Annotated in this window: 53 protein-coding genes and 1 pseudogene (1 of these 54 cut by a window edge); 23 read left to right on the top strand and 31 right to left on the bottom strand. The window is 61.6% G+C overall.

The genetic code is table 11. From position 1 onward, the window contains the following. Positions 1-612, bottom strand: the 5' portion of a protein-coding gene (gene rpsB, locus C8K66_RS22385) for a 30S ribosomal protein S2 (RefSeq protein ID WP_017844740.1). The gene continues 126 nt to the left of window position 1, outside the view; only the first 612 of its 738 coding nucleotides appear in the window; the start codon lies at positions 610-612; its stop codon lies beyond the left edge, outside the window. A 389-nt stretch (positions 613-1001) separates the two neighbouring features. Here rpsB and map point away from each other — a divergent pair, with 389 nt between their 5' ends. From map to C8K66_RS22360, 5 genes are all read left to right on the top strand, one after another. Then, complete coding sequence (gene map / locus C8K66_RS22380; protein WP_017844739.1) at positions 1002-1784, top strand: type I methionyl aminopeptidase; 783 nt, start codon at positions 1002-1004, stop codon at positions 1782-1784. A 64-nt stretch (positions 1785-1848) separates the two neighbouring features. Further along, positions 1849-4551, top strand: a complete 2703-nt coding sequence (locus tag C8K66_RS22375; RefSeq protein WP_046384468.1) for a [protein-PII] uridylyltransferase — start codon at positions 1849-1851, stop codon at positions 4549-4551. Positions 4552-4590: 39 nt separating this feature from the next. After that, the gene (gene dapC / locus C8K66_RS22370; protein ID WP_046490180.1) at positions 4591-5790 is read left to right on the top strand and encodes a succinyldiaminopimelate transaminase; all 1200 of its coding nucleotides are present in this window, start codon (positions 4591-4593) and stop codon (positions 5788-5790) included. Positions 5791-5879: 89 nt separating this feature from the next. Further along, positions 5880-6593: a M12 family metallopeptidase gene (locus tag C8K66_RS22365; RefSeq protein ID WP_108525956.1), complete on the top strand. Its 714-nt coding sequence runs from the start codon at positions 5880-5882 to the stop codon at positions 6591-6593. 113 nt (positions 6594-6706) lie between these two features. Further along, entirely contained in the window at positions 6707-7489 is a 783-nt protein-coding gene (locus C8K66_RS22360) for a M12 family metallopeptidase (protein ID WP_108525954.1), read from the top strand. Between the two features lie 44 nt (positions 7490-7533). Here the strand turns inward: C8K66_RS22360 and C8K66_RS22355 are convergent, their stop codons facing one another. Continuing rightward, on the bottom strand, positions 7534-9177 hold the full coding sequence (locus tag C8K66_RS22355) for a Na+/H+ antiporter (protein ID WP_046384470.1): 1644 nt from the start codon (positions 9175-9177) through the stop codon (positions 7534-7536). Positions 9178-9389: 212 nt separating this feature from the next. On the opposite strand from C8K66_RS22355, the gene C8K66_RS22350 reads away from it, so the two are divergent. The 4 genes from C8K66_RS22350 (at position 9390) to C8K66_RS22335 (ending at position 12493) form a co-directional block, all read left to right on the top strand. Continuing rightward, on the top strand, positions 9390-9752 hold the full coding sequence (locus C8K66_RS22350) for an ArsC family reductase (RefSeq protein ID WP_026139766.1): 363 nt from the start codon (positions 9390-9392) through the stop codon (positions 9750-9752). 32 nt (positions 9753-9784) lie between these two features. Continuing rightward, entirely contained in the window at positions 9785-10819 is a 1035-nt protein-coding gene (gene dapD, locus C8K66_RS22345) for a 2,3,4,5-tetrahydropyridine-2,6-dicarboxylate N-succinyltransferase (protein ID WP_046490174.1), read from the top strand. 64 nt (positions 10820-10883) lie between these two features. Further along, positions 10884-12089: an aminotransferase class V-fold PLP-dependent enzyme gene (locus C8K66_RS22340; protein WP_046384472.1), complete on the top strand. Its 1206-nt coding sequence runs from the start codon at positions 10884-10886 to the stop codon at positions 12087-12089. Beyond that, positions 12086-12493 carry a SufE family protein gene (locus tag C8K66_RS22335; protein WP_017844731.1) on the top strand — a complete coding sequence of 136 codons (408 nt, stop codon included), beginning with the start codon at positions 12086-12088 and terminating at the stop codon, positions 12491-12493. The genes C8K66_RS22340 and C8K66_RS22335 overlap by 4 nt, the downstream gene beginning before the upstream one ends. Positions 12494-12615: 122 nt before the next feature. On the opposite strand, the gene tcdA is transcribed toward C8K66_RS22335, so the two are convergent. Further along, entirely contained in the window at positions 12616-13425 is an 810-nt protein-coding gene (gene tcdA / locus C8K66_RS22330; RefSeq protein ID WP_371928159.1) for a tRNA cyclic N6-threonylcarbamoyladenosine(37) synthase TcdA, read from the bottom strand. A 218-nt stretch (positions 13426-13643) separates the two neighbouring features. On the opposite strand from tcdA, the gene C8K66_RS22325 reads away from it, so the two are divergent. After that, positions 13644-16235, top strand: coding sequence for a glycosyltransferase (locus tag C8K66_RS22325; protein WP_046384473.1), 2592 nt, complete (start codon positions 13644-13646; stop codon positions 16233-16235). A gap of 68 nt (positions 16236-16303) precedes the next feature. On the opposite strand, the pseudogene C8K66_RS31385 reads toward C8K66_RS22325, so the two are convergent. Beyond that, positions 16304-16408, bottom strand: a pseudogene (locus C8K66_RS31385) (outer membrane lipoprotein carrier protein LolA); the annotation flags it as partial. A gap of 53 nt (positions 16409-16461) precedes the next feature. On the opposite strand from C8K66_RS31385, the gene dapE reads away from it, so the two are divergent. From dapE to C8K66_RS22310, 3 genes are all read left to right on the top strand, one after another. Then, positions 16462-17613 carry a succinyl-diaminopimelate desuccinylase gene (gene dapE, locus C8K66_RS22320; RefSeq protein WP_108525949.1) on the top strand — a complete coding sequence of 384 codons (1152 nt, stop codon included), beginning with the start codon at positions 16462-16464 and terminating at the stop codon, positions 17611-17613. Continuing rightward, on the top strand, positions 17613-18422 hold the full coding sequence (locus tag C8K66_RS22315) for a putative RNA methyltransferase (RefSeq protein ID WP_017844726.1): 810 nt from the start codon (positions 17613-17615) through the stop codon (positions 18420-18422). The genes dapE and C8K66_RS22315 overlap by 1 nt, the downstream gene beginning before the upstream one ends. A 71-nt stretch (positions 18423-18493) precedes the next feature. Further along, positions 18494-18871, top strand: a complete 378-nt coding sequence (locus tag C8K66_RS22310; RefSeq protein ID WP_046490163.1) for a hypothetical protein — start codon at positions 18494-18496, stop codon at positions 18869-18871. Positions 18872-19014: 143 nt separating this feature from the next. On the opposite strand, the gene C8K66_RS22305 is transcribed toward C8K66_RS22310, so the two are convergent. Continuing rightward, on the bottom strand, positions 19015-19224 hold the full coding sequence (locus C8K66_RS22305; protein WP_017844724.1) for a cold-shock protein: 210 nt from the start codon (positions 19222-19224) through the stop codon (positions 19015-19017). A 180-nt stretch (positions 19225-19404) separates the two neighbouring features. Here C8K66_RS22305 and plsB point away from each other — a divergent pair, with 180 nt between their 5' ends. Genes plsB through C8K66_RS22290 form a run of 3 tightly spaced genes read left to right on the top strand, consistent with a single transcriptional unit; the run spans position 19405 to position 23093 of the window. Next, positions 19405-21924: a glycerol-3-phosphate 1-O-acyltransferase PlsB gene (plsB, locus tag C8K66_RS22300; protein WP_046384476.1), complete on the top strand. Its 2520-nt coding sequence runs from the start codon at positions 19405-19407 to the stop codon at positions 21922-21924. A 50-nt stretch (positions 21925-21974) separates the two neighbouring features. Beyond that, entirely contained in the window at positions 21975-22376 is a 402-nt protein-coding gene (locus C8K66_RS22295) for a YbaY family lipoprotein (protein WP_017844722.1), read from the top strand. Positions 22377-22403: 27 nt separating this feature from the next. Next, the gene (locus tag C8K66_RS22290; protein WP_017844721.1) at positions 22404-23093 is read left to right on the top strand and encodes a DUF4197 domain-containing protein; all 690 of its coding nucleotides are present in this window, start codon (positions 22404-22406) and stop codon (positions 23091-23093) included. 477 nt (positions 23094-23570) lie between these two features. On the opposite strand, the gene C8K66_RS22285 is transcribed toward C8K66_RS22290, so the two are convergent. Continuing rightward, the gene (locus C8K66_RS22285) at positions 23571-24164 is read right to left on the bottom strand and encodes a LysE family translocator (protein WP_057004712.1); all 594 of its coding nucleotides are present in this window, start codon (positions 24162-24164) and stop codon (positions 23571-23573) included. Positions 24165-24213: 49 nt separating this feature from the next. Next, positions 24214-24831, bottom strand: coding sequence for a LysE family translocator (locus C8K66_RS22280; RefSeq protein WP_079442981.1), 618 nt, complete (start codon positions 24829-24831; stop codon positions 24214-24216). 404 nt (positions 24832-25235) lie between these two features. Here C8K66_RS22280 and C8K66_RS22275 point away from each other — a divergent pair, with 404 nt between their 5' ends. Next, positions 25236-25691, top strand: a complete 456-nt coding sequence (locus tag C8K66_RS22275; protein WP_017844718.1) for an Lrp/AsnC family transcriptional regulator — start codon at positions 25236-25238, stop codon at positions 25689-25691. 125 nt (positions 25692-25816) lie between these two features. Here C8K66_RS22275 and C8K66_RS22270 read toward each other — a convergent pair whose 3' ends face one another. Both C8K66_RS22270 and C8K66_RS22265 read right to left on the bottom strand, forming a co-directional pair. Continuing rightward, the gene (locus C8K66_RS22270; protein ID WP_057004711.1) at positions 25817-28888 is read right to left on the bottom strand and encodes an efflux RND transporter permease subunit; all 3072 of its coding nucleotides are present in this window, start codon (positions 28886-28888) and stop codon (positions 25817-25819) included. A 6-nt stretch (positions 28889-28894) separates the two neighbouring features. Continuing rightward, the gene (locus C8K66_RS22265) at positions 28895-29995 is read right to left on the bottom strand and encodes an efflux RND transporter periplasmic adaptor subunit (RefSeq protein ID WP_046384480.1); all 1101 of its coding nucleotides are present in this window, start codon (positions 29993-29995) and stop codon (positions 28895-28897) included. A gap of 93 nt (positions 29996-30088) precedes the next feature. Here C8K66_RS22265 and C8K66_RS22260 point away from each other — a divergent pair, with 93 nt between their 5' ends. Beyond that, positions 30089-30748, top strand: coding sequence for a TetR/AcrR family transcriptional regulator (locus C8K66_RS22260; RefSeq protein ID WP_026139764.1), 660 nt, complete (start codon positions 30089-30091; stop codon positions 30746-30748). A gap of 18 nt (positions 30749-30766) precedes the next feature. Here C8K66_RS22260 and C8K66_RS22255 read toward each other — a convergent pair whose 3' ends face one another. Next, positions 30767-31549: a class I SAM-dependent methyltransferase gene (locus tag C8K66_RS22255; RefSeq protein WP_017844714.1), complete on the bottom strand. Its 783-nt coding sequence runs from the start codon at positions 31547-31549 to the stop codon at positions 30767-30769. A gap of 96 nt (positions 31550-31645) precedes the next feature. Here C8K66_RS22255 and C8K66_RS22250 point away from each other — a divergent pair, with 96 nt between their 5' ends. Continuing rightward, positions 31646-32266 carry a hypothetical protein gene (locus C8K66_RS22250; RefSeq protein WP_046384481.1) on the top strand — a complete coding sequence of 207 codons (621 nt, stop codon included), beginning with the start codon at positions 31646-31648 and terminating at the stop codon, positions 32264-32266. Positions 32267-32306: 40 nt separating this feature from the next. On the opposite strand, the gene C8K66_RS22245 is transcribed toward C8K66_RS22250, so the two are convergent. The 6 genes from C8K66_RS22245 to ppc all read right to left on the bottom strand — a co-directional run bounded on the left by C8K66_RS22245 (position 32307) and on the right by ppc (position 38832). After that, positions 32307-33134: an oxaloacetate decarboxylase gene (locus tag C8K66_RS22245; RefSeq protein WP_017844712.1), complete on the bottom strand. Its 828-nt coding sequence runs from the start codon at positions 33132-33134 to the stop codon at positions 32307-32309. 27 nt (positions 33135-33161) lie between these two features. Then, positions 33162-34022 carry a DUF72 domain-containing protein gene (locus tag C8K66_RS22240; protein ID WP_104903815.1) on the bottom strand — a complete coding sequence of 287 codons (861 nt, stop codon included), beginning with the start codon at positions 34020-34022 and terminating at the stop codon, positions 33162-33164. Next, positions 34022-34321, bottom strand: a complete 300-nt coding sequence (locus C8K66_RS22235) for a hypothetical protein (RefSeq protein ID WP_017844710.1) — start codon at positions 34319-34321, stop codon at positions 34022-34024. Before C8K66_RS22235 ends, C8K66_RS22240 begins: the two co-directional genes overlap by 1 nt. 160 nt (positions 34322-34481) lie before the next feature. Beyond that, complete coding sequence (gene tsaB / locus C8K66_RS22230) at positions 34482-35168, bottom strand: tRNA (adenosine(37)-N6)-threonylcarbamoyltransferase complex dimerization subunit type 1 TsaB (RefSeq protein ID WP_104903816.1); 687 nt, start codon at positions 35166-35168, stop codon at positions 34482-34484. Between the two features lie 90 nt (positions 35169-35258). Then, entirely contained in the window at positions 35259-35906 is a 648-nt protein-coding gene (gene adk, locus C8K66_RS22225; protein WP_046384484.1) for an adenylate kinase, read from the bottom strand. A 280-nt stretch (positions 35907-36186) separates the two neighbouring features. Continuing rightward, complete coding sequence (ppc, locus tag C8K66_RS22220) at positions 36187-38832, bottom strand: phosphoenolpyruvate carboxylase (RefSeq protein WP_046384485.1); 2646 nt, start codon at positions 38830-38832, stop codon at positions 36187-36189. Between the two features lie 198 nt (positions 38833-39030). On the opposite strand from ppc, the gene C8K66_RS22215 reads away from it, so the two are divergent. From C8K66_RS22215 to C8K66_RS22205, 3 genes are all read left to right on the top strand, one after another. Further along, complete coding sequence (locus C8K66_RS22215; protein WP_017844706.1) at positions 39031-39375, top strand: hypothetical protein; 345 nt, start codon at positions 39031-39033, stop codon at positions 39373-39375. A 284-nt stretch (positions 39376-39659) separates the two neighbouring features. Next, positions 39660-40085, top strand: coding sequence for a DUF4398 domain-containing protein (locus C8K66_RS22210; protein ID WP_026139763.1), 426 nt, complete (start codon positions 39660-39662; stop codon positions 40083-40085). Positions 40086-40141: 56 nt separating this feature from the next. After that, positions 40142-40927: an OmpA family protein gene (locus tag C8K66_RS22205; protein ID WP_017844704.1), complete on the top strand. Its 786-nt coding sequence runs from the start codon at positions 40142-40144 to the stop codon at positions 40925-40927. Positions 40928-40974: 47 nt separating this feature from the next. Here the strand turns inward: C8K66_RS22205 and C8K66_RS22200 are convergent, their stop codons facing one another. From C8K66_RS22200 to C8K66_RS22130, 15 genes are all read right to left on the bottom strand, one after another. Further along, the gene (locus C8K66_RS22200) at positions 40975-41325 is read right to left on the bottom strand and encodes a hypothetical protein (RefSeq protein ID WP_046384486.1); all 351 of its coding nucleotides are present in this window, start codon (positions 41323-41325) and stop codon (positions 40975-40977) included. Between the two features lie 119 nt (positions 41326-41444). Beyond that, on the bottom strand, positions 41445-41771 hold the full coding sequence (locus C8K66_RS22195) for a hypothetical protein (protein WP_017844702.1): 327 nt from the start codon (positions 41769-41771) through the stop codon (positions 41445-41447). Then, a complete protein-coding gene (locus C8K66_RS22190; RefSeq protein ID WP_108525947.1) occupies positions 41768-42673 on the bottom strand; it encodes an alpha/beta hydrolase in 906 nt (301 codons plus the stop codon). Before C8K66_RS22190 ends, C8K66_RS22195 begins: the two co-directional genes overlap by 4 nt. A 106-nt stretch (positions 42674-42779) precedes the next feature. Then, complete coding sequence (locus C8K66_RS22185; RefSeq protein WP_017844700.1) at positions 42780-44057, bottom strand: flavohemoglobin expression-modulating QEGLA motif protein; 1278 nt, start codon at positions 44055-44057, stop codon at positions 42780-42782. A 21-nt stretch (positions 44058-44078) separates the two neighbouring features. Then, entirely contained in the window at positions 44079-44627 is a 549-nt protein-coding gene (locus C8K66_RS22180) for a hypothetical protein (protein ID WP_108525945.1), read from the bottom strand. A gap of 15 nt (positions 44628-44642) precedes the next feature. Beyond that, on the bottom strand, positions 44643-45359 hold the full coding sequence (locus tag C8K66_RS22175) for a TetR/AcrR family transcriptional regulator (protein WP_017844698.1): 717 nt from the start codon (positions 45357-45359) through the stop codon (positions 44643-44645). Positions 45360-45465: 106 nt separating this feature from the next. Beyond that, complete coding sequence (lysS, locus tag C8K66_RS22170) at positions 45466-46968, bottom strand: lysine--tRNA ligase (protein ID WP_024073787.1); 1503 nt, start codon at positions 46966-46968, stop codon at positions 45466-45468. Between the two features lie 70 nt (positions 46969-47038). Beyond that, positions 47039-48134 (bottom strand): peptide chain release factor 2 gene (gene prfB, locus C8K66_RS22165; protein WP_098100956.1). Its coding sequence is split into 2 segments (ribosomal slippage): positions 47039-48061 and positions 48063-48134, totalling 1095 coding nucleotides; the frame shifts between segments, so codons are not numbered across the junction. Between the two features lie 240 nt (positions 48135-48374). After that, complete coding sequence (locus C8K66_RS22160; RefSeq protein WP_046384488.1) at positions 48375-49376, bottom strand: PleD family two-component system response regulator; 1002 nt, start codon at positions 49374-49376, stop codon at positions 48375-48377. 51 nt (positions 49377-49427) lie between these two features. Continuing rightward, a complete protein-coding gene (locus C8K66_RS22155) occupies positions 49428-50438 on the bottom strand; it encodes a chemotaxis response regulator protein-glutamate methylesterase (RefSeq protein WP_046384489.1) in 1011 nt (336 codons plus the stop codon). After that, positions 50435-52717 (bottom strand): hybrid sensor histidine kinase/response regulator, encoded by a 2283-nt coding sequence (locus C8K66_RS22150; protein WP_108525943.1) that lies wholly within the window; start codon positions 52715-52717, stop codon positions 50435-50437. Before C8K66_RS22150 ends, C8K66_RS22155 begins: the two co-directional genes overlap by 4 nt. Further along, entirely contained in the window at positions 52714-53415 is a 702-nt protein-coding gene (locus C8K66_RS22145; RefSeq protein WP_108525941.1) for a chemotaxis protein CheW, read from the bottom strand. The genes C8K66_RS22150 and C8K66_RS22145 overlap by 4 nt, the downstream gene beginning before the upstream one ends. Beyond that, positions 53408-54667 (bottom strand): protein-glutamate O-methyltransferase CheR, encoded by a 1260-nt coding sequence (locus tag C8K66_RS22140; protein ID WP_057004708.1) that lies wholly within the window; start codon positions 54665-54667, stop codon positions 53408-53410. The genes C8K66_RS22145 and C8K66_RS22140 overlap by 8 nt, the downstream gene beginning before the upstream one ends. Then, positions 54664-55176, bottom strand: a complete 513-nt coding sequence (locus C8K66_RS22135) for a chemotaxis protein CheW (protein WP_057004707.1) — start codon at positions 55174-55176, stop codon at positions 54664-54666. The genes C8K66_RS22140 and C8K66_RS22135 overlap by 4 nt, the downstream gene beginning before the upstream one ends. Then, positions 55176-56798, bottom strand: a complete 1623-nt coding sequence (locus C8K66_RS22130; protein ID WP_108525939.1) for a methyl-accepting chemotaxis protein — start codon at positions 56796-56798, stop codon at positions 55176-55178. The genes C8K66_RS22135 and C8K66_RS22130 overlap by 1 nt, the downstream gene beginning before the upstream one ends. A gap of 216 nt (positions 56799-57014) precedes the next feature. Here C8K66_RS22130 and C8K66_RS31730 point away from each other — a divergent pair. Then, a partial coding sequence (locus C8K66_RS31730; RefSeq protein ID WP_371928138.1) for a PAAR domain-containing protein occupies positions 57015-57181 on the top strand: 167 nt, incomplete at its 3' end.

The raw sequence follows: 57181 nt of genomic DNA, 5'->3' as shown, positions 1-57181 counted from the left end.
ATCGTTGCCTGGGATGATGTAGTCAACGCCTTCTGGGCTGCTGTTGGTATCGACTACGCCGATAACAGGGATGCCCAGCTTGTTGGCTTCGGTGATCGCAATGCGCTCGTGATCAACGTCGATAACGAACAGTGCGTCAGGCAGACCGCCCATGTCCTTGATACCACCCAGGGAACGATCGAGCTTTTCCAGGTCGCGAGTACGCATCAGCGCCTCTTTCTTGGTCAGCTTGGCGAAAGTACCGTCTTCGGCTTGCACTTCAAGGTCACGCAGACGCTTGATGGAAGCACGGATGGTTTTGAAGTTGGTGAGCATGCCGCCCAACCAGCGGTGATCGACGTACGGCGAACCGCAACGTGCTGCTTCTTCAGCAACGATCTTGCCAGCGGAACGCTTGGTGCCGACGAACAGAATCTTGTTTTTGCCCTGGGCCAGACGCTCTACGAAAGTCAGAGCTTCGTTGAACATTGGCAGGGTTTTTTCAAGGTTGATGATGTGGATCTTGTTACGCGCGCCGAAAATGTATTTACCCATTTTCGGGTTCCAGTAACGGGTCTGGTGACCGAAGTGCACACCGGCCTTCAGCATATCGCGCATGTTGACTTGGGACATGATAGTTCCTTAATAAGTCGGGTTTGGCCTCCACGTATCCCAATGACCAACCAGCGGCATCAAGGCCTCCGGCACCCAGGTCATCGTGTCGACACGTGTGTGGATTTAAGCTTCGCGGGGTATCCCCGGAAAGCGGCGCATTTTATACCACACGAAGGGAAAAAACGAAACCCGCAATCACATTTGCCGCCAACGACTTTTGCGCAACCCTTTGAATCGCGCCACTATAGCCCCACCTTATAGAGATAACCGATGGCCAGACGCTCATGGTTTGCCGCCCGCGTCTGGTAGAATCGCGTTTTTCAGGGCTTGTGCGAATTCTGCAACCTTTTGTCGCACACCCGTAAACCGTATTGATTTCAGCGCCTCGCGCTAGAGAGAGAGCCTGTATGACCGTTACCTTGAAAACCGCCGAAGACATTGCCGGCATGCGCGTTGCCGGCAAACTGGCGGCCGACGTGCTGGAAATGATTGCCGAACACGTCAAGCCCGGCGTCACCACCGAAACGCTGGACCGCATTTGCCACGACTATATAGTCGACGTGCAAAAAGCTATCCCTGCCCCGCTGAACTACAAGGGCTTCCCCAAGTCGATCTGCACCTCGATCAACCACGTGGTCTGCCACGGGATTCCCGGCGACAAACCGCTGAAAGACGGCGACACCCTGAACATCGACGTCACCGTCATCAAAGACGGCTACCACGGCGATACCAGCCGCATGTTCCATGTCGGCACCGTGCCGGTCTGGGCCGAGCGCCTGTCCCAGGTGACCCAGGAATGCATGTACAAGGCCATTGAAATCGTCAAACCCGGCTGCCGCCTGGGCGATATCGGTGAAGTGATCCAGAAGCACGCTGAAAAGAACGGCTTCTCGGTGGTCCGTGAGTTCTGCGGCCACGGCATCGGCAAGGTGTTCCACGAAGAGCCGCAGATCCTGCACTACGGCCGCGCCGGCACCGGCATGGAACTCAAAGCCGGCATGACCTTTACCATCGAGCCGATGATCAACCAGGGCAAGGCCGACACCAAGGTGCTGGGCGACGGCTGGACCGCCATCACCAAGGACCGCAAGCTCTCCGCCCAGTGGGAACACACCCTGCTGGTCACCGACACCGGCTACGAGATCTTCACCCTGCGCGCGGACGACACCATCCCACGCATCTCGGCGTAACGGCTGCCCTGGTTTTCCCAGACTGTGTTGTGACTGACTGATAGATAGAAAGGAAAGCCGAACGATGCCCCAGGTGGATCCCGAACTCTTCGACCGTGGCCAGTTCCAGGCCGAACTGGCGCTGAAGGCCAGCCCTATCGCCGCCTTCAAGAAGGCTATCCGCCAGGCCCGCGAGGTGCTCGACGAGCGCTTTCGCAGCGGCCGGGACATCCGTCGGCTGATCGAGGACCGTGCCTGGTTCGTCGATAACATCCTGCAAAAGGCCTGGGAACAGTTCAGTTGGAGCGAAGACGCCGATATCGCCCTGGTGGCGGTCGGCGGCTACGGCCGCGGCGAGCTGCACCCCTACTCGGACATCGACCTGCTGATCCTGCTGGACAGCGCCGACCATGAGATCTTTCGCGATTCCATCGAGCGTTTTCTGACGCTGCTGTGGGACATCGGCCTGGAAGTCGGCCAGAGCGTGCGCTCGGTGGCCGAATGCGGCGAAGAAGCCCGCGCCGACCTCACCGTCATCACCAATCTGATGGAAAGCCGCACCATCGCCGGTCCCGAGCGTCTGCGCCAACGCATGCTCGAAGTCACCAGCACCGCGCACATGTGGCCGAGCAAGGAGTTCTTCCTGGCCAAGCGTGCCGAGCAGAAAGCCCGGCACCACAAGTACAACGACACCGAATACAACCTGGAACCCAACGTCAAAGGCTCCCCCGGGGGCTTGCGCGATATCCAGACGATCTTGTGGGTCGCCCGTCGCCAGTACGGCACCCTGAACCTGCGCGCCCTGGCCGGTGAAGGCTTTCTGGTGGAAAGCGAAAACGCCCTGCTCGCCTCGTCCCAGGAATTCCTCTGGAAAGTGCGCTACGCCCTGCACATGCTCGCCGGGCGCGCCGAAGACCGTCTGCTGTTCGACCATCAGCGCTCCATCGCCACCCTGCTGGGTTTCGAGGGCGAAGACGCGAAGACCAGCATCGAAAGTTTCATGCAGCAGTACTACCGGGTGGTCATGAGCATCGCCCAGCTCAGCGACCTGATCATCCAGCACTTCGAAGAAGTGATCCTGGCCCCGGAAGACGAAGCGCCGCCGCAGCCGATCAACCCGCGTTTCCAGCTGCACGACGGCTATATCGAGGCGCGCAACGACAACGTGTTCCGCCGCACGCCGTTTGCCATGCTGGAAATTTTCGTGCTGATGGCCCAGCAGCCGGAAATCAAAGGCGTGCGCGCCGACACGATTCGCCTGCTGCGAGAAAACCGTCACCTGATCGACGATGACTTTCGCAACGACATCCGCAACACCAGCCTGTTCATCGAGCTGTTCAAGTGCAAGATCGGCATCCACCGCAACCTGCGGCGGATGAACCGCTACGGCATCCTCGGGCGTTACCTGCCGGAGTTCGGCTTTATCGTCGGGCAGATGCAGCACGACCTGTTCCACATCTACACCGTCGACGCCCACACCCTGAACCTGATCAAGCACCTGCGTAAGCTGCAGTACACCCAGGTGTCAGAGAAATTCCCGCTGGCCAGTAAGCTGATGGCCAAGCTGCCCAAACCCGAACTGATCTACCTGGCCGGCCTGTACCACGACATCGGCAAAGGCCGCCACGGCGATCACTCGGAAGTCGGTGCAGTCGATGCCGAGGCGTTCTGCCAGCGTCACCAGTTGCCGTTGTGGGACAGCCGCCTGATTGTCTGGCTGGTGCAGAACCATCTGGTGATGTCGACGACCGCCCAGCGCAAGGACTTGTCCGACCCGCAGGTGATCCACGACTTCGCCGGGATCGTCGGCGATGAAACCCGTCTCGACTACCTGTATGTGCTGACGGTTTCCGATATCAATGCCACCAACCCGACCCTCTGGAACTCCTGGCGCGCGAGCCTGTTGCGCCAGCTTTACACCGAGACCAAGCGCGCCCTGCGCCGGGGCCTGGAAAACCCGGTGGACCGCGAAGAACAGATCCGCCGCACCCAAAGCGCGGCCCTGGATATCCTGGTGCGCGGCGGCAACGACCCGGACGACGTCGAACAATTGTGGTCGCAACTGGGCGACGATTACTTCCTGCGCCACACCGCCGGCGACGTGGCCTGGCACAGCGATGCAATCCTGCAGCAACCGGCCGATGGCGGCCCGCTGGTGCTGATCAAAGAGACGACCCAACGCGAGTTCGAAGGCGGCACGCAGATCTTCATCTACGCCCCCGACCAGCACGACTTCTTCGCCGTGACCGTAGCGGCCATGGACCAGCTCAACCTGAACATCCACGACGCCCGGGTCATCACCTCCAGCAGCCAGTTCACCCTCGACACCTACATCGTGCTCGACACCGAAGGCGAGTCCATCGGCGATAACCCGGCGCGGGTGAAAAAGATCCGCGAAGGCCTGACCGAAGCGTTGCGCAACCCGGACGACTACCCGACCATCATCCAGCGCCGCGTGCCACGCCAGCTCAAGCATTTTGCGTTTGCGCCCCAGGTGACCATTTCCAACGACGCCCAGCGCCCGGTGACGGTGCTGGAACTCAGCGCGCCGGATCGCCCGGGCCTGCTGGCGCGGATCGGCGGGATTTTCCTGGAGTTCGACCTGTCGTTGCAGAACGCCAAGATTGCGACCCTCGGCGAGCGCGTGGAAGACGTGTTCTTCATTACCGACGCCGACAACCAGCCGCTGTCCGACCCCGAACTGTGCCGCCGCCTGCAGGATGCAATCGTCCAGCAGTTGAGCGTTCACCAGGAGCCCGGGGTCGAGCTGACGCGCCTGACGATTTGATACCCGCCCAGTTTTTAACGCCTTGCACGAGATCCACCGATGAACAACGCCCTGAACCAGCTGCAGCCCTACCCGTTCGAAAAATTGCGCGCCCTGCTCGGCAGCGTCACGCCGAACCCGGACAAACGTCCGATCGCGTTGTCCATCGGCGAGCCCAAGCATAAATCGCCGACCTTCGTCGCCGAGGCGTTGAGCAATAACCTCGACCAGATGGCGGTGTACCCGACCACCCTGGGCATTGCGGCGCTGCGCGAAGCCATCGCGGCCTGGTGCGAACGCCGCTTCAATGTACCCAAGGGCTGGCTGGACCCGGCGCGTAACATCCTGCCGGTCAACGGCACCCGCGAGGCACTGTTCGCCTTCACCCAAGCCGTGGTCAATCGCAGTGACGACGCGCTGGTGGTAAGCCCGAACCCGTTCTACCAGATCTATGAAGGCGCGGCGTTCCTGGCCGGCGCCAAGCCGCACTACCTGCCGTGCCTGGACGCCAATGGCTTCAACCCGGATTTCGACGCCGTGTCGCCAGACGTCTGGAAGCGCTGCCAGATCCTGTTCCTGTGCTCCCCCGGCAACCCGACCGGCGCGCTGATCCCGGTCGACACCCTGAAAAAGCTCATCGCCCTGGCCGACGAATATGACTTTGTGATTGCCGCCGACGAGTGCTACAGCGAGCTGTACTTCGACGAACAAAGCCCGCCGCCGGGCCTGTTGAGCGCCTGCGTCGAACTCGGCCGCCAGGACTTCAAACGCTGCGTGGTGTTCCATAGCCTGTCCAAGCGCTCCAACCTGCCGGGCCTGCGTTCCGGCTTCGTGGCCGGCGACGCCGACATCCTCAAGGCCTTCCTGCTGTACCGCACCTACCACGGCTGCGCGATGCCCGTGCAAACCCAACTGGCAAGCATCGCCGCCTGGCAGGACGAAGCCCACGTCCAAGCCAACCGCGACCTGTATCGGGAAAAATTCGACGCTGTGCTGGCGATCCTCAAGCCGGTGCTGGACGTACAAGCCCCCGATGGTGGTTTCTACCTGTGGCCGAATGTAGAGGGTGACGACGCCGCCTTCTGTCGCGATCTGTTTGTGCAAGAACACGTGACCGTAGTACCCGGTTCGTACCTGTCGCGGGAGGTGGACGGCGTCAACCCAGGCGCCGGGCGCGTTCGCATGGCATTGGTTGCACCACTGGCGGAGTGCGTGGAAGCGGCTGAGCGCATTCGCGATTTCATTCAACGCAGGAAGTAACCTCGCCACATCCCGCACTGTGTCGCACAGTGCGGGAACCTTGTTCACTCGCTCACCACCAATAGGCAAACTTCCTACGAGTAATGCCTATGAGCCTAATCACCCCGTCGCTCGCCCCTCCCCCCGCTTATGAGCCGCTCCCGAATAACCACACCTCCCCTCCCGAATCCGCCGGGCGAACCAAAAGAGGCATCGCCGACAGCGACAAGCGCTGGCCGGCCGGCGTGGTCACCGTTGCGCTCGACCTGAGCAGCGAAAAAAGCAAAGCGCTGGTGGTGGACGCTATCCGCGAATGGGCCCACCACACGCCGGCCCTGCGCTTCAATATCGTCGAAGGCAAGACGGGCGATATTCGTATTTCTGACGATGAAGGGCTCAAGGGCAATTGGTCCGCCATTGGCACAGAGGCCAAGCGCATCGATGAAGATCAACCCACGATGCACCTCAACCGGACCGACGACTCGAAGAAGTTGCGCAGTACGGCCCTGCACGAATTCGGCCACGCCCTCGGGTTATTGCACGAACACCAACACCCGCAGAACAGCCTGGATTGGGACAGCCCCCAAGTGTATGACTACTACACCAGCGACTCTTTCAACGAAGCCATGGTACGCGAGCATATCCTTGAGCCAGACAACCGGCCCGGCCTGCAGATCACCCCATACGATCCACAGTCCGTGATGCATTATGAAATTCCGGCAGCATTGAGGCGCAACGGCCAGGCCATTCCTAAAAACACAACCCTTTCCGCGGGCGACAAGCAAACGATCAGAATGCTATACCCCCCGGTCAACCCGACGTAGCGGGCTCAGGGGTAAACATAGGCTCACGTATTCACTCAACACCGCCGGGAACTTTCCTGCAATTGGCACGAATCAACCAGTGTCTCGTCTCGACCTGCCGCAGGAAACGCTCAATGATAAACCCCGCCCCCGAAGCCTCGTATCAGCCTGGCACGCACTGGTCGCCTGGCGAAAGCAGCGATAGCGCTACGCCAACGCACAGTCTTTCGAGACGTCGACGCAATGTCGGCGAACCGGGCAAATACTGGCCCCAGAACACTACGCTCACGATCGCCATGTATGAGTATGGGGTGGACGACGAATACGTGCTGGCCGTGAAAAAAGCCGCCAGCCGTTGGCTGCCCCATATCAACCTGAAGTTTGATTTTGTCTCGGGGGCGAGAGGCGATATCTGTATTGCGCAGAATCCGCCGGGCGATAACGGCGGCGCTTCATCCATAGGCACCGATGCGCGCAACATTCCGTTCGGGCTGCCGACCATGAGCCTGCCCATGGATCACAACGCGCCCCGCTTCGAAGACACCGTCCTGCATGAATTCGGGCATATGCTCGGTGCCCATCACGCCCACCAGCACCCCGATGCCAACATTCCGTGGAACCGTGAAACCATCCACCAGACCTACCGCAACACCCCCAACCCGCAGGAGGTGGAGGACAACGTCCTGCCGCTGACTCGCAGCAGCGCTTATGACTTGCTGCCTTATGACCCTGACTCGGTCATGCACTACGCTGTCAGCCCGGACCAGACCAATGGAAAGCGGGCGCACAGCGAGAACAGGTCACTGAGTGACGGAGACATTGCCTGGGCCAAAAAAACCTACCCTCAAGCGGCGCCCATGCCCGCCGTGATCCGTCATCCACGCTTTCGTGATGCCGACTCAGACTGCACCGTTTAAAACACTGCACACTCAGCGCCGGCGGCACGGCGGCCCCCAATTGCCTACTTCGGCGACCCCAGGTTCGCCTCACTCATGTCCAGATCGTCCAACACCTCCCTCAACACGTCATCCCCAATCCGGTGATGACGGCTCAGGCTATACAACTCCAAGCGCTGCGCCCGCAGCGCCTTGAGCCGTAGCTTTCGCTCCAGTTGGTCCATCTGCGACGCCAGCGCCTGGGCTTCGGCGGAGTCGTTGAAGACGTCCAACTGATGCCGGTATTCCGACATCAGTCGCGCCTTCAGTTCGGTAGCCAATGCGGCCTGGGCGGCGTCCGCGGGAGCGCTCTCGGTGGGTTCTTCGACCTCAAGCGCATGGATCGCCGCCACGGCGGTCTTTTTCCACGCCTCGCGCACTTCATTGTGGTGTTTTTCATCGGGGCTTTTTTCAATGCCGCGCAGCAGCAGCGGCAACGCAATACAGGCAGCGATGAGCGACAACAGGATCACCCCGGCCGCGATAAAGATCAGCAGATCGCGTTCCGGGAACGCCTTGCCCGGCGCCAGCAGCAAGGGCACCGACATCACACCGGCCAACGTCACCGCCCCGCGCACACCGCCCACGGTCAACAGCCAGCAGGAACGTGCCGTCGGCACCAGGGTAAGCTCGCTTTTCCCACGCAGGCGCCGGAGCACACCCGACAGACGCCAGATGCTTTGCACCCAGATGAAGCGTAATACCAACAACACCAGGAAGATCGCGACCACGTCCAGGCAGCGATACAGCAGGGTCGGCCACAGCGTGGTTTCATGACTCACCACCGCCTTGATGATGTCCGGCAGTTGCAACCCCAATAGCAGGAAGATCAAGCCATTGAAGGCAAACTCCAGCAGCGACCACACACTGCGATTGAGCAAGCGCGTGCTGGTCTGGCGGGGCAGCAGGTCCAGCCAGCTTTGCATCATGCCCGCCGCCACGGCAGAAAGAATCCCCGATGCGCCCAGGCGTTCGGCCAGAACATAGGCGGCGAACGGCAGCAGCAACATGAACACAACGTGGGTGGCCGGGTCGTCCCAGCCTCGCGCAATCATCCAGACACGCAAGCGCCCCACCAGCCAGCTCAACGCGATCCCGACCGCCAGACCGCCGATGGCCACCAGTACAAAGGTCAGGCTGGCATCCGCCAGGGAAAACACCCCGGTCAAGGCTGCCACCAGGGCGAACTTGAAGGTCACCAGGCCCGAGGCATCGTTCATCAAGGCTTCGCCCTGGAGCATATGCATCAACGGCGTGGGTAAACGGTTCTGGGAAATGGCCGACACCGCCACGGCGTCCGTCGGCGACAACACCGCCGCCAAGGCAAAGGCCACCGGCAATGGAATCGAAGGCAATAACCAATGAATGAAGTAGCCGGCGCCGACCACGGTGAACAGCACCAGCCCCACTGCCAACGTCAGAATCGGCCCGCGCAGGCGCCACAGTTCACGCTTGGGCATGCGCCAGCCATCGGAGAACAACAGCGGCGGCAGGAACAGAAACAGAAACAACTCCGGGTCCAGCGCGACATGCAGCCCCAGCGTGGGCCAGGCCAGCAAGGCCCCGGCGGCAATCTGCACCAGCGGTAACGGCAGTGGGATGACTCGCCAGACCAGCCGCGAAACACTGACCAGCATCAGCAAGATAAGAACGGTGTAGGCGGTTTGCATAACGCGGTTTTCCCGGACAATCGACTTGCAACGACACACATCAGGCAACAACTCACCATTGAAGTGCCATATTAGCCGCCTATGCTGCGCGATGGCTTTCGCACAATAGTCGCACCGGGCAATCCACGCTAGAGACGAGCGGCACCCAAACCCGCTGGTCGTGGCATAATCCCAGACCTTTCATCTTCATTGGTCCAAAGGGGGGCAATTCCTTGACCGTATCAAGTAAAACCTTGCACCTTTTCGGCATCAAAGCCTGCGACACCATGAAAAAAGCCCGCACCTGGCTCGACGAGCACGGCGTGAGCTACGAGTTCCATGACTACAAAACCGTCGGTATCGACCGCGAACACTTGACCCAATGGTGCAACGAGCACGGTTGGCAGGTGGTTTTGAACCGTGCGGGCACCACCTTTCGCAAACTCGAAGACGAACGCAAAGCCGATCTCGATCAGTCGAAAGCCATTGAATTGATGCTCGCACAACCCTCGATGATCAAGCGCCCGGTGCTTGATCTCGGAGACAGAACCCTGATTGGCTTCAAGCCAGATACTTATTCGGCAGCCCTCAAGTAGGCCGGCCATCCCATTTTTGTAGAGGTAACAGCATGTCCAATTCCCTGTTCAGCCTGGGCTTCGGCGTCGGCACTCAGAACCGCCAAGGTGCTTGGCTGGAAGTGTTTTACGCACAACCCGTACTCAACCCGTCGGCAGAAGTCGTCGCCGCCATCGCGCCGATCCTCGGTTACAGCGAAGGCAACCAGGCGATCACCTTCACCGTCGCCCAAGCCCTGCAACTGGCTGACGCGCTCAAAGGCGTCGACGCGACCCAGGCAGCCCTGCTGACCCGCCTGGCTGAAAGCCATACCCCGCTGGTCGCCACCCTGCTGGCCGAAGACGCCGCACTGACTTCCACGCCTGAGGCCTACCTCAAGCTGCACCTGCTGTCCCACCGCCTGGTCAAGCCCCACGGCCTGAGCCTGGCCGGTGTATTCGCGCAACTGCCGAACGTGGCCTGGACCAGCCAGGGCGCGATCGACATCAATGAGCTGGCCGAACGCCAACTCGAAGCGCGCCTGCGTGGCGAGCTGCTGGAAGTGTTCTCGGTGGACAAGTTCCCGAAAATGACCGATTACGTCGTACCCAGCGGCGTGCGTATCGCTGACGCCGCGCGTATCCGCCTGGGCGCCTACGTGGGCGAAGGCACCACCGTGATGCACGAAGGTTTCGTCAACTTCAACGCTGGCACCGAAGGCCCGGGCATGATCGAAGGCCGTGTCTCGGCCGGCGTATTTGTCGGCAAGGGTTCGGACCTGGGCGGCGGTTGCTCCACCATGGGCACCTTGTCGGGTGGCGGCAACATCGTGATCAAGGTCGGCGAAGGCTGCCTGATCGGCGCCAACGCCGGTATCGGGATCCCGCTGGGCGACCGCAACACCGTGGAATCGGGCCTGTATGTCACCGCCGGGACCAAGGTAGCCCTGCTCGACGAGCGCAACCAGCTGGTTAAAGTGGTCAAGGCGCGCGAGCTGGCCGGCCAGCCGGACCTGCTGTTCCGCCGTAACTCCGAGACCGGTGCCGTGGAGTGCAAAACCCACAAGTCGGCCATCGAACTGAACGAAGCGCTGCACGCTCACAACTAAGCAGCGACTCGATGCCACTCGCGGGCCCCGATCCTGGGGCCCGTTTATACGAGTCTTGAACACCATGCTTGTGCCCTCTCCCTGGCGCGTCGACTTTCCGGCCATCGCCGCCCTGCAACGGCAAGACCAGACCTATCTGGACAGCGCCGCCACCGCGCAAAAACCTCAAGCCCTGTTGGACGCGATCAGCCATTACTACGCCAATGGCGCCGCTAACGTTCACCGTGCCCAGCATTTGCCGGGCGCCCACGCGACCCAGGCTTTCGAGGACAGTCGCAACAAGGTCGCGCAGTGGTTGAATGCAGGAGACAGCGGGCACATCGTCTTCACTCATGGCGCGACGTCGGCGCTGAACCTCTTGGCCTACGGCCTCGAGCACTTATTCAATGCGGGCGATGAACTAGTCATCAGCGCCCTGGAACACCACGCCAACCTGCTGCCCTGGCAGCAACTGGCCAAACGTCGCGCGCTGGAACTGGTGATCCTGCCGGTTGGCGACGACGGTATGATCGACCTTCAGGCCGCCGCCACGCTGATCGGCCCGCGCACGCGCCTGCTGGCGGTGAGCCAACTGTCCAACGTGCTGGGCACCTGGCAACCGCTGGAACCCTTGCTGGCCATGGCCAAGGCCGAGGGCGCGCTGACCGTGGTCGATGGCGCCCAGGGCATCGTCCATGGCCGCCACGACGTACAAGCCCTGGGCTGCGACTTCTACGTATTTTCCAGCCACAAACTCTACGGCCCGGACGGCGTCGGCGTGCTGTACGGCCGCACCCAAGCCCTGCATCAGTTGCGCCACTGGCAGTTCGGCGGCGAAATGGTGCAACAGGCCGATTACCACAGTGCCAGCTTCCGCCCCGCGCCGCTAGGGTTCGAGGCCGGCACCCCACCGATTGCCAGCGTGATCGGCCTGGGCGCCAGCCTGGATTACCTCAATTCACTGGATCAACCGGCGCTCATCGCCCACGAAGCCGCCCTGCACGAGTACCTGTTGCGCGGGCTGAAAGCGCGCAATGGCGTGCGCGTACTGGGCGCGCCGCAGGTGGCGTTGGTCAGTTTTGTGGTGGAAGGCGTGCATAACGCCGATCTTGCGCACTTGCTGACCGAACAGGGCATTGCCGTGCGCGCCGGCCATCATTGCGCAATGCCGCTGCTCAAGGCGATGCACTTGTCGGGAGCGATTCGCGTGTCCCTGGCGCTGTACAACAATTCCGATGATCTGGAGCGATTCTTCGAAGCGCTGGACCAGGCCCTGGATATGCTGCGATGAGCCTGCCGGCCGAGGCTGTCGGCGCGCTTGAGTCGTTTCAGGCAGTGGGCAGTTGGGAGCAACGCGCGCGCCTGCTGATGCAATGGGGCGAACGGCTGCCGCCGCTGGCGGACGAAGACAAGGTCGAGGCCAATCTGGTGCAGGGCTGCGAGAGCCTGGTATGGCTGGTCGGGCGTTTATCCGACGGCCACTGGCAGTTCGCCGCCAGCAGCGAAGCACGCATGATCCGTGGGCTGGTGGCGTTGCTGCTGGCGCGGGTCAACGGGCTGTCGGCCGCCGAGTTGCAGGCGGTCGACTTGCCGGACTGGTTCAATCAACTGGGGCTGTCCCGCCAGTTGTCGCCGTCGCGCAGCAATGGCCTGAACGCCGTGCTGCAGCGCATGCGCGAACTAAGCCGCACATAAAACCCAATGTGGGAGGGGGCTTGCCCCCGATAGCGGTGGTTCAATCAATGTATTCAGTGACAGGCACTCTGCTATCGGGAGCAAACCCCCTCCCACATTTGAATGGTGCAAGGCCTTGAGGTTTAAGAAGGTTTGACCCGTTCGGAAGGCCGGCGCACCCCGGCCACGATCTTGTCCACCGCCTTGGTCGCCGCCACCATGCCGAAGGTTGCAGTGACCATCATCACCGCGCCAAACCCGCCGGCGCAGTCCAGCTTCACGCCGTCGCCGACAAAACTCTTCTGCAAGCAGATGCTGCCGTCCGGCTTCGGATAGCGCAGTTGCTCGGTGGAAAACACACACGGCACGCTGTAATGGCGGGTCACCGTGCGCGAGAAGCCATAGTCACGGCGCAGGGTGGAGCGCACTTTCGAGGCCAGCGGGTCGTTGAAGGTGCGGTTCAGGTCGCAGACCTGGATCAACGTCGGGTCGATCTGCCCGCCAGCGCCGCCGGTGGTGATGATCTGGATCTTGCGGCGCTTGCACCAGGCGATCAGTGCCGCCTTGGCGTTGACGGCGTCGATGCAGTCGATCACGCAGTCGATGTTGGGGGTGATGTACTCGGCCATGGTCTCGCGGGTCACGAAATCCGCCACGGCATGCACCGTGCAGTCCGGGTTGATGCCGCGCAGGCGCTCAGCCATCACCTCGACCTTGGGTTTGCCCACGGTGCTGTCGAGGGCATGCAACTGACGGTTGCTGTTGCTGACGCAGACATCATCCAAATCAAACAACGAGATCTCGCCCACCCCACAACGGGCGATGGCTTCCGCCGCCCATGAGCCTACGCCGCCGACGCCGACGATCGCCACATGGGCCGCTTTCAAGCGCTCCAGGCCTTCAATGCCATACAAACGGGCGACGCCTGCAAACCGCGGATCTTCTGTACTCATGACCATTACCCCAAAAACCGGCGCGCATTATAGGGCTTTGCCAGGACAAGTTCGAAACTTCGCGATACAAGTAAAGAACTTAGCTGGAGATTCGCGGACTAACGTCCGGCTTTTCTCAGTCTGCTGTACGCTCAGGGAAGGGCCGGTGTAGGATGCGCGCCGTTCGGCGTAGGCCGACACCTCTTTTCGTTCCACACCTTTTGGAACCCGAAATAGCCATGTCATCGCGTAAATTTGGACTCAACCTGGTGGTGGTGCTGGCAATTGCCGCGCTGTTCACCGGCTTCTGGGCGCTGATCAACCGCCCGGTCACTGCCCCCAACTGGCCTGAACAGATCTCCGGTTTTTCCTACTCGCCGTTTCAACAAGGCCAGTACCCACAGAAAGACCAGTACCCGACCGACGACCAGATGCGTCGCGATCTGGAGATCATGAGCAAGCTGACGGACAACATCCGGACCTACTCGGTCGACGGCACTCTGGAAGACATCCCCAAGCTGGCGGAAGAGTTCGGCCTGCGTGTCACCCTGGGGATCTGGATCAGCCCGGACCTGGAACGCAACGAACGCGAGATCCAGCGCGCCATCGAGATCGCCAACAGCTCGCGCAGCGTCGTGCGCGTGGTGGTCGGCAACGAAGCGTTGTTCCGTAAAGAGATCACCCCCGAAGCACTGATCGTGTTGCTGGATCGCGTGCGCGCGGCCGTCAAGGTGCCGGTGACCACCTCCGAGCAATGGCACATCTGGGAACACAACCCACAACTGGCCAAGCACGTCGACTTGATCGCCGCGCACATCCTGCCGTACTGGGAACATATTCCGGTGGACCAGGCGGGCCAATTCGTACTCGACCGCGCACGGGATCTGAAGAAGACCTTCCCGAAAAAGCCGCTGCTGCTGTCGGAAGTCGGCTGGCCGAGCAACGGCCGCATGCGTGGCGGTGCTGATGCGTCTCCCGCCGACCAGGCAATTTACCTGCGCACGCTGGTGAACAAGCTGAACCGCCAGGGCTTCAACTACTTCGTGATCGAGGCCTTCGACCAACCGTGGAAAGCCAGCGACGAAGGCTCGGTCGGCGCCTACTGGGGCGTGTACAACGCCGCGCGTCAGCAGAAATTCAACTTCGAAGGACCGGTGGTCGCGATCCCGCAATGGCGCGTGCTGGCCATCGGTTCGGTGGTGCTTGCACTGCTGTCGTTGACCCTGCTGATGATCGACGGCTCGGCCCTGCGCCAACGCGGCCGGACCTTCCTGACCTTTATCGCGTTCCTGTGCGGTTCGGTGCTGGTGTGGATCGGCTACGACTACAGCCAGCAATACAGCACCTGGTTCAGCCTGACGGTCGGCTTCCTCCTGGCGCTCGGCGCCCTGGGCGTGTTTATCGTGCTGCTGGCCGAAGCCCATGAACTGGCGGAAGCGGTCTGGACTCACAAGCGTCGGCGTGAATTCCTGCCGGTCGTGGGAGACTCGGACTACCGCCCGAAAGTGTCGATCCATGTGCCGTGCTACAACGAGCCGCCAGAGATGGTCAAACAGACCCTCGATGCCCTGGCCGCCCTCGACTACCCGGACTACGAAGTCCTGATCATCGACAACAACACCAAGGACCCGGCGGTGTGGGAACCGGTGCGCGACTACTGCGCAACCCTGGGCCCGCGCTTCAAGTTCTTCCACGTCGCGCCCCTGGCCGGTTTCAAGGGCGGCGCGTTGAACTACCTGATCCCGCACACCGCCAAGGATGCCGAAGTGATCGCGGTGATCGACTCGGACTACTGCGTGTCGCCGAACTGGCTCAAGCACATGGTGCCGCACTTCGCCGACCCGAAAATCGCCGTGGTGCAGTCGCCGCAGGATTATCGCGACCAGAACGAAAGCACCTTCAAGAAGCTCTGCTACGCCGAATACAAAGGCTTCTTCCATATCGGCATGGTCACCCGCAACGACCGCGACGCGATCATCCAGCACGGCACCATGACCATGACCCGTCGCTCGGTGCTCGAAGAGCTGGGCTGGGCCGACTGGTGCATCTGCGAAGACGCCGAACTCGGCCTGCGCGTGTTCGAGAAAGGCCTGTCGGCCGCGTATTACCACGAAAGCTACGGCAAGGGCCTGATGCCCGACACCTTCATCGACTTCAAGAAACAGCGTTTCCGCTGGGCCTATGGCGCGATCCAGATCATCAAGCGTCACACCGCCAGCCTGCTGCGCGGCAAGGACACCGAGCTGACCCGTGGCCAGCGCTACCACTTCCTCGCGGGCTGGTTGCCGTGGGTCGCGGATGGCATGAACATCTTCTTCACCGTCGGCGCGCTGTTGTGGTCGGCGGCGATGATCATCGTGCCGACCCGGGTCGACCCGCCGTTGCTGATTTTCGCGATCCCGCCGTTGGCGTTGTTCGTGTTCAAGGTGGGCAAGATCATCTTCCTGTACCGTCGTGCCGTGGGGGTTAACCTCAAGGATGCGTTCTGTGCGGCGCTGGCCGGCCTGGCGTTGTCCCACACCATCGCCAAAGCGGTGCTGTATGGCTTCTTCACCACCAGCATTCCGTTCTTTCGTACACCGAAAAACGCGGATAACCACGGCTTCTGGGTAGCGATTTCCGAAGCCCGCGAAGAGATGTTCATCATGCTGCTGTTGTGGGGCGCGGCGCTGGGGATCTACCTGGTGCAGGGCCTGCCGAGCGCCGACATGCGTTTCTGGGTGGTGATGCTGCTGGTGCAGTCGCTGCCGTATGTGGCGGCGTTGATCATGGCGTTCCTGTCGTCGCTGCCGAAACCGGCGCCGAAGGCAGAGCCGGCCACCGCGCTGTAAAAACGCGTGCAATGCACTAAACGGCGGCCTCTGGCCGCCGTTTTGCTATAAGATAACGGCCGTTTTGTAAGCCTTGCACATATCACTGTAGGAGCGAGCTTGCTCGCGAAAAACGCAAGAGCACCGCGTTCATTCAAGATGTTCGCGTGATCGTTGACGATTTTCGCGAGCAAGCTCGCTCCTACAGTCAATTAGAACGTCGCCGCCTCGATTTCCGGAGTTTCCCATGACGGCCCATGCCGACCTTTCGCCGACCCTTCAACTTGCCATCGACCTGATCCGCCGTCCCTCGGTGACGCCGATCGACGCCGATTGCCAGAAGCTGATGATGCAGCGCCTGGGCGACGCCGGTTTCCAGCTTGAGCCGATGCGTATCGAAAACGTAGATAACTTCTGGGCCACCCACGGCAAGCACGACGGCCCGGTGCTGTGCTTTGCCGGCCACACCGACGTGGTCCCGACCGGGCCGGTGCAGGCCTGGCAGAACGATCCGTTCGACGCGCTGATCGACGACCACGGCATGCTCTGCGGCCGCGGCGCGGCGGACATGAAAGGCAGCCTGGCGGCGATGCTGGTGGCGTCGGAGCGCTTCGTGCAGGACTACCCGGACCACAAGGGCTCAGTGGCCTTTCTGATCACCAGCGATGAAGAAGGCCCGGCGCACCACGGCACCAAGGCCGTGATCGAACGCCTGGCCGCGCGCAAGGAGCGTCTGGACTGGTGCATCGTCGGCGAACCATCCAGCACCAGCCTGGTCGGCGATGTGGTCAAGAACGGCCGTCGCGGCTCCCTCGGCGCCACCCTGACCGTGCGCGGCGTGCAAGGTCACGTGGCCTACCCGCACCTGGCGAAGAACCCGATCCACCTGGCTGCTCCGGCACTGGCGGAACTGGCCGCCGAGCATTGGGACGACGGCAACACCTTCTTCCCGCCGACCAGCTTCCAGATCTCCAACCTCAACGCCGGCACCGGCGCGACCAACGTGATCCCCGGTGACCTGACAGCGGTGTTCAACTTCCGCTTCTCTACCGAATCCACCGTGGAAGGCCTGCAACAGCGCGTTGCCGCGATCCTCGACAAACACAGCCTGGACTGGCACGTAGACTGGGCGCTGTCCGGCTTGCCGTTCCTCACCGAACCGGGGGCCTTGCTCGATGCGGTGTCCGCCAGCATCAAGGCGGTCACCGGTCGTGAGACCCAGGCGTCCACCAGCGGCGGTACGTCCGACGGACGCTTCATCGCGACCCTCGGCACCCAGGTGGTCGAGTTGGGCCCGGTCAACGCGACGATCCATCAGGTCAACGAGCGCATTCTGGCCAGCGACCTCGACGTGCTGACCGAAATCTACTACCAGACCCTGATCAAGTTGCTCGCCTGATGCTGGCCTGTCCCATTTGCAGCGCACCGCTCCACGCGGTGGACAATGGCGTGGCGTGCCCGGTCGGACACCGTTTCGACCGCGCGCGCCAGGGTTACCTGAACCTGTTGCCGGTGCAGCACAAAAACAGCCGCGACCCGGGCGACAACCTCGCCATGGTCGAGGCGCGCCGCGACTTCCTCAACGCCGGCCACTACGCCCCGGTGGCCAAGCGCCTGGCGCAACTGGCCGCGCAACAAGCACCGCAGCGCTGGGTGGACATCGGTTGTGGCGAGGGTTACTACACCGCACAAATCGCCGACGCCCTGCCCCACGCCGATGGCTATGCCCTGGATATCTCCAAGGAAGCGGTCAAGCGTGCGTGCAAGCGCAACCCGGCGCTGACCTGGTTGATCGCCAGCATGGCCCGCGTGCCGCTGGCCGATGCCAGCTGCCAGTTTCTCGCCAGCGTGTTCAGCCCGTTGGACTGGCAAGAGGCCAAACGCCTGCTCAGCCCCGGCGGCGGCTTGATGAAAGTCGGCCCGACCCGCGGTCACCTGATGGAGCTGCGCGAGCGCCTGTACGACGAAGTGCGCGAGTACACCGACGACAAACACCTGGCCCTGGTGCCGGACGGCATGAGCCTTGCGCACAGCGAAACCCTCGAGTTCACGCTGAGCCTGGCGGACCCGAAAGACCGTGCCAACCTGCTGGCCATGACCCCTCACGGCTGGCGCGCCAGCGCCGAGCGCCGCACCGAGGTAATCGAGCATGCCGAACCGCTGCGGGTCAGCGTATCGATGCGCTACGATTATTTCGTGCTTCAATAACCGACTTTTCGGGCACTCCGCCCACCCTGAATCCGCGAATGGATTTTCGAATCCCGCAACGAGGAACATCCATGCGCCAACCTGATATCGAGATTTACCTGAAGGACGCCGACGTCGACCACAAGGCCATCGCAGCCTGGCTGGGCGCCGCCCTTGGCCCTTGCACCGCCTGGGTCCAGCGCGGCCAGACCTACAAGTGCACGGCCGGCGACGTGCCTGTCACCTGGCTGCCCAAGGCGGTAGGCAAATGGAACAGCCTGTACCTGGAAAGCGATCAGACCCCGTGGGAAGACGACATCGCCTGCGCCCGCGCCGCCTTTGCCGCGCTGAACGTCGAAGTGCGTTGCGCACCCGGCAGCTGGGTTGAGGAAGAAGGCGAGGAAAGTGCCGACACCTGGATTCGCATCAGCGAAGACGGTGAAGAACAGATCACCTGGAAAACCACCTGATCCGCAATTGCGAACCCAATCAAATATGGGAGGGGGCTTGCCCCCGATCGCGTTGGATCAGTCACTAAATGTATTGACTGGCCCACCGCGATCGGGAGCAAGCCCGCTCCCACATGGGTTCTACGGTGTAACAAAAACCCGCATTACAAACCCACCACATCCTCAGCCTGCAAGCCCTTCTCGCCGCTCACCACGGCGTATTCCACCTGCTGGCCTTCGGCCAGGGAACGGTGCCCTTCACCGCGGATGGCGCGGTAGTGTACGAACACATCCTTGCCGTCTTCACGCTGAATAAAGCCATATCCCTTGGCATCGTTGAACCACTTCACATTACCGGTTTCGCGCGTTGTCATCTGTTCACTCCCACATGATTGTTATTGTCGAGTCGGTCGCGTTGAACTGCCGAGTATAAGACAGGCTCAAAAACGATCAACTCAACTTTACATCGCTGCTTTTTTGCCGATTTTCGGTGAATACGGCACACTACCCACCCGAGCACCTGCTCGGTTTTTTCCACTTGAAGCAGCTCGCCTATGACCCGCTCCCCGTTCCGCCGTCTGGTGTTTGGCACCTTGCGCCGACTGTTGTACCTCTGGGTTCGCTCAGAGACGATCAACCAGTCGTCCCTTACCCTTAACCTCGACCGCAGCCGGCCGGTGTTCTACGTCCTGCAATCACCCTCCCTCACCGAATTGGCCGTGGTCGATACCGAGTGCACCAAGGCCGGCCTGCCGCGCCCGGTGCTGCCGGTAGCGGTCGGGCCGTTGCTGGAACCCGCGGCGTTCTTCTACCTCACGCCAGAGCCGGACTGGCTCGGCCGCCAGGACAAACGCGGCGCGCCGCCGACCCTGACCCGCCTGGTCAATACCCTCAGCGCGCACGCACAAGAGAATGCACAAATCATTCCGGTCAGCGTGTTCTGGGGACAGTCGCCCGACAGCGAGTCCAGCCCATGGAAACTGCTGTTCGCCGACAGTTGGGCCGTCACCGGGCGCCTGCGCCGGCTGCTGAGCATCCTGATCCTGGGGCGCAAGACCCGCGTCCAATTCTCCGCGCCTATCAACCTGCGTGAATTGATCGAGCACAATAAAGGCCACGAACGCACCGTCCGCATGGCCCAACGCATCCTGCGCGTACACTTTCGCAACCTGAAAACCGCAGTGATCGGCCCCGACCTGTCCCACCGCCGCAACCTGGTGAAGGGCTTGGTGAATATGCCGCTGGTGCGCCAGGCCATCCTCGATGAAGCCGAACGCGAGAAGATCAGCCCGGAAAAAGCCAAGGCCCTGGCCCTGCGCTACGGCAACGAAATCGCCTCGGACTACACCTACACCGCGATCCGCTTCCTGGAAGTGGTACTGAGCTGGTTCTGGAACAAGATCTACGACGGCATCAAGGTCAATAACATCGAGGGTGTGCAACAGGTTGCCCAGGGTTACGAGGTGATCTATGTACCCTGCCACCGCAGCCATATCGACTACCTGCTGCTGTCCTACCTGCTGTTCAAGAACGGCCTGACCCCACCGCACATCGCCGCCGGCATCAACCTGAACATGCCGGTGATCGGCAGCCTGCTGCGCCGCGGCGGTGCGTTTTTCATGCGCCGCACCTTCAAGGGCAACCCGCTGTACACCTCGGTGTTCAACGAATACCTGCACACCCTGTTCACCAAGGGTTTCCCCGTGGAGTACTTCGTCGAAGGCGGACGCTCGCGCACCGGGCGCATGCTGCAACCGAAAACCGGCATGCTGGCGATCACGTTGCGCAGCTTCCTGCGCTCCTCGCGCATGCCGATCGTGTTCGTGCCGGTGTATATCGGTTACGAGCGTGTGCTCGAAGGCCGTACCTACCTCGGCGAGCTGCGCGGCGCGAGCAAGAAGAAAGAGTCGATCTTCGATATTTTCAAGGTGGTCGGTGCGCTCAAGCAGCGCTTTGGCCAGGTCGCGGTCAACTTCGGCGAACCGATCAAACTGGCGCAATTCCTCGACGCCGAACAACCAGGCTGGCGTGCCCAGGAACTGGGCCCGCACTACAAACCGGCGTGGCTCAACCAAACCACCAACCGCCTCGGCGAGCGGGTGGCGCGCCATTTGAACGAAGCGGCGGCGATCAACCCGGTGAACCTGGTGGCCCTGGCGCTGCTGTCGACCACGCGCCTGGCCCTGGACGAACAGGCCATGGCCCGCCAGTTGGACCTGTACCTGGCGCTGCTGCGCCGGGTGCCCTACTCGCCGCATACCACCCTGCCCGAAGGGGATGGCATGGCGTTGATCAAGCACGTCAAGGACATGAACCTGCTGTCGGAACAGAGCGATGCCCTCGGCAAGATTCTGTACCTGGACGAGCAGAACGCCGTCCTGATGACCTACTACCGCAACAACGTGCTGCATATCTTTGCCTTGCCGGCGCTGCTGGCGAGCTTCTTCCAGAGCAGCTCGCGGATGAGCCGCGAGCAGATTCTGCGCTACACCCGTGCGCTGTACCCATACCTGCAGTCAGAGCTGTTTATCCGCTGGTCGCTGGAGGAACTGGACACGGTGATCGACCAGTGGCTGGAGGCGTTTGTCGAACAAGGCCTGCTGCGTTTCGAGAACAACGTGTACCTGCGCCCGGCGCCGAGTTCGCGGCACTTTGTGCTACTGACACTGCTGTCCAAGAGCATCGCCCAGACCCTGCAACGCTTCTACATGGCGATTTCGCTGCTGCTCAACAGCGGCCGGAACAGCATCAGCGCCGAAGAGCTGGAAGACCTGTGTACGATCATGGCCCAGCGCCTATCGATCCTGCATGGCCTCAATGCCCCGGAGTTCTTCGACAAGAGCCTTTTCCGACATTTTATTCAGACGTTGCTGGAGCAAGATGTGCTGCGCCGCGACGAAGCCGGCAAGTTGAGCTATCACGACCTGCTCGGCGAACTGGCTGAAGGCGCGGCGAAACGGGTGCTGCCGGCTGAGATTCGCCTGTCGATCCGCCAGGTTGCCCTGCACCGCGTCGACGGCGCGGCCGAAGCGCCGGTCGAAGCCGAAGCCCGCAAACCGGAAGAAAGCCGCTAAATTGAATAAGGCGTCGCTGGGTTACGGCGCCGTTGAAAAGGAGCTGCACCATGAAAAAGATCATCCTCCTGGGCCTGACCGCCCTGCTCGGCGCCTGCCATTCCATGAATCCCGCGCCCAAGGCCAGCCTCGATGGCGAAGTGTTCTACCTGCAACGCATCGCGCTGCCGCCGACAGCCATCTTGAGCGTCAGCCTGCAGGACGTATCGCTGATGGACGCGCCGGCCGTGACCCTGGCCGAACAGAAAGGCCCGGTCAAAGGCCAGGTGCCATTGCCGTTCCACTTGAGCTATGACCCGGCCCAGGTCAAGCCGGGCCACAGTTACTCGGTCAGCGCTCGCATCGAAGTGGAGGGCAAGCTACTGTTCATCACCACCGAGCGGCACCCTGTGCAACTCAATGGCCAAGACGCTCAACCGCTGCGCCTGCGGGTTGATGCGGTCGCACACTGATTATTTCCAGATCATAAGGAAGCGCCCATGCTCCGTAATTCCCTTCGTCTCACCGCCCTGTGCGCCGGCCTGCTGCTCGGTGCCAACGCCATGGCCCTGGATCTTGGCAGCCTGTCCCAGGGCGACGCCGCCGGCGGCCTCAAGGATGCATTGACCCAAGGCGCACAGATCGCCGTGAAACAACTGGGTGTACCGGGTGGTTTCAGCAACAACCCCGACGTCAAGATCGGCCTGCCGGGAAAACTGGGCAAAGTCGCCGACAAGCTGAAGATGTTCGGCATGGGTGACCAGGTCGAGCAGCTGGAAACCAGCATGAACAAAGCCGCCGAAACCGCCGTGACCCAGGCCCAGCCAATCCTGGTCAATGCGGTGAAAAACATGAGCGTGAGCGATGCCAAGGGCATTCTCACCGGCGGCCAGGATTCGGCCACCCAGTACCTGAACAAAAGCAGCCGCGAAGCCATCCGCGCCAAGTTCCTGCCGATCGTCAAGGCCGCCACCGACAAGGTCGGCGTGGCGCAGCAGTACAACGCGCTGGCCGGCAAGGCCGCGGCGTTTGGCGCGGTCGATGCCAAAAGTGCCAACGTCGAAAACTATGTGACCGAACAAGCGCTGGATGGTTTGTTCAAGATGATTGCGCAGCAGGAAGAGACCATTCGCAAAAACCCGGCGGCAGCGGCGACCAGTCTGGCGAAGAAGGTGTTTGGCGCGCTGTAACGCCACGCGACCTGAGCTGAAAAAAAGGCCCTGACATCGTCAGGGCCTTGATTTTTCGCCGAACCGTCTATCAGGCCCCCGAACCAGGCGCCGCACGCTCACGCCCGGCAGCGTCGATGAGTAGGCTCAATAATGGATGTGCGACGCTCGTCGGGCACCACCGTGAGACATGTGTGAGTGATGAGAGCTGGACGACGACGCATTGAAGTTATGGCTATCGTTGTTGATATTAATATTGATATCGCGATTGGCGTTTGGCTGATTCTGTCCAAACATATTTCCCAGCCCAAGCATCGAGCCCGCGACTTGCATCGGTAACGCCAGCAAAGGTAGTAAAAGCATACACACTCCTTCCTATTCAGATTAGCGCCAACTCACTGCCCCGCATCTCATACGCGGGAACCGCTCGGTCGACTAATCCTATGTGGAAGCAAGGGCAAAAATGGTTCCGTCCTACGTGTGAAATACTGCCTCGCGTCAGTTGAAAATAGAATCGGCCAGGCGCCCCAATAGAACCGTGGCAAAACACCCGATGACCATCGAGGTTGCCCGGTTGATTCTCAACGGCGTCAGCCACGCCTTTTGCCCCCCTTCGAACCGACTGCCCAGCAAGATCCAGGCAAACCCTACAGGTATCACCACCAACGCGAGCGTGGTCATGAACCGGGCGTACCCTTGCAACGTGGCAAATGCGCTGATCGGCGCAATAAACGAAACAATCAACAGGCCCTTGGGGTTCATCACCGTCAGCCAGAAGAAGTGCAGCCCAGAGAAACGGTCCGTACCTGGGTCGACGGCTGTGCTCTTGCGCTGCCACAACGTGAAGGACAGTTGGAGCAGATAGCAGATGGCAGCCGTCTGCGTCACTTTCACGACCCAGGGGGACCAGGCCGACACATAGAACAACACCGCCCCCCAAACAGAGACCTGAAGCAGGTACGCCAGGCATTCGATAAATGCCATGCGCCATGATGCTGCAAACCCAAACAGAACCCCTGCGCGCATTAACAGGGTATTGGTCGGTCCAGGCACGACCAGTAATAACACCAGAGCAGACACAGTCCCAAACATGAAAACTATCCTCGGGCGGAACTATTCAATGGTCTTCCCAGCGAAAGCGCTATTGCGTCAGCGTGATTGACCAGGCAACCGTCGCGACCATCAAAATCGCGAAGCTTACGTTAAGTCGTCGGCTCCAAGTGGGGTGGATGAATAACTTGCGCATTCGACTGCCGGCAAAGAGCCACAGAACGTCGAATACCACACACACCAGCAGACAGATCAAGGCTTTCGCACCTTGCTCCCAGGCAGGTGCGGCGCCCAGGGTGAAACTGCCCAGCAACGCGGCGAATGCGGCATAGGCCTTGATATTCGCCACACCCAGCACAAACCCGGCGCCCCAGCCCGGCGTGATCACGGACTGCTCATCCCTGATGGGCGGCGCGGTAGCAATCTGGTAGGCCAGCCACACAATATAAACAATGGAGATGACCGTCAGCGCCGTCGCCAGCATCGGAAAACTGTGCAGAACCACATAGAGGCCGGAAGCAACCAATGCCATCGCGATCACCAGGCCCAACGTGATCCCCACGAAAAACCGAGTTGAACGCCTCATGCCATAAGCAGCCCCACTCGCCGCCAGCGCCAGGGTCGCCGGGCCTGGACTGGCAAGCAGCGCGATGGCGGCGACGGCGAAGGTAAATATCGCCTGGTAAACGGACAGTGCAATGTCGGGCATACGCTTCCCCTTTGAAGAACATTCGTGACGGCTTAGCGAGGCAGCCCGTGTTCATGGCAGTAGTAGACGGCTCTGTGGTTTTTCATAAAGTCGATCACGCCATTGGATCCTCTTATGTCGGGCAAACTCATGACGCAGCGAAAATACTTTTTCGGCAGGAAAGTTATTACTGTGAAGTTACTGAAAGCGAGTTTGCATCAAGTATGTAGTTCATCTCGCACCCTCGACAATATAGATAAAGTTGCAATAGAAACATCACAACACAGCGTTAAGTGAGCGGCGCAATATTGCAGCCCCCCGATCAAACAATAGGTGGGCACCTTGAAAAGGTCTATTCTTTTTTCATCCGTGTATGGTATGTAAGATTTTCACGCGATTTCATCAAAATTCGTAAGGTCCATCTAATGAAAAAGCTTACAAAGGGCGACCAGACACTTGACCCTATTGATCGCGCGCTGATTGTCGCCCTCCACCAGAACGCCCGCGCGTCTATTCGCGCCCTCGGCCGACAGGTGGGGTTATCGGCCCCCGGCTGCAGCGAACGCCTCAAGCGTCTGGAAGGGTCGGGGGTCATCAGCGGCTTCAGCGTGGAGTTGGACGCCCAGGCCCTGGGCTTTGCATTGCAAGCGCTGGTCAGGGTTAAACCCCTGACTGGAAAATTCCAACAGGTTGAACAGTTGCTCGCGCAAATGGCTGAATGTGTGGTGTGCTACAAAATCACCGGGGACGACAGTTTTGTCTGCCATCTTTATATCGACTCAGTTGCCCACCTGGACCTGACCCTACAAAAGATCTCACCCCTGGCCGACACTAATACATCGATTATAAAAACCGTCGAGAAGAAACTGCCGGCCCTCTGATTAGTCCTGCGAGAGATATTCAGGCACTATTAGCCGCTATCGGGCTTCAGGCATTCCCCACTCACCTTACACTTTCTTCAGCGTGCATCAGGCGTAGGCACTTAATATACATACGCCTGTTCTCCTTACTCTTGGTCACCCGTTTTCCTGACACGAAACCATGCAGCATAAAGCGCGGGCAGGAACAGCAACGTCAATGCCGTCGCCACAATCAACCCGCCCATGATCGCCACTGCCATCGGCCCGAAGAACACACTGCGTGACAGCGGGATCATCGCGAGTACCGCCGCGAGGGCTGTGAGAACAATCGGCCGGAAGCGTCGGACAGTGGCTTCGATAATCGCCTGCCACGGCGCCAGCCCTGCCTTGATGTCCTGTTCGATCTGGTCCACCAGAATCACCGAGTTGCGCATGATCATTCCTGACAGGGCGATGGTGCCGAGCATGGCCACGAAGCCGAAGGGTTGGCGGAACACCAGCAGGAACAGCGTGACCCCGATCAGCCCCAGGGGCGCCGTGAGAAATACCATTACCGTGCGTGAGAAGCTGCGCAGTTGCAGCATCAGCAGCGTCAGCACCACCACGATAAACAGCGGCACACCGGCCTTGACCGAATTCTGCCCGCGGGCCGAGTCCTCGACAGTACCGCCGACGTCCAGCAGGTAGCCGTCCGGCAGTTCGGCACGCACGCCTTCGAGGGTCGGCAGGATCTGCTGAACCAGGGTCGCCGGTTGTTCCTTGCCGTAGATGTCGGCGCGCACGGTCACGGTGGGCAGGCGGTTACGGTGCCAGATGATGCCTTCCTCGAAGCCGTATTCGAGGGTGGCGATCTGCGACAGCGCGACGCTTTTGCCGTTGTCGGTCGGCACGGCCAGGCTCGGCAGCAGCGACAGTTCAGTGCGCTCATGGACAGTGCCGCGCAGGAGGATTTCGATCAACTCGTTGTCTTCCCGGTACTGGCTGACGCTGGCGCCGGTCAGAGAACTCTGCAGGAATTTCGACAGGTTGACGGTACTCACACCGAGGGCGCGCGCACGGTCCTGGTCGATATTGAGGTAGACGATCTTGCTCGGTTCCTCCCAGTCCAGATGCACGTTAGCCACGTGGGTATTTTCGCGCACCTTGGCTGCCACTTTGCGCGCCAGGGCACGGACTTCGTCGATATGCTCGCCGGTCACGCGAAACTGCACCGGGTAACCCACGGGCGGGCCGTTTTCCAGGCGTGTGACCCGTGAACGCAGGTCGGGGAACTGCTCGTTGAGGGTTTCGATCAACCAGATGCGCAGGCTTTCGCGCTCTTCGATGGACTTGGCCAACACCACGAACTGCGCAAAGCTGGCGGCCGGCAGTTGCTGGTCGAGGGGCAGATAGAAGCGCGGCGAACCGGTGCCGACATAGGCCACGTAGTTGTCGATGCCGGCGTGTTCCTTGAGCAGGGCTTCCAGGCGCTTGACCTGGCCAGCGGTGTTGCTCAGGGACGCGCCCTCGGCGAGTTTCAGGTCGACCATCAACTCCAGGCGGCCGGAAGCCGGGAAGAACTGTTGCGGCACAAAACGAAACAGTGCGACCGAGCCGACAAACAGCAGCAGCGTCAGCACGATCACGGTCTTGCGCCGACTGACACACCACTCCAGCAAACGTCTGACACGCTGGTAGAACGGTGTGCCGTAGGGATCGGGACCGTCAGCGCCGTGTTTAGCCGCATGAATTTTCGCCAAGTCCGGCAGGAGTTTTTCGCCCAGGTACGGCACGAACACCACGGCCGCAACCCACGAGGCGAGCAACGCGATGGTCACTACCTGGAAGATCGAACGGGTGTATTCACCGGTACTCGACTGCGCGGTGGCAATCGGCAGGAAGCCGGCCGCCGTGATCAGCGTACCGGTCAGCATCGGGAACGCGGTACTGGTCCAGGCAAAACTGGCCGCTTTAAGGCGGTCGTACCCCTGCTCCATTTTGATCGCCATCATTTCCACGGCGATGATCGCGTCATCCACCAGCAAGCCCAAGGCCAGCACCAGCGCGCCGAGGGAGATCTTATGCAAGCCGATGCCGAGGTAGTACATGCAGGCAAAGGTCATCGCCAGCACCAGCGGAATCGCCAGCGCCACGACCATGCCAGTGCGTATACCGAGGGAGAAAAAACTCACCAGCAAGACAATGCCCAGCGCCTCGGCCAGTACCCGGACGAACTCTCCGACACCGGTTTTCACCGCCGCCGGTTGGTCCGACACCTTGCGCAGTTGCATGCCCGCCGGAAGGTTCTTCTGCAGGCGTGCGAACTCGCCTTCGAGGGCTTTGCCCAACACCAGAATGTCGCCGCCCTCGTGCATGGCGACGGCCAGACCGATCGCATCTTCGCCCATAAAGCGCATGCGCGGCGCCGGTGGATCATTGAAGCCACGGTGGATGTCGGCCACATCGCCAATACGGAAGGTTCGGTCACCTACGCGAATCGGGAAGCTGCGAATCTCTTCCACACTCTTGAAGTTACCCGACACCCGCAGTTGCACGCGCTCAGTCGGGGTTTCAAAGAAGCCGGCAGTGGAGACCGCGTTCTGCTCCTGCAGCGCTTGTTGAACAGCGGCCAGCGGTAAGCCGAGCGTGGCGAGTTTGAGGTTGGACAGCTCGATCCAGATCTTCTCATCCTGCAGGCCGAGCAGTTCGACCTTGCCCACATCCGGCACGCGCTGCAGTTGAATCTGGATGCGGTCGGCGTAGTCCTTGAGCACGGCATAGTCAAAGCCGTCGCCGGTCAGGGCGTAGATATTGCCGAAGGTGGTGCCGAATTCATCGTTGAAAAACGGTCCCTGGATATCCGGCGGCAAGGTCTGGCGAATATCGCTGATCTTCTTGCGCACCTGGTACCACAGCTCGGGAATCTGCGCCGAGCGCATGGCGTCGCGGGCGATGAAGGTGACCTGGGATTCGCCGGGGCGCGAAAAAGACACAATGCGCTCGTACTCACCGGTCTCCATGAGCTTTTTCTCGATGCGTTCGGTGACCTGGCGCGACACGTCCTGGGCCGTGGCACCGGGCCAATTGGTCTTGATCACCATGGCCTTGAAGGTGAACGGCGGGTCTTCGCTTTGCCCAAGCTTGGTGTAGGACAAAGTGCCGACCACCGCCAGCAGGAGCATCAGGAACAGTACGATCTGGCGATTACGCAACGCCCATTCGGAAAGATTGAAACCCATCGGGGACTACTCCTTGACCGCCAGATTCACCACCCGGTTGGAGCGATCCACCGGGCGCACTTGCTGCCCCTCATGGAGCACATGAACCCCGGCGGCAATCACCCAGTCGGTAGGGCTCAAGCCTTCGAGCACGGGTACGGTTTTTTCGCCAAAGGCGCCGATACGCACCGGGGTACGCACAAGGGTGTCATCCGGCTGCACGCGCCAGACGTAGGACACGCCGTTCTCCGCGCTCAAGGCTGACAGCGGCACCGACAGCGGAATAACACCGTCTGCCTGTATGAAAACGCGGGCGCTCTGGCCCAACTCGGCCGGAACCTTACCGCCGGTGAAGGCGATGCGCGCAGCGAAGGTGCGCGATTTCGGATCGGCTGCGGGCGACAGTTCGCGAATACGTCCGGCAAATCGCTGGTCCGGCTGGCTCCATAACTCGACCGACACCGGCTGGCCGATCTTGAACCGGCCGAAGCCTTGCTCGGGCAGGCTGATCAGCACTTCACGCTCGCCATCGGTGGCCAGGGTGAACACGGTCTGGCCGGCGGACACCACCTGGCCGACTTCCACCGCGCGCTTGGCAACCACGCCGTCCTGAGGAGCGCGGAGTACGGCATAACCGGCCTGGTTACTGGACACATCGAACTCGGCCTTGATCTGCTTGAGGCGCGCCTCACCTGATCGGTACAGATTTTCAGCATTGTCGTACTGGGAACGGCTGACCAACTGACGATCCATCAGGGTCTTGTAGCGGTCACGCTCGGCACGCACCAGCCGCAGGTTGGCCTCGGCGGCGGCCACCTGGGCGCGGGTGGCTTCCAGTTGCAGGCGCACATCCTGAGGGTCGAGTTCCGCCAGCGGTTGATTGGCCTTGACCCGCTCGCCCTCCTCCACCAGCCGTTTGCTGACCTTGCCGCCGATGCGAAAGGCCAGGTCCGGTTCGTACCGGGCACGCACCTCGCCTGGATAACTGTCCATCGTCTGCGCCGCAGGCTGTGGTTGCACCACCATGGCCGGGCGGAGGGTAGTCTGGGGCGATTCTTCATGGCCGCAGGCGGCGAGTAGAAAGACCAGGCTGGCAGGCAACGCAAGGGGCAGGAGAATGCTGCGCATGCTGAAGGACCTTTCGCAAATGGTGCTAGGAATAATTATACTGGGCAGTATGTTATTAATACCAAACTCACCAGTCCAGTATTAAAGGTGGAAATGTCCGACAATCTTGTCAATACCAGTAGCCCTGGGCGTCCCAAGGACATGGCAAAACGCCAGGCAATCCTCGAAGCAGCGAAAATCCTGTTTTTGAGCAACGGTTACGCAAATACCAGCATGGATGCCGTGGCCCTTGAGGCCGGCGTATCGAAACTGACCGTCTACAGCCACTTCACCGACAAAGAGACCTTGTTCACCGCCGCCGTGATGGCCAAGTGCGAAGAACAGTTGCCGGTGATGTACTTTGAGCTGCCCGAGGGTGTGCCTGTGGAGACGGTGCTGCTGAATATCGGGCGCCGATTCCATCGCCTGGTCAACAGCAAGGAATCGGTGAACCTGCACCGCCTGATGATGACCACGGGCAATCAGGACGTGAAACTCTCGCAGATCTTCTTCGAAGCCGGGCCGATGCGGATGTTGCAAGGCATGGAGCGTCTGCTCGGGCACATCGACCAGAGCGGCGCGCTGAGCATCGACAAGCCTTTTACCGCAGCCGAACACTTCTTCTGCCTGCTCAAGGGCACGGCGAACTTCTGCTTGTTGTATGGCTGCGGCGGGCAATTGAGCGAGGAAGCGGCCGAAGCCCACGTGCAGGATGTGGTGGGATTGTTTATGCGGGCCTATCGCCGAGAACCCGCTGCAAGCGGCAACGGGTGACCGCTTGTAGCGCGAGGCTCAGGACTTGAGTGCCTTTTTCGGATAGATGTCGTAGCGGCTGGATTTACCATCCAGCGCATGGCTCGGCTTGGGTCCCTCGATGCACGGCGCCTTGCGCGGGCGCTTGACCACCACGCGGTGACTGGCCAGGGCCAGCGCCGCCGCCAGCAGGGCCGGTGCGTCTGGATCGTCGCCGACCAAGGGGCGGAACAGGCGCATTTCCTTCTTCACCAGGGCGGTTTTCTCACGGTGCGGGAACATCGGATCGAGGTAGATCACCTGGGGCGGCTCGCCTTGCCAATTGAGCATCACCTCGATGGAGTTGCCCTTGAGCAGCGTCATCCGCGCCACGATCGGCGCCACCTCAAAATCCTCCGCCGCGCGTGCCAGGCCATCCTCGAGCAATGCGCCGATCAGCGGCTGACGTTCGATCAGGCTCATCTCGCAGCCCAGGCTGGCCAGCACGAATGCGTCCTTGCCCAGCCCGGCCGTGGCGTCCAGCACCCGTGGGCGCACGCCCTGGGCGATGCCCACGGCCTTGGCGATCATCTGCCCGCTGCCGCCGCCGTACAACCGCCGATGCGCCGCGCCGCCTTCGACGAAATCCACGCGCACCGGCCCTGGCGCGTCAGGCCCGAGCTGTTGCAACTGCAGGCCTTGCTCCCCGACTTGCAGGGAAAACTCCGCATCCGCCAGCTGTAGCGGCAAGCCCAGCAGCGCAGCCCACTGTTCGGCGCGGGCCTGGAAGCCGTCGGCCAAGGCCTCGACCTGGATGCGGCTGGCCGCTGGTTGTTCGCTCATGAATCGCTACGCTCAAAAATATTAAGGATCGGCCAACAACGGCCGATAGAAACAAGGATCAGGTATTTTGCCAGAGCTGAGCGTCGACCGAGAAAAATGTCAGACATTCTTCCGCTAACCATCGGTGTACTGCCGACCCACAACCACTACGGCCTGCGCAATACTCAAGCGCTGGCCGGCGTCAGTCATGTGTGGCAGGACTTCTTCGCCCGCGCGCTGGCCGAGCAGCTCGGCGAAACGCCGGACGCGCTCGCGGCCAAGGCGCCAGCGCCGCTGGACCCAGCGGTGGAACCCAGTGCTGGTGCTGACCTGCTGTCGCAGATCCTCACCCAGCGTGAGTGCGACGTGAAAGACACTGAGATCGCCCCGCCCGAACCGCTGTTCCTGCCGATTGCCGAATTCGAAACCGAGTTGTTGCCACCGGCCGCCACGCCATTCCCGCAAGAAGAGATCGTCGCCCAGCAGCGCCAGCAGAATTTCGAAAGCACTTGGGTGCGCCCGATCGTGCTGAGCGCCGGCCAACCGCTACCGGAACCCGGCGCCGCGCCGGAACCGCGCCCATTGCACTTGCCGATCGCCGAGTTCGAACTGGACCTGCTGCCAGCGGCCGCCACGCCGTTCCCACAAGAAGAGCTGGCCGCCCAACAAAAGGCCCTGGACTTCGACTACCACTGGGCGCGTCCGCTGATCGTCAACAACCTGCGCCTGGCGGCATAAGCCTCAACGCCGCGCCCCATGCCGTGCGAACACGCGCCGCTTAATCCTTGAAGAATTGGCTGGCCTGGCTGTAGGGCATCGAGCGCTCGGTGAAAGTAAACGTGCCGGACTGGTACACCTCCTGCGCCGCGCGGTAAAACTCGCCATACGCCGCCAGCGCCATGGCCGAGCCCACGCTGATGCGCTTGACGCCCATCGCGCTCAACTGCGCCACACTGAGTTTCAGGCCGCCGGACATCAACACATTCACCGGTTTGGGGGCCACGGCCTTGACCACCGCCAGCACCTCCTCGGCACTGCGCAGCCCCGGCGCATAGAGCACGTCCGCACCGGCTTCGGCGTAGGCCTGCAGGCGGCGAATAGTGTCAGGCAAATCCAGGCGACCATGCAGGAGGTTTTCTGCACGGGCCGTCAGCATGAACGGGAATGGCAGGCTGCGCGCAGCGACGACCGCAGCTTCCACACGCTCGACGGAAAGGTCAAAGGAATAGATCGGGTCGACGGCGATACCCGTGGCATCTTCGATGGAGCCACCGACGATACCGCTGGCCGCCGCGCGCAAAATGGTCCGGGCGCAACCGTCGGGGGTGTCGCTGAAGCCGTTTTCCAGGTCGGCGGCCACCGGCAACGCGGTGGCCTTGGCGATCATCGTGGCGTTGACCAGGGTGTCTTCCAGGGACAGCGCTCCTTCGGCATCCGGGCGCCCCAGGCTGAACGCGTAGCCCGCGCTGGTGGTGGCCAGGGCTTCGAAGCCGAGGCTGGCGAGCATGATCGCCGAGCCTGCGTCCCACGGGTTGGGCATCACAAACGCACGATCGCGTGCATGCAGGGCCTTGAAGGTTTCGGCGCGAAGGGTTTGGGCATCCATGACTGACTCCTGGCGGGAAAAGGAGCCTTAGAGTAACCCCAGTTGCTGCGCTGCGGGTTCGCGGTGCAAGGTCGGCAACGCGGGCAAGCCGGGCAAACGTGCCATCAGTTTGGCGTGAAAACGCAGCGCCAGTTGCGCGGCGAGGCGGTTATCCGAGGTGTGCAGGAACACGTAGGGGGTGCGTCCCTCTTCGATCCAACCGGCGATCTTTTCCACCCACGGGATCAGGAAGGGGTCGTTGGCCTCAAGCTCGGGGTGGCCGATGAAGCGCACCTGGGGAAACAGGGTCAACGCCGCCGGACGCGGTGGTACCTTGGGTTTTTTCGCCTGGGCATGCAGCACCGCGGCCGAGGTGGATGTGCAACTGAACAGGGCGCGAGGGTCGAGGCAGATCCGTTCGACGCCACGGTCGCGCAGCAGGCGGTTGAGCATGCGCTCGGCATCGCCCTTGGCGAAGAATTGCGGGTGGCGCACTTCCACGGCCAGGGGGCGTTCCAGCCCGTCGATAAACCCGGCCAACTCACCAAGGCGCTGCGGCGAAAAGCTGGCCGACAATTGCAGCCACAGCGGCGAAACGCGCTCACCCAACGGGCTCATCAAGCCGACAAAACTGTGTGCCGCCGGCAGTTGCTCACGCAGGTCGCCACCGTGACTGATGTCACCGGGGAACTTGGCAGTGAAACGAAAATCCGCGGGCATGATCTCGGCCCAGCGCTGCACGGTGGCGGCTGATGGGCGCGCATAAAACGTGGTGTTGCCTTCCACCGCGTTGAAGACTTGCGAGTAGAGGGCGAGGTAATCGCTGGAACGGGCATCGACAGGGTACAGGTACTCGCGCCAGGCGTTTTCACTCCAGGACGGGCAACCGATGAAATAAGGCAGGCGCATCAGATGTGGATGTCGAGACCCAGCACTTCCATATCCCATTCGACAAAGCCGGCGGTGGTCAGGTAGCTGGCCAGGGCGGTGGCAACGCTTTTGCTCATGGAGCGCGGGAAGACCATGTCTTGCTGGCGGGCAGGAAGACCACTAGTACGCGCGTTTGCAGCGCCTTGGGGGCTGGACGCTTCGGACTGGACCTCGATGAAGTCCGGCGAATCCTCGACGGACTCGTCTACCGTGACGTTTGCCTTGCGCGGCTTACGCTTGAGGGGGTAGGACTGTGAGGAAAAGCCGTCTATACGCATCGATGCGAACTCGGTATCAGTAATGGCATTTTAGTGGCGCAATCCGTAGCGCGCAAATGCTCTGGTGATAACTAGAACACATAAATGGAAAAAGGTTTAAACGCCGGGGCAAATTCTGACGATTGGCGCGCTTTGGCCAAAAACACCCGTATTTTTGACGTCAAATTATCCCGCGTTCGGCCTTGGTCTGCGCGACTTTATCGCGCAGATACACCGGCGCAGCCTGGTCCGCAGCAATCGCTTCGCCGCGCTCGAACGCAAAGCGCGCCAGGGTCAGCAGGTCTTCGGCATGCGGCAGCATTGTGGCGTCCTGGCCAACCAGCGGCACACCGATGCGCTCGCCATAACCCCAGCCCGTACCGGCACCGAACCAATCACCGCTGGCATCGCTCGGCAACTCCGCCGCTTCGGGGGGCAGCACGGCCTCAACGCCTGCCAGGCGCATCTCGCCGTCGGTTTCGCGGTAGCAGCCCCAATAGACTTCATCCATCCGCGCATCGATCGCCGCCGCCACTTGCCGCGCACCGTGTTCACGCAACGCACGCTGGGCCAGTACGGCGAGGTTGGACACCGGCAACACCGGGCGCTCCAACGCAAAGGCCAGGCCCTGGACCACGCCGATGGCGATACGCACGCCGGTAAAGGCGCCCGGGCCACGGCCGAAGGCGATGGCGTCCACGGCCGACAGGCTCGTGCCGGCGTCCTCCAGCAGTTGCTTGATCATCGGCAACAGCTTCTGCGCGTGCAGGCGCGGGATCACCTCGTAGTGGCTGGTGACCTTGCCATCGTGCAGCAAGGCAACCGAGCAAGCTTCAGTCGCAGTGTCCAGGGCCAGCAGGGTGCTCATCGGTGTCGGTGTCCAAGTCGAAAAAAAGTGCGCCAGTATAAACAACAACGGCCCGCAAGCGGGCCGTTGTGCGTAAAGCCGATGGTTCGATCAGCTCAGTGCTTGCAGCACCTTGCCGGTGATCGCTTCCACCGAGCCGACGCCAGGGATGTGGCTGTACTTCGGCTTGCCTTGGGCAGCCGACAGCTTCTGGTAGAAATCCACCAGCGGCTTGGTCTGGGAATGGTAGACCGACAGGCGATGACGCACGGTTTCTTCGGTGTCGTCTTTACGCTGCACCAGGTCTTCACCGGTGACATCGTCCTTGCCTTCGACTTTCGGCGGGTTGTAGATGGTGTGGTACACGCGACCCGAGGCCTCGTGAACGCGGCGACCGGCGATACGCTGCACGATCTCTTCGTCTTCAACCGCGATTTCGACCACGGCGTCCAACTCGACACCTGCCGTCACCAGGGCTTCTGCCTGGGGAATGGTGCGTGGGAAGCCGTCGAACAGGAAGCCATTGGCGCAATCAGGTTGCGCGATACGGTCCTTGACCAGCGCGATGATCAGGTCATCGGAAACCAGACCGCCAGCATCCATGATGCTTTTGGCTTTAATGCCCAGCTCGGTGCCTGCTTTTACCGCAGCGCGCAGCATGTCACCGGTGGAGATTTGTGGAATGCCAAATTTTTCAGTGATGAACTTTGCCTGAGTACCTTTACCGGCCCCGGGAGCTCCCAGCAGAATGACGCGCATCGATGTGCTCCTCAATTTTTTATAGAGATGACGCTCGGATTCGCCGCGTGGGGCCAATCTCGTAAAAATGTGGGTCCAGGCCGCCCAAACGGCCAAAGGCTGATCAAGATACACAGCAGGCCTTAACCACACAAGCCGCCAAAAGTAGGAAAAACCCGCACCACACATGCGTCATAGGAGAGGTGTGCCTGAGTGCAACCCGCCCCCCTAAACGCCGACCGCCCTGTTAAGGACGGCCGTCGTGGGTTATCTGCAAGCCGTTGAGCACACGCAAAAAACCTCAGCCTGTATTGCGCAAGCCGGCGGCGATACCGGCCACGGACACCAGCAACGCCTGTTCCAGAGGGCTGTCCTGTGCCGCTTCCTGGCGACGCGAGCGCGCCAGCAATTCGGCCTGCAACAGGTGCAAGGGGTCGAGGTAGGTGTTGCGCAGGCGGATGAACTCCAGGGTGTCCGGGCTATGGGCCAGCAGTTGCGACTGGCCAGTCAGGCCAAGCACCACCTGGCAGGCCTGCGACAATAGGTCGCGTAAATGCGCGCCCAACGGCAACAGCTCGGGCTGCACCAGGCGCTCGTCATAGAGCCGCGCGATATCGGCATCGGCCTTGGCCAGCACCATTTCCAGCATATCGATGCGGGTGCGGAAGAACGGCCATTGCTCGCGCATCTGCCCCAGCAACTCGCCTTCCCCGCGCTCCAGCGCCTTGCTCAACGCCGCTTCCCAGCCGAGCCAGGCGGGCAGCATCAGTCGGGTCTGGGTCCAGCCGAAGATCCACGGGATCGCCCGCAGGCTTTCAATACCACCGGCACGGCGTTTGGCCGGGCGACTGCCCAAGGGCAGGCGCCCCAGCTCCTGCTCCGGGGTGGACTGGCGGAAATACTCGACGAATTGCGGATTTTCCCGCACCACCGCGCGGTAGGCGCTGACGCCGTCCGCTGCCAATTCATCCATCAAATGGCGCCAGTCCGGCTGCGGTGGTGGCGGCGGCAACAACGTCGCTTCCAACACCGCCGCCAGGTACAGATTGAGGTTCTGCTCGGCGATGTCCGGCAGGCCGAATTTGAAGCGGATCATTTCGCCTTGTTCAGTGGTGCGGAACCGCCCCGCCACCGAACCCGGCGGTTGCGACAGAATCGCCGCGTGGGCCGGGCCGCCGCCTCGTCCGACGGTGCCGCCGCGACCATGGAACAACAGCAGTTCCACCTGTTGCTCGCGACAGATATCCACCAGACGTTCCTGCGCCCGGTACTGCGCCCAGGCGGCGGCGGTGGTGCCGGCGTCCTTGGCCGAGTCCGAGTAGCCGATCATCACTTCCTGCGGGCCTTGCAGCCGTGCGCGGTAACCCGGCAGCAGCAACAGTTTTTCGATCACCGGGCCGGCGTTGTCCAGGTCGGCCAGAGTTTCAAACAGCGGCGCCACGCGCATCGGCCGTTGCACGCCCGACTCTTTGAGCAACAGTTGCACCGCCAGCACATCCGACGCGGCGCCGGCCATGGAAATGACATACGAGCCCAGGGACGCGGCCGGAGCGGCGGCGATTTCGCGGCAGGTGTTCAACACCTCGGCGGTATCCGCCGACGGCTTGAAATAGCCCGGTAGCAGCGGTCGACGATTGACCAGTTCCTTCATCAGGAAGCCGATACGCATCTCTTCGTTCCAGTCTTCGTAACGCCCCAGACCGAGGTAATCGGTGATTTCGGTCATCGCCGCGGTGTGGCGGCTGGCGTCCTGGCGCACATCCAGGCGCACCAGGAACAGGCCAAAGGTGACGGCGCGGCGCAGGCAATCGAGCAACGGACCATCGGCGATCACGCCCATGCCGCACTCATGCAGCGACTGGTAGCACAGCTCCAGCGGGTCCAGCAGGTCGCGGTTGTGTTGCAGCACATCCGCCGGTGCCGGGATGGTCGCGCTCAATGCGGCTTGGGCCCATTGGCGGGTCGCCCGCAGGCGATCACGCAGTTGCTTGAGCAGTACGCGATACGGCTCGACGCTGTCGCCGACCTTGGCCTGCAACGCCGGGCTGGCCTGCTGCATCGACAGCTCCGAGGCCAACTGATCGATATCGCGCAAGTACAGATCGGCCGCCATCCAGCGTGCCAGCAGCAAGACTTCGCGGGTGACCGGCGCGGTGACATTCGGGTTGCCGTCACGGTCGCCGCCCATCCACGAGGCGAAGCGAATCGGCGCCGCTTCCAAAGGCAGGCGCAGGCCGGTGGCGGCCTGCAACGCATGGTCGGCCTTGCGCAGGTAATTCGGGATCGCCTGCCATAACGAGTGCTCGATCACCGCGAAGCCCCATTTGGCTTCATCCACGGGCGTGGGCCGGGTACGGCGGATTTCCTCGGTGTGCCAGGCCTCGGCGATCAGCCGTTGCAGGCGCTCGCGGATCTGTTCGCGCTCGGCGGTGGTGAGGTCACGGTGATCCTTCAGCGCCAGTTGCGCGGCAATCGCGTCGTATTTCTGGATCAGGGTGCGACGGGCCACTTCGGTGGGGTGCGCGGTGAGGACCAGCTCGATCTCCAGGCGCCCCAATTGACGGGCCAGGGATTCATTGCTGTGGCCTTCGCGTTGCAGGCGCGCCAACAACTCCGGCAACACCCGCGATTCGAAAGGCGCCGGTTGCGACTCATCGCGCCGATGAATCAACTGATACTGCTCGGCGATGTTGGCCAGGTTGAGGAACTGGTTGAAGGCCCGGGCGACCGGCAACAGTTCGTTTTCCTGCAGTTGGTTCAGACTGGCGCTGAGTTCCTCGCCCGCCGCCTGATCGGCCACCGCGCCACGCCGGTCAGCCTTGGCGCCTTTGCGGATCTGCTCGATCTTGTCGAGAAAATCATCGCCGTACTGCTCTCGAATGGTGTTGCCCAACAGTTCACCCAGCAGGTGAACATCCTCACGCAAGCGTGCATCGATATCACTCATCAGCCAATCTCCAGCCAGAAATCCGGGACGCGCAGGCCTTCCAGAGTGCCGCCCGCGTCACTTTCTGACAAGGCCAAGCACAAACCACTTTAAACCTTGTGGCTTACAGCTAGTCTCATGAGTGAGTCGCCGCGTTTATCCACGCTGGCGGCTGGTCGCTCATCACCGCCCGTTACCCAGGGTTTTATTGAGGTTGCCATGAAAATTCGAGAACTGGCCCAGCATTGGGAAGAAAACGCCAAGGGTCGCCTGACCAAGACGGAGTACGCGATCCATCTGGACGTGGAATCCGCCGCCCGCCTGGCGGCCATCGCGGAGATGTACCCCAAGCGCCACCCCGAAGAATTGCTCGGCGAGCTGATCGGCGCCGCCCTCGAAGAGCTGGAAACCAGCTTTCCGTACATCAAGGGCCAGCATGTGATTGCCACCGACGAAGAGGGTGATCCGTTGTATGAAGACGTTGGCCCCACCCCGCGCTTCCTGACATTGTCGCGCCGCTATCTGCACGACATGTCGGCCGGCGCCGACGAACCGAAGCACTGATCAGCCGTTCTTAAACACCCTCCATCCCGCGTATTTCCGGGCCTCACAAGGGCCCGGCATACCTCTGCGCGCGGCAAAAGTTCAAGCCAAAAAGCGCTGACCGATCAGTCAGGTATTTTTTCAGGCCAATAGCCATCTTCTCTGAACTTTTGAAAAAAGCCGCAGGTCACAACCAGTAAGCCATCACTTGGAACGGCCGTTTGAATAGGCGTTTCGTGCTTTACCGCCGGGCCCGCAGCCGCTGACCAGTGCGATGGATTTTGATGTTTTTGAGGCGTTATCCAATGGAGTTGAAGACGATGAAGACCAGCACTGCCAAATCCACGTTTAACCACCTGCGCGGGCTCAAACTGGCCGCGTTGGCCATCGGCACTAGCTTCGTCCTGGCGGGCTGCGCTGGCAACCCACCGACCGAGCAATACGCGGTGACTCAGTCTGCGGTCAACAGCGCAGTCAGCGCCGGCGGCACCGAGTTCGCCGCCGTGGAAATGAAGTCGGCCCAGGACAAGCTCAAGCAAGCCGAAATTGCCATGCACGACAAAAACTATGACGAAGCCCGTCGCCTGGCCGAGCAAGCCGAATGGGACGCCCGCGTCGCTGAGCGTAAAGCCCAGGCCGCCAAGGCTGAGCAGGCGGTGAAGGACTCGCAGAAAGCGGTTGATGAACTGCGCAAGGAAGGCATGCGCCCGGCTGCTATCCAACAGAAATAAGCCGCCGCCCCTTGGCTGCATCGCACCTGATATCGAATTGAAAGGACGACACGACTATGCGCAAACAATTGATGATCCCTGCCCTGCTGGCGATGAGCGTTGCTCTGGCAGCATGCTCCACTCCGCCGAACGCGAACCTGGAAAATGCACGGACCAACTTCTCGGCCCTGCAGTCCAACCCGCAAGCCACCAAAGTGGCGGCCCTGGAAACCAAGGACGCCAGCGAATGGCTGGACAAGGCTGACAAGGCTTACCGCGACAAGGAAGACCAGAAGAAAGTCGACCAATTGGCCTACCTGACCAACCAGCGCGTTGAAGTGGCCAAAGACACCATCGCGCTGCGCGAATCCGAAGCCAAACTGAAAAACGCCGGTGACGAGCGCGCCCGCGCCTTGCTCGATGCCCGCGATGCGCAGATCAAGCAACTGCAAGACAGCCTGAACGCCAAGCAGACCGAGCGTGGCACCCTGGTGACCTTTGGTGACGTGCTGTTTGCCACCAACAAGTCCGACCTGAAGTCCAACGGCCTGGTCAACATCACCAAACTGGCGCAGTTCCTGCGCGATAACCCGGACCGTAAAGTGATCGTCGAAGGCTACACCGACAGCACCGGTTCCGACTCGTACAACCAGAGCCTGTCCGAGCGCCGTGCGGCCTCCGTACAGCGCGCACTGGCCCAGCAAGGCGTGGACATTTCGCGCATCGTGACCCAGGGCTATGGCAAGGAATACCCGGTGGCCGATAACGGCAGCGTTTCCGGGCGCGCCATGAACCGCCGCGTTGAAGTGACCATCTCCAACGACAACCAGCCGGTCAAGCCACGTTCGTCCGTCGCTTACTGATCGATGCTGGAAAAAAACCCACCTGAACGGTGGGTTTTTTTTGCCTGTCAGGCGCCGATCTTACGACCGTTGTCGCTGTCCGGCATCATCGCTTCCATGCCTTGGCGCCCGGCCATCATCTTCTTCAGTTTCTCCATATCCAGTTGATCGCCGGAACCGCCAGAGCCCGAGGAATCGCCACCGCCCTGAGCACCGCCACTGCCCTGAGCACCGCCACCGCCTTGAGCACCGCCACCGCCCTGAGCACCGTTGCTGCCTTCCAGTTTCTCCAGAAGCTTCTTGATCAGCTCGGCCCCCATCTTACCCGGCTGCTGCCCAACCTCTTGCAAGCCCCCCTGATCAAGGCTGTTCTGCCCATTGACCATGCCCATTGCTCTATCGAGTGCACTGATAGCCATACCGCTCTCCCGGATTTTTTCGTAAGGATTGTTATCAGCAACGCTGACAAGCCAATCAGTGGCGTCTTACGCAAAACGGTTCCAGAAATTTCAGGCCGGGCGGTACTGCGCGCAACGGTTTATTGCTGCAACTGTGGGGTTTCCTGACCGACGCAACGCACGGCCTGCTTTTTGTTGTTCACCAGCACACCGCTGAGGCCTTTTTGCTCGGTATCGAACATCACCAGCACGCCATCGACGCATTGCGCCACTTGCGCCGCCGGGGTCAGGGAGATCTTGTAGTCCTCGCCGGGCACGGTCTTGAGCATGGTGAAGTCGCTGAGCAGCAACGCGTCTTCCGGTTTGGCGAAATGCAGGTAGCCATAAAACCACAGGCAGCCGACGGTGCCGATGATGGTGCCGATACCGGTGAGGATCAGCGGGATCATGTTGCGTTCTTCGCTCATTGCGGGCTCTCTGATGAGTCAACTTTAGGAATAGGGTAATTCGGAATCTCGCCTAGGCGACGCAGGCCGTTGAAGTGTTGCGGGTCGTCCAGATAACGCAGCATCACAGTTTGCCAGGTCTTGTCGGCAAAGGTCTGCACATGGCCGCCGCGGGTCAGTTGCAACACCCTGGGTGCAGGCGCGGCCTGATACAAGCGGATGCCATTGGACAGCGGTACGATCGGGTCATCGAGGCTGTGGAACAGCAGTTTCGGGACTCCGCTCAACTGGGGCATGCCATTGATCGCACTGTCGGCGTCGGGCACCAGCCAAGACAAGGGCACCTGAAACGGCCATGTTAACCAGGAGGTGCTCAGGGCGAATTGTCCTACATCACGATAACTGGCGGGCACGCCGTCCAGCACCAGGGCCTTGAGGTGGGTCTGCCGCTCGGGGTGGGCCGCCAGGTAATGCACGGCCAGCGCGCCGCCCAGGCTTTGGCCGAGGACGATCAACGGCTGGCCCTGGGTTTCGGGCGCCTTGTCGATCCAGCTGAAAGCCGCGTCGACGTCCTGATAGATCGCCGGCAGCGACGGCTTGCCTTGCGACAGCCCATAGCCGCGATAGTCCAGCAACAGCACTTGATAGCCCTGCTCCGGCAACCACCAACTGCCGCCCAGGTGCCAGGCCAGGTTGCCGCCGTTGCCGTGCAGGTGCAGCACCGTGCCCTTGAGCGGCACTCCCGGCTTGGCCGGCAGCCACCAGGCATGCAGCTTGACGCCATCGGCGGTGGTGAGCGTGACGTCGCGATACGCCAGGTGCGCCTTTTGCGGCGTGAACGGCAAGCCGGGCTCCGGGTAGAACAGCAGGGAGCTGCAGCCGTTCAGTGTGAGTAACAGGCAAAGAATGCCGAGGATTCTCATCCGTTGAAGCCTCGCTGATAGTCGAAATGTTCAGGCGTGTGCAGATCCAACAAGGTGGGAGCACGCCCCCTCCCACCTTGTTGGACCGGTTGGGTCAGTTCAGCCTTTACAGGATGTTGGAGTAATCCGCCTCGATCCGATCCAGGCTCAAATGGTTGAGGAAGTTGGAGAAACACATCCACGCCGCCAGGGCGTTCATGTCGCGGAACTGCTCCGGCAGGTATTTGGGCGGCACCACCAGGCCTTCGTCGATCAGTTGGCGCAGGGTACGCATGTCTTCCAGGGTGGTCTTGCCGCAGAACAGCAACGGCACTTGTTCCAGCTTGCCTTTGCGCACGGCCAGCTGGATGTAGTTGTAGACCATGATAAAGCCCTTGAGGTAGGACAAATCCTTGGTAAACGGCAGACCGTTCGGCACCGAGCCGCGAAACACCCGGCTGGCGTTGCCGTAGCTCTCGGCCATTTCAAAACCTTGCTCGCGGAAGAACTCGAACACCTGCAGGAAATCGGCGCCCTCTTCCACCATGTGGATGGCACGGGTGCGGTTGGTCAGCTTGCGCAAGCGACTCGGGTAGGAGGCGAAGGTGATGATTTCCATCAGGATCGCCAGGCCTTCCTGGGTCACGGTCGACGATGGCGGGCCCTTGGACAGGAAGGTGCAGATCGGCTGGTTCAGGCCGTTGAGGGTGGTGCCCACATGCACCAGGCCTTCATGCACTTCGAGGGCGCGCACGTCGCGCTCGTTGAACATCGCATCGGCGCGGATCTTGATGTAGTCGGCCCCCGCCGCTGCGTCGGCGACGATGCCGTCGGACTCGAACACGCGGATGGTTTCCTCGGCCTCGCCAAACACCTTGTTCAGACGGGTTTGCAGCAGGCTGACCGCGTCCTTGGCGGTGAGGGTCTTGGCCTCGTCCTTCAGGTCGCCACGCACGTCGATATTGTTCAGGTAGTCGGAGAGCATCAGGCCGAGGTCGGCCAGGGTCGGGTCGCCGGCATGGAAGGCATCGGAGGCGGCGCCGTAGAGTTCCTGGGAAATCAGGCCGAAATCCTCGGTGCCGCGCGCTTCGAGCATACGCACCACCATGCGGTACTCCCGGCACATGCGGCGCATGATCTGCCCCACGGGGCTGAACTGGCCGAGGCGGCGGGTGATGTCGCGCTCGATGTTCTGAAACTCCAGCTTCACCGCGCTCGAATCGAACGACAGCGGCCGGTTCAGGTAGTAATCGCGGTCTACCGCGGGCATTGCCTTGCCCTTGGCCTTGAGGAAGCCTTGGCGAATGTTGTCGTCCCATTTCACTGCGTCGAGGACGCGGATCGGTGTTTGCGCCAGCACAATGCGATCGGACAAACTGCGTATCGTCTGCTGGTAATCGTCCACCCGGTACTTCCTCTTTAAACGTTATTTATCCGCACGCCGGTAGCGCGCAGCTTCAACGAACACATCGGCATTGGCCGGGTCATCCAGGTAGGCAAACACCTGGTCCATCGGGCTGTCGACCAGTACACCGGGGCCTTCCATGGTGTCCACGGTGCTGCCGTGCAACGACCGCTGCCCGATGGCCTGGTGAATTTGCTCGAGGTCGAGGTTATAGACCACCAATTCGTGCGTTTCGTCGAGTTCGAACCCCGCCAGGACGTAATGCCCACCGAGTTTGCCCGGCAACGGCGCCGACAGATACCAGCGATTGCCATGGCGCGAGACGCTGAACACGTACTCATCACGCTGGCCGGGCTTGGCCTGAGGGTAGCTCACGGCTTTGTAGCGGTGTTTGCCGGCGCGGCTGATCTGCAGGTTGAGCGGCTCGCCCCAGGCATTCTTGCTCGTCCATTGGCCCACCAGCGCAGCGGGCGCCGCCTCGCTGGCCGGCAGCGGTTCCTTGAAGGTCACCAGGCAACCGCTGAGGAAGAGGAACGACAAGGCGACGACCGCGACACGCCAGGCTTTCATTGGACACTCCCGGTGTCAGACCGAGGCCAACACCAAATGCATGTAACGCTTGAGGATCTCAAGCATGTCGTCAGCGCTCAGCGGTTCCGCGCCGTCCAGCAGGCCCTGATATTCCATCCGACCGATAATCGCCGTCAACACTTTGGCATCCTGTTGCGGCTCGCGCGAGCCCAATACCTGGAAAAACTGCCCGGTGCCCTGCAACAGAATCTGTTGGTGAGAACGCACCAGCTCGGCCAGGCGCGGGTTGAGCAAGGCTTCCTGGCGAAAGGCCTGTTCGGCCATCAAGTACTCGCGACGATTGCTCAATTGGCGCTGCACGTAATCGGCGGTCAACCGCGCAATGTCATCGGCCAGTTGCGAACGCGACTCCGGGCTGCCATCGCCATACGCGACCATCTCGCGCAACAAACCTTCGTTACGCACCCACAGCTTGCCCATGAATGCGGCGCTGCGCTCGACGTATTGGGCGAAGGTATCGGTGAGCAGGTCATCGATGTCCTTGAAGTAATAGGTGGTCGCCGACAGGGGCACCCCAGCTTCCGCCGCCACGGCACGGTGACGCACGGCTCGCACGCCATCACGCACCACGATCCGCATGGCGGCATCGAGAATATCTTGCCTGCGTTGCTCGCTGCCCCGACGACTGGCCTTGCGGCCCTGGTACTGGACACTTTCAGCCACGGCAGCGGCAATGCCAGCGGCTCCTTCCTGAGCGATTACGCGGTTCACGACACACATCCTTGAAAAGATCAAAACCTGGCGCTGTTTGCTTGACGCTTATTTACGCCACATAAAAAAGCCGCCTTATAAAAGGCGGCTTCGGATTTCGCTACGGTTACGCTTGTGGCCGCATATGCGGGAACAAGATCACGTCGCGGATCGACGGCGAGTTGGTCAGCAACATCACCAGGCGGTCGATGCCGATGCCTTCGCCCGCGGTCGGCGGCATGCCGTACTCCAGGGCGCGCACGAAGTCGGCGTCGTAGTGCATGGCTTCGTCGTCGCCGGCGTCCTTGTCGGCCACCTGGGCCATGAAGCGCTCGGCCTGGTCTTCCGCGTCGTTGAGCTCGGAGTAGGCGTTGGCGATTTCGCGGCCGCCGATGAACAGTTCGAAACGGTCGGTGACGTTCGGGTTGTCATCGTTGCGACGGGCCAGCGGCGACACTTCGAACGGGTACTGGGTAATGAAGTGCGGCTGTTCCAGCTTGTGCTCCACCAGCTCTTCGAAAATCATCACCTGCAGCTTGCCCAGGCCTTCGAAGCCCAGCACCTTGGCGCCGGCTTTCTTGGCGATGGCGCGGGCCTTGTCGATGTCGGTCAGGTCGTCGGCAGTCAACTCGGGGTTGTACTTGAGGATCGAGTCGAACACCGACAGCCGCACGAACGGCTCGCCGAAATGGAACACCTTGTCGCCATACGGCACGTCGGTGCTGCCCAGGACCAGTTGCGCCAGTTCGCGGAACAGTTCTTCGGTCAGGTCCATGTTGTCTTCGTAGTCGGCGTAGGCCTGGTAGAACTCCAACATGGTGAACTCAGGGTTGTGCCGGGTCGAGACGCCTTCGTTGCGGAAGTTGCGGTTGATCTCGAAGACTTTTTCGAAGCCGCCGACCACGAGGCGCTTGAGGTACAGCTCCGGCGCGATCCGCAGGAACATTTCCATGTCCAGCGCGTTGTGGTGGGTTTCGAACGGCTTGGCTGCGGCACCCCCGGGGATGGTCTGCAGCATCGGCGTTTCCACTTCCAGGAAGTCACGCTTCATCAGGAAGGCGCGGGTGTGGGCAATCACTTGCGAACGCACGCGGAAGGTGTGGCGCACGTCTTCGTTGACGATCAGGTCAACGTAGCGCTGGCGATAACGCTGCTCGGTGTCGGACAGGCCGTGGTGCTTGTCCGGCAGCGGGCGCAGGGATTTGGTCAGCAGGCGCACGCTGGTCATTTCAACGTACAGGTCGCCCTTGCCGGAACGGGCCAGGGTGCCTTCGGCGGCGATGATGTCGCCCAGGTCCCAGGTCTTCACGGCGGCCAGGGTTTCTTCCGGCAGGGTCTTGCGGTTGACGTAGACCTGGATGCGCCCGGACATGTCCTGGATCACCATGAACGAGCCACGGTTGAGCATGATGCGACCTGCCACCTTGACCGGGATCGCAGCCTCTGCCAGCTCTTCCTTGGTCTTGTCCGCGTACTGTTTCTGCAAGTCTTCGCAGTAGGCATCGCGGCGGAAGTCGTTGGGGAAGGCATTGCCCTTGGCGCGCTCGGCAGCAAGCTTTTCCTTGCGCAGGGCGATCAGGGAGTTTTCTTCCTGTTGCAGGGCTTGCGGGTCGAGTTGTTGGTCGCTCATGTCTTTAAATTTTCCATCACAGGTTCGTTGCCCCCGCCACTGACGGGGGACTTGAGGTCGGGCTGGCGGTTTACAGCCCCGATTTCAGGCTGGCTTCCAGGTATTCGTCGATGTCGCCGTCGAGCACCTTGTCGCAGTCGCTGCGTTCGATGTTAGTGCGCAGATCCTTGATCCGCGACGCGTCCAGAACATAGGAACGGATCTGGTGACCCCAGCCGATATCCGACTTGGTGTCTTCCAGCGCCTGGGAAGCGGCGTTGCGCTTCTGCATTTCCTGCTCGTACAACTTGGCCCGCAGCATTTTCATGGCGGTGTCCTTGTTCGCGTGCTGGGAACGTTCGTTCTGGCAACTGACCACGGTGTTGGTCGGCACGTGGGTGATACGTACCGCCGAGTCGGTGGTGTTTACGTGCTGGCCACCGGCACCGGAGGAGCGATAGGTGTCGATCCGCAGGTCGGCCGGGTTGATCTCGATTTCCACCTTGTCGTCGATCTCGGGCGAGACGAACACCGCGCAGAACGAGGTGTGGCGGCGATTGCCGGAGTCGAACGGGCTCTTGCGCACCAGGCGATGCACACCGATCTCGGTACGCAGCCAGCCGAAGGCGTATTCACCCTTGATGTGAACGGTGGCGCCTTTGATGCCGGCGACTTCACCGGCCGACAGCTCCATGATGGTCGCGTCGAAACCGCGTTTGTCGGCCCAGCGCAGGTACATGCGCAGCAGGATGTTGGCCCAGTCCTGGGCTTCGGTGCCGCCGGAACCGGCCTGGATGTCCAGGTAGGCGTTGTTCGGGTCCATTTCGTGGCTGAACATGCGGCGGAATTCAAGCTTGGCGAGGTTTTCCTCGAGACGGGCCAGCTCGGCGACGACATCGCCTACCGCGCCTTCGTCGTTTTCTTCGACAGCCATGTCCAGCAGGTCGCGGCAATCGGCCAGACCGGTGTTCAGTTCGTCGAGGGTGTCGACGATCTGCGCCAGCGCTGCGCGCTCGCGGCCCAATTCCTGGGCGTATTCGGGTTTGTTCCAGACACTCGGATCTTCAAGCTCGCGATTGACTTCGGTCAGACGCTCATGCTTTTGATCGTAGTCAAAGATACCCCCGAATAGTTTCGGAGCGCTCGGACAGGTCCTTGATGGTGTTAAGGATCGGGTTGATTTCCATGGCGGGCAGCACTCGTTGGCGAACTTTTGAAAGCCGACGAGTATAACGACAAACGTGCGCAAACGGCAGTCCGCTTGGCGAAAAGGCAGGTTCAAGAACAGTGAATATCCACTGTGAGAGGGGGCTTGCCCCCGATGGCGGTGTGTCAGCCCTACACCCGGTGACTGTCACACCGCCATCGGGGGGCAAGCCAAGTCGTCGCGCCGCCCCTCGCACATGTGGACCTGCACTGGCCTCGGGTCACTCGATACCGACTTGATTGCGCCCGTTGTTCTTGGCCGTATACAGCCCCTTGTCCGCCGCCATGATCAACTGGCGGCAATCGGTGCCTTGCACCGGCGTCATGGTCGACAGGCCGATGCTGATGGTCAGGCTCGCGCCCTCGGCCGGAGCGATGTGCGGGATTTTCAGGGCGGCGACGGCCATGCGCAGTTTTTCGGCGACCAGCCGTGCGCCACCCGGCGAAGTGCTCGGCAGCACCAGGGCGAACTCTTCGCCGCCGTAGCGCGCCGGCAGGTCCGAAGGCCGGCTGCTGGCTTCACGGATGCTGGCGGCAACCTTGCGCAGGGCTTCGTCGCCTTCAACGTGGCCGAAGCTGTCGTTGTAGGTCTTGAAGAAGTCCACGTCGATCATCAGCAGCGACAATTGGGTCTGGTCCCGCATGGCGCGGCGCCATTCCAGTTCCAGGTATTCGTCGAAATGCCGGCGGTTGGACAGCCCGGTGAGGCCGTCGGAGTTCATCAGCCGTTGCAGTACCAGATTGGTGTCCAACAGTTGCTGCTGGCTGACGCGCAGCGCGCGATAGGCCGCATCACGCTGCAACAGGGTCATATAGGAGCGCGAGTGATAGCGGATACGCGCCACCAGTTCGATGTTGTCCGGCAGCTTGACCAGATAATCATTGGCGCCGGCCGAAAACGCCGCGCTTTTGATCAGAGGGTCTTCCTTGGTGGAGAGCACAATGATCGGGATGTTCTGCGTGGCCGGGTGGTTGCGGTATTCGCGCACCAGCGTCAGGCCATCCAGGCCGGGCATCACCAGGTCCTGCAGAATCACCGTGGGTTTGATGCGGATCGCCTGGGCGATGGCCTGGTGCGGGTCGGCGCAAAAGTGGAAGTCGATGTTTTCTTCATGAGCCAGGCCACGCCGCACGGCTTCGCCGATCATGGCCTGGTCGTCGACCAGCAACACCATGGCGGCATTTTCGTCGGTCTTGATGCCGTCGATCTGTAAATCATTCATCTGCAATCACCTGAATTACTGCCCGCAAACCAGCACCACCGGGGATATTGATCATTTTGCAAATACCTCCAGCAGTCGGGGCGCAATTCTGTCCAGTGGGCGAATTTCAACAGCAGCGTCAATCGCCGCCGCCGCTTTGGGCATGCCATACACCGCCGAACTCTGCTGGTCCTGGGCGATGGTCAGATATCCTTGTTCCCGCATTAATTTGAGCCCCTGGGCTCCGTCGCGGCCCATGCCGGTCAGCAGCACGCCGACGGCATCACCATTCCAGTGGCTGGCCACACTTTCGAAAAACACATCGATGGACGGCCGGTAAATCTCGTTCACCGGCTCGGCTGTATAGGCTAGCGTGCCATTTTTCAACAGACGAATGTGGTGATTGGTGCCGGCCAGCAGCACGACCCCGCTTTGTGGCGGCTCCCCTTCGCGGGCCAGGCGCACCGGCAGGCCGGAGGCGCTGCTCAGCCACTCGGCCATGCCGGCGGCGAACACCTGGTCAACATGCTGCACCAGCACGATGGCGGCGGGAAAGTCCCGGGGCAGGCCCTTGAGCAGGACTTCCAGGGCCGCCGGGCCGCCGGCCGAAGAACCGATCGCCACCAGGCTCTGGCGTTTGCCGGTGCTGCGCGGCGGCGCGGTTTCGGCGCGCACACGGCTGCCGCGCTGGCCGATCAGCCAGCCAATATTGAGGATCTTGCGCAATAACGGCGCGGCGGCGTCCTTGGGATTACCGACGCCCAGGGCCGGCGTATCCACCACATCCAGGGCGCCATGGCCCATGGCTTCGAACACCCGGCTGACATTAGCCTGGCGGTCGACGGTGACGATCACAATCGCGCACGGGCTCTCGGCCATGATCCGCCGGGTGGCTTCCACGCCGTCCATCACCGGCATAATCAGGTCCATCAGGATCAGGTCCGGGGTCAATTCGGCGCAACGCTGCACCGCTTCCAGGCCATTACTGGCTACCCACACCACCTGGTGCGCGGGCTCGAAGCTCACGGCGCGGCGTAACGCCTCCACGGCCATGGGCATGTCATTGACGATTGCAATCCTCATGCCCGCGCGCCTCCGATCAGTTCCACTACGGCATCAAGGAGGGCGTCATCGTGGAAACTGGCTTTGGCCAGATAGTAATCGGCGCCGGCGTCGAGTCCACGGCGTCGGTCTTCTTCGCGGTCCTTGTAGGACACCACCATCACCGGCAACGATTGCAGGCGAGCATCCCGGCGCAAGAGTGTGACCAATTCGATCCCGTCCATACGAGGCATATCAATGTCAGTGATGAGCAGGTCGAAGTCCTCGGAACGCAAGGCGTTCCAGCCGTCCATGCCATCGACGGCGACGGCCACTTCATAACCGCGGTTAAGCAGCAATTTACGCTGCAATTCACGCACGGTGAGCGAATCGTCCACCACCAGCACGCGTTTGCGCGGGGCTTCGGTGGTCTGCTGGCTGCGCCGGGCGATACGCTCCAGGCGGCCGGTATTGAGCAGCTTGTCCACCGAGCGCAGCATATCTTCGACGTCGACGATCAACACCACCGAGCCATCGTCCAGCAACGCCCCAGCGGAAATATCCTGGACCTTGCCCAACCGATCATCCAGCGGCAGCACCACCAACGTGCGTTCGCCGATAAAACGCTCCACGGCAATGCCATACACCGCATCGCGCTCGCGGATCACCACCACCTTCAACGTCTCGTCATTACCTTGCCCCGGCGGGCGCTGCAACAGTTGGCTGGCGGCGACCAGGCCGACATGCCGGCCTTCGTGCCAGAAATGCTGGCGGCCTTCGAGCTGCACAATGTCGTCGGGCGCCAGGTCGCACATGCGCTCGATATGCGCCAGCGGGAAGGCATAGGCTTCTTCGCCGACTTCCACCACCAGGCTGCGCACCACCGACAGGGTCAACGGCACTTCCAGATGGAAACGGCTGCCCTGCCCCGCCGCTTGCTCCAGCACCACCGCGCCGCGCAGTTGGCGGACCATATGCTGCACCGCATCCAGGCCGACGCCGCGCCCGGAGACTTCGGTGACCTTGTCGCGCAGGCTGAAGCCCGGCAGGAACAGGAACGTCAGCAACTCCTCCTCGCTGAGGTTCAAGGCGGTTTCCACCGTCGACAGATGCCGATCAACGATCGTGCCACGCAGGCGTTCGAGGTCGACGCCATTTCCGTCGTCGCTCAGTTCCAGCACCAGCAAACCGGCCTGGTGGGAGGCCCGCAAGCGGATCAAGCCTTCGGCCGGCTTGCCCGCCAGCAGGCGTTGTTCCGGCGTTTCGATGCCGTGGTCGACGGCATTGCGCAATAAGTGGGTGAGCGGCGCTTCGAGCTTCTCCAGCACATCGCGGTCGACCTGGGTCTTTTCGCCCTCGATCTCCAGGCGCACCTGCTTGCCCAGGCTGCGGCCGAGGTCGCGCACCATGCGGACCTGGCCGGCGAGCACATCGGCAAACGGGCGCATGCGGCAGGCCAGCGCGGTGTCGTAAAGCACCTGGGCGCGTTGCCCGGCCTGCCAGCCGAACTCATCGAGCTCAGCGGTTTTTTCCGCCAGCAGGGCTTGGGCTTCGCTCAGCAAGCGGCGGGCATCGGCCAGGGACTCCTGGGCTTCCAGGCTCAAGTCGAGGGTCTTGAGGTGACCATCGAGGTGGTCCAGCGCACGCACACCGTTACCCTGCACACGCTTGAGGCGTTGCAGGCTGGCCAGGTATGGCTTGAGTCGCTGGGTTTCGACCAGGGATTTGCTCGACAGGTCCAGCAGGCTGTTCAAACGCTCGGCGGTCACACGCAGTACGCGCTCGCCGCCTTCGGTCATGCGCTTGTTCTGACGCAGCGGTTCGCTGCCGAGGGACAGCGCAGGCTCGGGTTCGGCGGGCAGTGCTTCAATCAGCGGAGTGGGCGCTGGAGCAGGCGCAGTTGGCGGCGGCGCCACTTTGGCGGTGGGCGGCGACGGGTCGAGCAGGCGCTCCATCAAGGCCACATACGCCTCGACATCCGCCGGCCCCACGGTGTTGCCCGGCGTGGCGATACGCATCAGCAGGTCGGTGCCTTGCAACAGCGCGTCGATGTGTTCCGGCTGCAGATACAGGCGACTTTCCTGGGCGCTGACCAGGCAATCCTCCATGACATGGGACACGCTGACCCCGGCGTCCACCCCGACAATCCGCGCCGCGCCTTTGAGCGAGTGCGCGGCGCGCATGCAGGCTTCGAGCTGGTCGGCCTGGGTCGGGTTGCGCTCCAGGGCCAGCAGGCCCGCGCTCAGTATCTGGGTCTGGGCATCGGCTTCCAGGCTGAACAATTCCAGCAGCGAGGCATCGCGCATCTGGTCGGGGGTCATGTGAGGCTCCGGGTCACGGCAGACAGCAACTGAGCCTCGTCCAGCCAACGCAGGCTACGGCCCTTCCACTGCAACACGCCCTGAGTGAAGCGGCCGCTGGCCTGGGTGCCGGAGGCTGATGCCGCCGTCAAAGTACGCTCGTCGATGGCATGGATACCGTCGACTTCATCCACCGGCACCACCACCGGGCCATCCTGCGCGGCGATGATCAACATGCGCGGCATGATGCGCCCGCCCGGCGTGCCGTGGTTGATGACGTCCAGGCCCAACAGCTCGACCAGCGACAGGCACGCCACCAGCGCGCCGCGCACGTTCGCCACGCCAAGCAATGCGCGGGAACGTTGGTGCGGCAGGGAATGGATCGGGTGCAGGGTTGCCACTTCCACCAGGCATCGGGTGGCGATCCCCAGCCATTCTTCGCCGAGGCGGAATATCAGCAGGGAACGGGTGACGATGTCTTCGTTCGCCTGGGTATCGGCGACCGGACGATGATCGTCCTGCTGCAACGCATAGCGATCCAGCAAGCGGGTAGCGGCGGCGGAGTACACCGAGCAGTTGCGGCAGTGGATATGGTCCGCCAGCAACGGGCAGGACTTGTCGCCGTGAATGCCGATCCGGTTCCAGCAATCGTCGATGGCCTGGGTGTCGTCCATCGTCAGGGCCAGGCCCGCAGTGTCGAGCGCGTTGGGGCTACTCATGGTTTTTGCTCACTGTCAGCTCGCTACGCGCGGCCCGCGCCTGCAACCGACGCGCCGCCGCAATGTCGCCCTGGGCTTCGAGCAACGCGGCCAGCTGCATCAGGGCCTGCGGATGCTGCGGTTCCAGGTACAAGGCTTTTCGATAAAACCCCTGGGCGTCCAGGGCGTTGCCGGCCACATCGCTGAGCAGCCCCAACCAGTAAAACACCTGGGCGGCCGGCGGGTGTTGACTTAAATAACGCTCGCAGGCGGCACGGGCCTCGGCGCTTTTGCCTTCGTTGGCCAGGGTCGCGATCTGGCTGAGCAGGTCGCCGGCCTCCGACGCTGGCGCCTTGATCGGCACCACCTGGGCATTGAGCGTACTGAACGGTCGCGGCTTGGGCGGGACCGCTGCGATGCTGCGCCGAGGCGCGGGCGCGGGTATCGGCACGAATATCGGCTCAGGCTTGACTGGCTCGGTGTGCCGGCTGAATGCAAACGACTGCGGCACGCCGATCGAACGCATGCCATGACGCCCCAACAGGCTGCCTTCGGCCGGGCCGATAAACAGCACGCCGTCCACGTGGGTCAGGTTCTTGAGCACGTCGAACACTTGTTTTTGCGTGGGTTGGTCGAAATAGATCAGCAGGTTGCGGCAAAACACAAAGTCGTAGCTCGGCTCATTGGCGAGCAACCCCGGGTCGAGCAGGTTGCCGACTTGCAGGCGCACCTGTTCGCGCACGCGGTCGTCGATGCGATAACCATCGGCCTGCTCGGTGAAGTGGCGGTCGCGAAACTCAAGGTCGCCGCCGCGAAACGAGTTGCGGCCATACACGCCGCGCTGGGCACGCTCCACCGACAGCGGGCTGACGTCCATGCCCTGCACCTTGAACTGGTGCGGCGCCAGGCCGGCATCGAGCAAGGCCATGGCGATCGAATAGGGTTCTTCGCCGGTGGAACAGGGCAGGCTGAGGATGCGCAGCGCGCGCAACTGGTTGATCTCGGCCAGGCGCGCCTTGGCCAGACGGGCCAGGGTCGCAAAGGATTCGGGGTAACGGAAAAACCAGGTCTCGGGCACGATCACCGCTTCGATCAGCGCTTGCTGTTCGTCGTGGGAGTGCTGCAGGTGCTGCCAGTACTCATCCGCCGTGTGGGCCGCGACGGCCTGGCTGCGCTGGCGCACGGCGCGTTCGATGATGGCTTCGCCCACCGAGGCCACGTCCAGGCCAATGCGTTCCTTCAAGAAGGCAAAGAAGCGCGGGTCGTTGCTCATAGGCTCGGCTCGGCAGAAAACAGCAAGGCGCGCACTTCATCGGTGAGCATATCCGCGACGCCGATCCATTGCATCAAGCCCAAGGCATCTTCGCGCACCGGCCCCAGGTAGGGCGCCAGGGGATTGTCCAGGCCGTAGGGTTTGAACTCCGCCGGGTCGCAACGCAGGGTTTCGGTGGCCTGCTCCAGAATCAGTCCCAGCCAACGCGCCTCGAGCCAGGGCTCAGGTTTATAGTTGACCAGCACCAGCCGCGTGCTGGTCCGCGCCTGGGCCGGCTCGCCGAAGGTCAAGGCACTGAGGTCGATGACCGGCACCATCGCGCCACGATGGGCAAAGATACCCGCCACCCACAGCGGTGCATGGGCGATGGGTTTGAGCGGCAGGCGCGGCAGCACTTCGGCCACTTCGGTGGCCTTGAGGGCATACCGTTCGTGACCGATGTGGAACACCAGGAACAACGCCTTTTTCGCTGCCGGGACGACGCCGAGTTTAGCCGCGAGGTCGCTCATCAGACTTTGAAACGCGACACGCCGCTGCGCAGACCGACCGCAACCTGGCTCAGTTCATCAATGGCAAAGCTGGCCTGGCGCAAGGACTCCACCGTCTGGCTGCTGGCATCGCCCAATTGCACCAGCGCATGGTTGATCTGCTCGGCCCCGGTGGCCTGGGCCTGCATGCCTTCGTTGACCATCAACACCCGCGGCGCCAGGGCCTGGACCTGGTGGATGATCTGCGACAGTTGCTCGCCCACTTGCTGCACCTCGAACATGCCCCGGCGCACTTCTTCGGAGAACTTGTCCATGCCCATCACCCCGGCGGACACCGCCGACTGGATCTCGCGCACCATCTGCTCGATGTCGTAGGTGGCCACGGCGGTCTGGTCGGCCAGGCGGCGCACTTCAGTGGCCACCACGGCAAAACCGCGGCCGTACTCACCGGCCTTCTCGGCCTCGATGGCGGCGTTGAGGGACAACAGGTTGGTCTGGTCGGCAACCTTGACGATGGTCACCACCACCTGGTTGATGTTGCCGGCCTTCTCGTTAAGGATCGCCAGCTTGGCGTTGACCAGCTCAGCCGCACCCATCACCGAGTGCATGGTTTCTTCCATGCGCGCCAGGCCTTGCTGGCCGGAACCGGCGGCGACCGAGGCCTGGTCGGCGGCGGTGGAGACTTCGGTCATGGTACGGACCAGGTCCTTGGAAGTGGCGGCGATCTCCCGCGAAGTAGCGCCGATCTCGGTGGTAGTTGCCGCGGTTTCCGTGGCCGTGGCCTGTTGTTGCTTGGAGGTGGCGGCAATCTCGGTGACCGAGGTAGTCACCTGCACCGACGAACGCTGGGCCTGGGACACCAGGGCGGTCAGTTCGGTCATCATGTCGTTGAAGCCGGTTTCGACCGCGCCGAATTCGTCCTTGCGCTCCAGGTTCAAACGCTTGCTCAGGTCACCGGTACGCATAACGTCGAGGATCTCGACGATACGCTGCATCGGCGCCATGATTGCGCGCATCAACAGCAGACCGCACAGGCCAGCGGCGAAGATGGCGATGATCAGCGAAACCGCCATGCTGAGCTTGGCCGACAGCACCGACTCGTCGATGGCCGATGTGGCGCGGTCAGACACGCTCTTGTTTTCGGTGATGATGTCATTGAGCTTCATGCGCCCTTCGGTCCAGATCGGCGTCAATTGCTCTTCGACCAGCACGCTCGCACCCGGCAAATCATTGGCTTCAATGCGCGCCAGCACCTCGGCGAGGGCCTTGTTGTAGTTGATATGCGCCGCCTTGAAGTTATCGAACTCCATGCGATCAGCCTGGCTGTTGACGGTTTTTTCGTAATTGGCCATCTGCTGTTCAATACGCGCTTCGAAAGACTTGAAGTCCGTCTTATCGGCACTGGTGAGGGTTTTATCTGCGCGCAGGCCGATGATATCGATGGTCAGCAGATAGCTGTCGACCCATGCGCTGCGGATCATCGAACTGAGGTAAACCCCCGGTACCGCATCGTCCCGGACCGATTCCTGGCTGGCTTCGATCTTCAGCAACCGCGAGTAGGACACCACAACCATCAGCAGCATGATCGCGACAATGACCGCAAAGCTCGCCAAAATCCGCTGGCGCAAGGTCCAATTCTTCACAGTGTTTCCTCGAAGAGCCATTCAAATGGGGGGGAGTATAGCTGAGCACAAGCCTTCATTTATCAATGGGTTTCGACGTGGTGCCCACAGAATGCAAAAACATCCCGAAGGGTAATTACAGAACCAACCTACAAAAACCCGCGAAGCGTCCGACTACCGGGCTTTTCTCGCCGAGCCTAGCGTGCTGGTCCCTGCGAACAAAAGGACATCGCTGGCATGCGCCGCTATTTCATTACCCGAGGAGCCAAGACCACCGCTGGCGGGACCGTCGTCGGCGGTTTGACGGGTTTTCGCATCACCCAAGTGGACATCGCCCTTGAAGGTCATGAGGTGCGTTGCCCGATGTGCAAAACCACCGGAGTCATAGTCTGTGTTGGCCCGCG

This window comes from Pseudomonas sp. GV105, assembly GCF_003058185.1.
Classification (GTDB): domain Bacteria; phylum Pseudomonadota; class Gammaproteobacteria; order Pseudomonadales; family Pseudomonadaceae; genus Aquipseudomonas; species Aquipseudomonas veronii.
Note: the sequence above shows the minus strand (reverse complement) of the source record. Positions and strands in the feature narration are given on the sequence as shown.

Bases quoted from the DNA above. Each gene is read 5' to 3' on its own strand.
- map (WP_017844739.1), top strand. From the start codon at position 1,002: ATGACCGTTACCTTGAAAACCGCCGAAGACATTGCCGGCATGCGCGTT.
- C8K66_RS22375 (WP_046384468.1), top strand. From the start codon at position 1,849: ATGCCCCAGGTGGATCCCGAACTCTTCGACCGTGGCCAGTTCCAGGCC.
- dapC (WP_046490180.1), top strand. From the start codon at position 4,591: ATGAACAACGCCCTGAACCAGCTGCAGCCCTACCCGTTCGAAAAATTG.
- C8K66_RS22365 (WP_108525956.1), top strand. From the start codon at position 5,880: ATGAGCCTAATCACCCCGTCGCTCGCCCCTCCCCCCGCTTATGAGCCG.
- C8K66_RS22360 (WP_108525954.1), top strand. From the start codon at position 6,707: ATGATAAACCCCGCCCCCGAAGCCTCGTATCAGCCTGGCACGCACTGG.
- C8K66_RS22355 (WP_046384470.1), bottom strand. From the start codon at position 9,177: ATGCAAACCGCCTACACCGTTCTTATCTTGCTGATGCTGGTCAGTGTT.
- dapD (WP_046490174.1), top strand. From the start codon at position 9,785: ATGTCCAATTCCCTGTTCAGCCTGGGCTTCGGCGTCGGCACTCAGAAC.
- C8K66_RS22340 (WP_046384472.1), top strand. From the start codon at position 10,884: ATGCTTGTGCCCTCTCCCTGGCGCGTCGACTTTCCGGCCATCGCCGCC.
- C8K66_RS22335 (WP_017844731.1), top strand. From the start codon at position 12,086: ATGAGCCTGCCGGCCGAGGCTGTCGGCGCGCTTGAGTCGTTTCAGGCA.
- tcdA (WP_371928159.1), bottom strand. From the start codon at position 13,425: ATGAGTACAGAAGATCCGCGGTTTGCAGGCGTCGCCCGTTTGTATGGC.
- C8K66_RS22325 (WP_046384473.1), top strand. From the start codon at position 13,644: ATGTCATCGCGTAAATTTGGACTCAACCTGGTGGTGGTGCTGGCAATT.
- dapE (WP_108525949.1), top strand. From the start codon at position 16,462: ATGACGGCCCATGCCGACCTTTCGCCGACCCTTCAACTTGCCATCGAC.
- C8K66_RS22315 (WP_017844726.1), top strand. From the start codon at position 17,613: ATGCTGGCCTGTCCCATTTGCAGCGCACCGCTCCACGCGGTGGACAAT.
- C8K66_RS22310 (WP_046490163.1), top strand. From the start codon at position 18,494: ATGCGCCAACCTGATATCGAGATTTACCTGAAGGACGCCGACGTCGAC.
- C8K66_RS22305 (WP_017844724.1), bottom strand. From the start codon at position 19,224: ATGACAACGCGCGAAACCGGTAATGTGAAGTGGTTCAACGATGCCAAG.
- plsB (WP_046384476.1), top strand. From the start codon at position 19,405: ATGACCCGCTCCCCGTTCCGCCGTCTGGTGTTTGGCACCTTGCGCCGA.
- C8K66_RS22295 (WP_017844722.1), top strand. From the start codon at position 21,975: ATGAAAAAGATCATCCTCCTGGGCCTGACCGCCCTGCTCGGCGCCTGC.
- C8K66_RS22290 (WP_017844721.1), top strand. From the start codon at position 22,404: ATGCTCCGTAATTCCCTTCGTCTCACCGCCCTGTGCGCCGGCCTGCTG.
- C8K66_RS22285 (WP_057004712.1), bottom strand. From the start codon at position 24,164: ATGTTTGGGACTGTGTCTGCTCTGGTGTTATTACTGGTCGTGCCTGGA.
- C8K66_RS22280 (WP_079442981.1), bottom strand. From the start codon at position 24,831: ATGCCCGACATTGCACTGTCCGTTTACCAGGCGATATTTACCTTCGCC.
- C8K66_RS22275 (WP_017844718.1), top strand. From the start codon at position 25,236: ATGAAAAAGCTTACAAAGGGCGACCAGACACTTGACCCTATTGATCGC.
- C8K66_RS22270 (WP_057004711.1), bottom strand. From the start codon at position 28,888: ATGGGTTTCAATCTTTCCGAATGGGCGTTGCGTAATCGCCAGATCGTA.
- C8K66_RS22265 (WP_046384480.1), bottom strand. From the start codon at position 29,995: ATGCGCAGCATTCTCCTGCCCCTTGCGTTGCCTGCCAGCCTGGTCTTT.
- C8K66_RS22260 (WP_026139764.1), top strand. From the start codon at position 30,089: ATGTCCGACAATCTTGTCAATACCAGTAGCCCTGGGCGTCCCAAGGAC.
- C8K66_RS22255 (WP_017844714.1), bottom strand. From the start codon at position 31,549: ATGAGCGAACAACCAGCGGCCAGCCGCATCCAGGTCGAGGCCTTGGCC.
- C8K66_RS22250 (WP_046384481.1), top strand. From the start codon at position 31,646: ATGTCAGACATTCTTCCGCTAACCATCGGTGTACTGCCGACCCACAAC.
- C8K66_RS22245 (WP_017844712.1), bottom strand. From the start codon at position 33,134: ATGGATGCCCAAACCCTTCGCGCCGAAACCTTCAAGGCCCTGCATGCA.
- C8K66_RS22240 (WP_104903815.1), bottom strand. From the start codon at position 34,022: ATGCGCCTGCCTTATTTCATCGGTTGCCCGTCCTGGAGTGAAAACGCC.
- C8K66_RS22235 (WP_017844710.1), bottom strand. From the start codon at position 34,321: ATGCGTATAGACGGCTTTTCCTCACAGTCCTACCCCCTCAAGCGTAAG.
- tsaB (WP_104903816.1), bottom strand. From the start codon at position 35,168: ATGAGCACCCTGCTGGCCCTGGACACTGCGACTGAAGCTTGCTCGGTT.
- adk (WP_046384484.1), bottom strand. From the start codon at position 35,906: ATGCGCGTCATTCTGCTGGGAGCTCCCGGGGCCGGTAAAGGTACTCAG.
- ppc (WP_046384485.1), bottom strand. From the start codon at position 38,832: ATGAGTGATATCGATGCACGCTTGCGTGAGGATGTTCACCTGCTGGGT.
- C8K66_RS22215 (WP_017844706.1), top strand. From the start codon at position 39,031: ATGAAAATTCGAGAACTGGCCCAGCATTGGGAAGAAAACGCCAAGGGT.
- C8K66_RS22210 (WP_026139763.1), top strand. From the start codon at position 39,660: ATGGAGTTGAAGACGATGAAGACCAGCACTGCCAAATCCACGTTTAAC.
- C8K66_RS22205 (WP_017844704.1), top strand. From the start codon at position 40,142: ATGCGCAAACAATTGATGATCCCTGCCCTGCTGGCGATGAGCGTTGCT.
- C8K66_RS22200 (WP_046384486.1), bottom strand. From the start codon at position 41,325: ATGGCTATCAGTGCACTCGATAGAGCAATGGGCATGGTCAATGGGCAG.
- C8K66_RS22195 (WP_017844702.1), bottom strand. From the start codon at position 41,771: ATGAGCGAAGAACGCAACATGATCCCGCTGATCCTCACCGGTATCGGC.
- C8K66_RS22190 (WP_108525947.1), bottom strand. From the start codon at position 42,673: ATGAGAATCCTCGGCATTCTTTGCCTGTTACTCACACTGAACGGCTGC.
- C8K66_RS22180 (WP_108525945.1), bottom strand. From the start codon at position 44,627: ATGAAAGCCTGGCGTGTCGCGGTCGTCGCCTTGTCGTTCCTCTTCCTC.
- lysS (WP_024073787.1), bottom strand. From the start codon at position 46,968: ATGAGCGACCAACAACTCGACCCGCAAGCCCTGCAACAGGAAGAAAAC.
- C8K66_RS22160 (WP_046384488.1), bottom strand. From the start codon at position 49,376: ATGAATGATTTACAGATCGACGGCATCAAGACCGACGAAAATGCCGCC.
- C8K66_RS22155 (WP_046384489.1), bottom strand. From the start codon at position 50,438: ATGAGGATTGCAATCGTCAATGACATGCCCATGGCCGTGGAGGCGTTA.
- C8K66_RS22150 (WP_108525943.1), bottom strand. From the start codon at position 52,717: ATGACCCCCGACCAGATGCGCGATGCCTCGCTGCTGGAATTGTTCAGC.
- C8K66_RS22145 (WP_108525941.1), bottom strand. From the start codon at position 53,415: ATGAGTAGCCCCAACGCGCTCGACACTGCGGGCCTGGCCCTGACGATG.
- C8K66_RS22140 (WP_057004708.1), bottom strand. From the start codon at position 54,667: ATGAGCAACGACCCGCGCTTCTTTGCCTTCTTGAAGGAACGCATTGGC.
- C8K66_RS22135 (WP_057004707.1), bottom strand. From the start codon at position 55,176: ATGAGCGACCTCGCGGCTAAACTCGGCGTCGTCCCGGCAGCGAAAAAG.